This window comes from Croceicoccus esteveae (assembly GCF_031846435.1).
GTDB lineage: Bacteria > Pseudomonadota > Alphaproteobacteria > Sphingomonadales > Sphingomonadaceae > Croceicoccus > Croceicoccus esteveae.
In genome coordinates this window covers 57,481-100,794 of sequence record NZ_JAVRHS010000009.1, presented here as the reverse complement: position 1 = coordinate 100,794, position 43,314 = coordinate 57,481, and the positions used below count along the sequence as shown (strand labels likewise).

The 43,314-nt window shown below is 59.9% G+C and carries 39 protein-coding genes and 3 tRNA genes; 19 read left to right on the top strand and 23 right to left on the bottom strand.

Annotated features, from left to right (window positions below):
• The first annotated feature begins 390 nt into the window (after positions 1-390).
• The gene (locus RM533_RS10945) at positions 391-1,398 is read left to right on the top strand and encodes a DUF3644 domain-containing protein (protein ID WP_311341270.1); all 1,008 of its coding nucleotides are present in this window, start codon (positions 391-393) and stop codon (positions 1,396-1,398) included.
• 61 nt (positions 1,399-1,459) lie between these two features.
• Here RM533_RS10945 and RM533_RS10940 read toward each other — a convergent pair.
• From RM533_RS10940 to RM533_RS10925, 4 genes are all read right to left on the bottom strand, one after another.
• A tRNA-Asn gene (locus RM533_RS10940) sits at positions 1,460-1,534 on the bottom strand.
• Between the two features lie 82 nt (positions 1,535-1,616).
• Positions 1,617-2,408 (bottom strand): NAD kinase, encoded by a 792-nt coding sequence (locus RM533_RS10935; protein WP_311341269.1) that lies wholly within the window; start codon positions 2,406-2,408, stop codon positions 1,617-1,619.
• 53 nt (positions 2,409-2,461) lie between these two features.
• Positions 2,462-5,983 carry a transcription-repair coupling factor gene (gene mfd / locus RM533_RS10930; RefSeq protein WP_311341268.1) on the bottom strand — a complete coding sequence of 1,174 codons (3,522 nt, stop codon included), beginning with the start codon at positions 5,981-5,983 and terminating at the stop codon, positions 2,462-2,464.
• A gap of 81 nt (positions 5,984-6,064) precedes the next feature.
• On the bottom strand, positions 6,065-6,367 hold the full coding sequence (locus RM533_RS10925; RefSeq protein WP_311341267.1) for an FAD assembly factor SdhE: 303 nt from the start codon (positions 6,365-6,367) through the stop codon (positions 6,065-6,067).
• Positions 6,368-6,438: 71 nt separating this feature from the next.
• On the opposite strand from RM533_RS10925, the gene recG reads away from it, so the two are divergent.
• Both recG and RM533_RS10915 read left to right on the top strand, forming a co-directional pair.
• A complete protein-coding gene (gene recG, locus RM533_RS10920; RefSeq protein ID WP_311341266.1) occupies positions 6,439-8,547 on the top strand; it encodes an ATP-dependent DNA helicase RecG in 2,109 nt (702 codons plus the stop codon).
• Positions 8,548-8,673: 126 nt separating this feature from the next.
• Positions 8,674-9,189 (top strand): hypothetical protein, encoded by a 516-nt coding sequence (locus RM533_RS10915; RefSeq protein WP_311341265.1) that lies wholly within the window; start codon positions 8,674-8,676, stop codon positions 9,187-9,189.
• A gap of 101 nt (positions 9,190-9,290) precedes the next feature.
• On the opposite strand, the gene RM533_RS10910 is transcribed toward RM533_RS10915, so the two are convergent.
• The 4 genes from RM533_RS10910 to RM533_RS10895 form a co-directional block, all read right to left on the bottom strand.
• The gene (locus tag RM533_RS10910) at positions 9,291-10,670 is read right to left on the bottom strand and encodes an alpha,alpha-trehalose-phosphate synthase (UDP-forming) (RefSeq protein WP_311341264.1); all 1,380 of its coding nucleotides are present in this window, start codon (positions 10,668-10,670) and stop codon (positions 9,291-9,293) included.
• 26 nt (positions 10,671-10,696) lie between these two features.
• Positions 10,697-11,431, bottom strand: a complete 735-nt coding sequence (gene otsB / locus RM533_RS10905; protein WP_311341263.1) for a trehalose-phosphatase — start codon at positions 11,429-11,431, stop codon at positions 10,697-10,699.
• An 85-nt stretch (positions 11,432-11,516) separates the two neighbouring features.
• Positions 11,517-12,518: an SDR family oxidoreductase gene (locus tag RM533_RS10900; RefSeq protein WP_311341262.1), complete on the bottom strand. Its 1,002-nt coding sequence runs from the start codon at positions 12,516-12,518 to the stop codon at positions 11,517-11,519.
• Between the two features lie 55 nt (positions 12,519-12,573).
• Positions 12,574-14,406, bottom strand: a complete 1,833-nt coding sequence (locus tag RM533_RS10895) for a glycoside hydrolase family 15 protein (RefSeq protein ID WP_311341261.1) — start codon at positions 14,404-14,406, stop codon at positions 12,574-12,576.
• Between the two features lie 1,255 nt (positions 14,407-15,661).
• On the opposite strand from RM533_RS10895, the gene RM533_RS10890 reads away from it, so the two are divergent.
• Complete coding sequence (locus RM533_RS10890) at positions 15,662-15,838, top strand: hypothetical protein (protein WP_311341260.1); 177 nt, start codon at positions 15,662-15,664, stop codon at positions 15,836-15,838.
• 49 nt (positions 15,839-15,887) lie between these two features.
• Here RM533_RS10890 and RM533_RS10885 read toward each other — a convergent pair whose 3' ends face one another.
• Both RM533_RS10885 and RM533_RS10880 read right to left on the bottom strand, forming a co-directional pair.
• Positions 15,888-16,235 carry a hypothetical protein gene (locus RM533_RS10885; protein WP_311341259.1) on the bottom strand — a complete coding sequence of 116 codons (348 nt, stop codon included), beginning with the start codon at positions 16,233-16,235 and terminating at the stop codon, positions 15,888-15,890.
• 54 nt (positions 16,236-16,289) lie between these two features.
• Positions 16,290-16,365 (bottom strand) — tRNA-Val (locus tag RM533_RS10880).
• A 194-nt stretch (positions 16,366-16,559) separates the two neighbouring features.
• Between RM533_RS10880 and efp the strand changes: the two genes are divergently transcribed.
• From efp to RM533_RS10860, 4 genes are all read left to right on the top strand, one after another.
• Positions 16,560-17,123, top strand: coding sequence for an elongation factor P (gene efp, locus RM533_RS10875; protein ID WP_311341258.1), 564 nt, complete (start codon positions 16,560-16,562; stop codon positions 17,121-17,123).
• Positions 17,124-17,182: 59 nt separating this feature from the next.
• Positions 17,183-18,004, top strand: coding sequence for an inositol monophosphatase family protein (locus RM533_RS10870; RefSeq protein WP_311341257.1), 822 nt, complete (start codon positions 17,183-17,185; stop codon positions 18,002-18,004).
• Positions 18,005-18,063: 59 nt separating this feature from the next.
• Positions 18,064-18,147 (top strand) — tRNA-Leu (locus tag RM533_RS10865).
• A gap of 104 nt (positions 18,148-18,251) precedes the next feature.
• Positions 18,252-20,045: an SLC13 family permease gene (locus RM533_RS10860; RefSeq protein ID WP_311341256.1), complete on the top strand. Its 1,794-nt coding sequence runs from the start codon at positions 18,252-18,254 to the stop codon at positions 20,043-20,045.
• Here the strand turns inward: RM533_RS10860 and RM533_RS10855 are convergent.
• From RM533_RS10855 to panB, 3 genes are all read right to left on the bottom strand, one after another.
• Complete coding sequence (locus tag RM533_RS10855; RefSeq protein ID WP_311341255.1) at positions 20,033-20,653, bottom strand: winged helix-turn-helix domain-containing protein; 621 nt, start codon at positions 20,651-20,653, stop codon at positions 20,033-20,035. The two genes, RM533_RS10860 and RM533_RS10855, sit on opposite strands and share 13 nt — an antisense overlap.
• A gap of 67 nt (positions 20,654-20,720) precedes the next feature.
• Entirely contained in the window at positions 20,721-21,794 is a 1,074-nt protein-coding gene (locus tag RM533_RS10850) for a DUF475 domain-containing protein (RefSeq protein WP_311341254.1), read from the bottom strand.
• A gap of 61 nt (positions 21,795-21,855) precedes the next feature.
• Positions 21,856-22,731, bottom strand: a complete 876-nt coding sequence (gene panB, locus RM533_RS10845; RefSeq protein WP_311341253.1) for a 3-methyl-2-oxobutanoate hydroxymethyltransferase — start codon at positions 22,729-22,731, stop codon at positions 21,856-21,858.
• A gap of 126 nt (positions 22,732-22,857) precedes the next feature.
• Between panB and RM533_RS10840 the strand changes: the two genes are divergently transcribed.
• On the top strand, positions 22,858-24,315 hold the full coding sequence (locus RM533_RS10840; protein ID WP_311341252.1) for a sodium-dependent transporter: 1,458 nt from the start codon (positions 22,858-22,860) through the stop codon (positions 24,313-24,315).
• Positions 24,316-24,374: 59 nt separating this feature from the next.
• Here RM533_RS10840 and RM533_RS10835 read toward each other — a convergent pair whose 3' ends face one another.
• The gene (locus RM533_RS10835; RefSeq protein ID WP_311341251.1) at positions 24,375-24,854 is read right to left on the bottom strand and encodes a pyridoxamine 5'-phosphate oxidase family protein; all 480 of its coding nucleotides are present in this window, start codon (positions 24,852-24,854) and stop codon (positions 24,375-24,377) included.
• A gap of 145 nt (positions 24,855-24,999) precedes the next feature.
• Between RM533_RS10835 and RM533_RS10830 the strand changes: the two genes are divergently transcribed.
• Together RM533_RS10830 and RM533_RS10825 are read left to right on the top strand one after the other, a co-directional pair.
• Positions 25,000-26,247, top strand: coding sequence for a putative DNA modification/repair radical SAM protein (locus tag RM533_RS10830; RefSeq protein ID WP_311341250.1), 1,248 nt, complete (start codon positions 25,000-25,002; stop codon positions 26,245-26,247).
• A complete protein-coding gene (locus tag RM533_RS10825; protein ID WP_311341249.1) occupies positions 26,244-27,695 on the top strand; it encodes a UdgX family uracil-DNA binding protein in 1,452 nt (483 codons plus the stop codon). The genes RM533_RS10830 and RM533_RS10825 overlap by 4 nt, the downstream gene beginning before the upstream one ends.
• Positions 27,696-27,720: 25 nt before the next feature.
• Here RM533_RS10825 and RM533_RS10820 read toward each other — a convergent pair whose 3' ends face one another.
• From RM533_RS10820 to purB, 9 genes are all read right to left on the bottom strand, one after another.
• Positions 27,721-29,049, bottom strand: a complete 1,329-nt coding sequence (locus RM533_RS10820) for a bifunctional folylpolyglutamate synthase/dihydrofolate synthase (protein WP_311341248.1) — start codon at positions 29,047-29,049, stop codon at positions 27,721-27,723.
• A gap of 11 nt (positions 29,050-29,060) precedes the next feature.
• Positions 29,061-29,909, bottom strand: coding sequence for an acetyl-CoA carboxylase, carboxyltransferase subunit beta (gene accD / locus RM533_RS10815; protein WP_311341247.1), 849 nt, complete (start codon positions 29,907-29,909; stop codon positions 29,061-29,063).
• Positions 29,906-30,697 (bottom strand): tryptophan synthase subunit alpha, encoded by a 792-nt coding sequence (trpA, locus tag RM533_RS10810; protein ID WP_311341246.1) that lies wholly within the window; start codon positions 30,695-30,697, stop codon positions 29,906-29,908. The genes accD and trpA overlap by 4 nt, the downstream gene beginning before the upstream one ends.
• Positions 30,694-31,929 carry a tryptophan synthase subunit beta gene (gene trpB / locus RM533_RS10805; RefSeq protein ID WP_311341245.1) on the bottom strand — a complete coding sequence of 412 codons (1,236 nt, stop codon included), beginning with the start codon at positions 31,927-31,929 and terminating at the stop codon, positions 30,694-30,696. Before trpB ends, trpA begins: the two co-directional genes overlap by 4 nt.
• Before the next feature lie 72 nt (positions 31,930-32,001).
• Positions 32,002-32,643, bottom strand: coding sequence for a phosphoribosylanthranilate isomerase (locus RM533_RS10800; protein WP_311341244.1), 642 nt, complete (start codon positions 32,641-32,643; stop codon positions 32,002-32,004).
• Between the two features lie 42 nt (positions 32,644-32,685).
• Positions 32,686-33,183: a GNAT family N-acetyltransferase gene (locus RM533_RS10795; protein ID WP_311341243.1), complete on the bottom strand. Its 498-nt coding sequence runs from the start codon at positions 33,181-33,183 to the stop codon at positions 32,686-32,688.
• A 57-nt stretch (positions 33,184-33,240) separates the two neighbouring features.
• The gene (gene pyrF, locus RM533_RS10790) at positions 33,241-33,915 is read right to left on the bottom strand and encodes an orotidine-5'-phosphate decarboxylase (RefSeq protein WP_311341242.1); all 675 of its coding nucleotides are present in this window, start codon (positions 33,913-33,915) and stop codon (positions 33,241-33,243) included.
• A complete protein-coding gene (locus tag RM533_RS10785) occupies positions 33,912-34,217 on the bottom strand; it encodes a DUF1049 domain-containing protein (protein WP_311341241.1) in 306 nt (101 codons plus the stop codon). Before RM533_RS10785 ends, pyrF begins: the two co-directional genes overlap by 4 nt.
• Before the next feature lie 84 nt (positions 34,218-34,301).
• Positions 34,302-35,612, bottom strand: coding sequence for an adenylosuccinate lyase (gene purB, locus RM533_RS10780; protein WP_311341240.1), 1,311 nt, complete (start codon positions 35,610-35,612; stop codon positions 34,302-34,304).
• Positions 35,613-35,911: 299 nt separating this feature from the next.
• Here purB and RM533_RS10775 point away from each other — a divergent pair, with 299 nt between their 5' ends.
• The 8 genes from RM533_RS10775 (at position 35,912) to RM533_RS10740 (ending at position 42,813) form a co-directional block, all read left to right on the top strand.
• A complete protein-coding gene (locus tag RM533_RS10775; RefSeq protein WP_311341239.1) occupies positions 35,912-39,274 on the top strand; it encodes an intermembrane phospholipid transport protein YdbH family protein in 3,363 nt (1,120 codons plus the stop codon).
• Positions 39,271-39,576 (top strand): YnbE family lipoprotein, encoded by a 306-nt coding sequence (locus tag RM533_RS10770; RefSeq protein WP_311341238.1) that lies wholly within the window; start codon positions 39,271-39,273, stop codon positions 39,574-39,576. Before RM533_RS10775 ends, RM533_RS10770 begins: the two co-directional genes overlap by 4 nt.
• 2 nt (positions 39,577-39,578) lie before the next feature.
• Positions 39,579-39,974: a YdbL family probable chaperone protein gene (locus RM533_RS10765; protein WP_311341237.1), complete on the top strand. Its 396-nt coding sequence runs from the start codon at positions 39,579-39,581 to the stop codon at positions 39,972-39,974.
• Between the two features lie 194 nt (positions 39,975-40,168).
• On the top strand, positions 40,169-40,486 hold the full coding sequence (locus RM533_RS10760) for an AtpZ/AtpI family protein (protein WP_311341236.1): 318 nt from the start codon (positions 40,169-40,171) through the stop codon (positions 40,484-40,486).
• Between the two features lie 119 nt (positions 40,487-40,605).
• The gene (locus RM533_RS10755; protein WP_311341235.1) at positions 40,606-41,391 is read left to right on the top strand and encodes a F0F1 ATP synthase subunit A; all 786 of its coding nucleotides are present in this window, start codon (positions 40,606-40,608) and stop codon (positions 41,389-41,391) included.
• 37 nt (positions 41,392-41,428) lie between these two features.
• On the top strand, positions 41,429-41,656 hold the full coding sequence (locus RM533_RS10750) for a F0F1 ATP synthase subunit C (protein ID WP_311341234.1): 228 nt from the start codon (positions 41,429-41,431) through the stop codon (positions 41,654-41,656).
• A 64-nt stretch (positions 41,657-41,720) separates the two neighbouring features.
• Entirely contained in the window at positions 41,721-42,218 is a 498-nt protein-coding gene (locus RM533_RS10745) for a F0F1 ATP synthase subunit B family protein (protein WP_311341233.1), read from the top strand.
• Between the two features lie 16 nt (positions 42,219-42,234).
• Positions 42,235-42,813, top strand: a complete 579-nt coding sequence (locus RM533_RS10740; RefSeq protein ID WP_432265063.1) for a F0F1 ATP synthase subunit B family protein — start codon at positions 42,235-42,237, stop codon at positions 42,811-42,813.
• The last annotated feature ends 501 nt before the right edge of the window (positions 42,814-43,314 follow it).

Here is a 43,314-nt window from a genome sequence, read left to right as displayed (position 1 = left end):
TCGATCAGATGCTCAACCCTCATAAGCCGCTCGTCTTTCGCTGCTAGACCCTGCAGCGCCTTGCGGATCTTAGCGATCTCTGCGTCCAGAATGAACTTCTCACCAAGCCAGTTCTTGTATGCTGTCTCGAGCGAGAACCTGAGGTTGAAATGCGACATTGCATCTGATTAAGCTGGACGGTCAGGAAGGATCAATGTTCGGGGAGAAGCGTATCCTGAAAACTTGTGGAAGGCGGAATGTGCAATCCGAAAAAGGCTGATCTATTCCCTTTGGAGTTGCCATGACAGATTTTAATGAGCGAGGTGCTAGGTAAGTGAACACTCGCATCCTTTAAAATTTGTCCTTTTTATCCGAAGCGAGCACCAACTGATAATGCCACTCTCCAAATACATGCAGTTGGTACACAAATCCCGAGCAGCCTGCCTTTCAGCGGTTGAAACCTACAATCGGGCATCGGCGATGTATCGGGAAGAAACCTTCGCAATCCTCATGCTAAACGCATGGGAGCTTCTTCTGAAAGCTCGAGTGATGAAGGAAGCCGGAGGCAAGCCAAGCGCGCTCTACGCGAAGCGCGTCCGCAAAAAGAAAGATGGCACACCAAGCAAGCGTAAGGAGATTATCCGAACCCGTTCTGGTTCACCCATGACGATTGGGATCGACAAATGCTGGAAGCTTGTGGCCGGCTACCCCAATGACAGCATAGATACGCTAGGCATCGCTAACATCGAAGCTCTGATGGAAATCCGTGATAATGCGACCCACTTTGTTGTAACGGACGCATTGTTGCGAAAGAAGTTGTCCGAAATTTCGCTAGCGGCAGTCCGCAACTACGTTATTGCAACACAGCAATGGTTTGGGGTCACGTTCTCGGACCTAAATATCGCCTCGATTCCGTTGTCGTTCGATCTAGATCAGAAGGAAGTCGAGGCTGTCGCGAAAAAATCATCGACGATGGTTTCGAAGTTCCTTTCTCACATGCAGAAGGTCGAAGGTGCTCTTCCGAAGGATGAATCCAATTTCGCTTTCTCAGTCAGGGTTGATTTTGACCTGATCAAGAAGAAAGACGAGAACGCGGTCAAAGCTTCAATGGTTGGAAGCAATGACGCCGATCTGACGGTTGTAGTCGAGCAGGATAACGTGCCGCCAGGCTTCACTTTGAGATACCACCATTTGATCAAGATATTGAAAGAGCGCTACAGCAATTTCAAGCAGAACAAAAAGTTTCATACGATCATGAGTTCCGTCAAGAGTGACCGCAAGCTTTGCTACGAACGATATCTGGACCCGTCAAAAAAGCAAAGTAGCAAAAAGTCCTTTTTCAATCCAAACGCCATAAAGATATTCGATGAGGAATATACGAAGAAGAACGCCACTCTCTTCGAGCCTGAACCATCCTAAGACAGCCCGGCATTAGCGCAACCTAAGGTCTAGGTTCTTTTGCGCCATAATGCCGGAAGCCTGGCTCCCCGAGTAGGATTCGAACCTACGGCCATTCGATTAACAGTCGAATGCTCTACCGCTGAGCTATCGGGGAGCAGCCATTTGCGGGCAGAGGCGCATATAACAGGGCCGCGATATTTGGCAAGCGGGCAAATCGTTCTTTTGAGGCTCCGACGTCAGATCACGAACTGTTCGGTCACGATCCGCTCATCAAGGCTGTGGCCTGGATCGAACAGCAACGTCAGATCCCGCTCGTGGGCAACCTCGATCCTGATGGAGGCGATGTCGCGCACCTCTTTCTGATCGGCCACTGCAGAAACCGGACGCTTCTCCGCCTCCAGAACCGAGAACTCGATAGCCAGTCGATCGGGCAGGATCGCGCCACGCCACCTGCGGGGGCGAAAGGCGCTGATCGGCGTGAGCGCAAGAAGGCCACAGGCAAGTGGCAGGATCGGGCCATTGGCGGAAAGGTTGTAAGCGGTAGATCCGGCGGGAGTCGCCACCAGCACGCCATCACAGGCAAGCTCCGCTATCCTCACCTTGCCGCCCACCGTGACGCGCAGCTTGGCTGTCTGTCGTGTTTCCCTGAGCAGGGACACCTCGTTGATGGCGCAGCTGCTGAACTGCGTGCCATCCTGCCGCACAGCCGTCATCCAGAGCGGCGATACCGTAAGGGAACGGGCGCGGGCAAGCCGCTCTGCAAGCGGTCGGGAATTGCGGTTCCGGTTCATCAGAAATCCGACCGTGCCCAGATTGATCCCGTAAGCCGGAACTATGTGCCCGGAATCCAGCATGCCGTGCAGCGTCTGAAGCATGAACCCGTCGCCTCCCACGACCACGATTGCCTGTGCCTGTGCGCAGGGCACCCAGTCATGCGCGTGCCGCAAGACCGCCGCTGCTTCCTGCGCACGCGGCGTGGGAGAAACGGCGAGCGCAAGGCGGTCGTAGCCTGTGAGTGATCTTTGCATGCAAGCCTCCGTTGCCGCAGCGCTTTATCAGGCCGGATGCTCGTCCGGCGCGCTCAGGCAGGTTCGCTTACCCTTGCAGCACGCCGGACGATCGCCGCAAGACCCTTTGTCAATTGCTGCAGGCCGTTCAGACGCGCCTTGGGGTCATTCCACTGCCGGTTGATCACCAGCTTCATGTCGGGCCGCAGTTTCGCGGTGCCTTTCAGACGATCGACATAGGCAAGGAGGCCAGCAGGATCGGGGAACTGGTCGTTGCGGAAGCTGACAAGTGTGCCGCGAGCACCGACGTCGATCTTGGCGATGTTTGCCTCCAGTGCCTGCGCCTTGATCCCGATCAGGCTGATCAGGTTTTCCGCAGCATCGGGCAGGGCACCGAACCGGTCGATCATTTCGGCCGCCAGCGCCTCCACCGCTTCGGTGTCGGCGGCATCGTTCAGGCGGCGGTAAAGCGCCATCCGCACGGCAAGGTCCGGAACGTAATCCTCGGAAATGAGGATTGGCGCATCGACAGTGATCTGCGGACTGAAGCGTGACCGGTCCTCGTCAATGCCGGCATCCCCCGCCTTGGCCGCAAGGATCGCATCCTCCAGCATGGACTGATAGAGTTCAAAGCCGACTTCACGGATCTGTCCCGATTGTTCGTCGCCCAGCAGATTGCCTGCGCCACGGATATCAAGGTCGTGACTGGCGAGCTGGAAACCCGCGCCCAGCGAATCCAGATCGCCCAGCACCTTCAGGCGTTTTTCAGCAACCGGCGACAGTGTTTCGCCCTTGGCGTGCGTGAGGTAAGCATAGGCGCGCACTTTCGATCGCCCGACCCGCCCGCGCAGCTGGTAAAGCTGGGCAAGACCGAAGCGATCCGCGCGGTGAATGATGATGGTGTTGGCCGACGGGATGTCGAGCCCGCTTTCCACAATCGTGGTGGACAGCAATACATCATACTTGCGTTCGTAAAAGGCGCTCATCCGTTCTTCGACCGCACCTGCGCCCATCTGGCCATGCGCGAACACCGCCTTTACCTCGGGCACGTAACGCGCCAGCCAGGCTTCCATATCCGGCATGTCGGCAATGCGAGGCACCACAATGAAGCTTTGCCCGCCGCGATGATGCTCGCGCAGCAACGCTTCGCGCATGACGACATCGTCCCACTCCATGACATACGTGCGCACAGCGAGGCGATCCACCGGCGGTGTCTGGATGACGGACAGCTCGCGCAGGCCGCTCATCGCCATCTGCAAGGTGCGCGGGATCGGCGTTGCGGTCAAGGTGAGGACATGCACGTTATTGCGCAGCGCCTTCAGCTTCTCCTTGTGGGTAACGCCGAAGCGCTGCTCCTCGTCGACAATCACCAGGCCAAGCCGCTTGAACTCGACCGACTTCGCCAGAATTGCATGGGTGCCGATCACAATGTCCATGGTGCCGTCGGCAAGGTCCGCGCGTGTCGCTGTCGCCTCGCTTGCCGGAACAAGCCTGGAAAGACGGCCAATGTTGAGCGGGAAGCCTTTGAAACGTTCCGAGAAATTCGTATAATGCTGCCGCGCAAGCAGGGTGGTGGGCGCGATCATCACCACTTGCCGGCCACTCATCGCGGCTACGAACGCCGCCCGCAGAGCAACTTCTGTTTTGCCAAAGCCGACGTCGCCGCACACCAGGCGGTCCATGGCACGACCGGCGCCAAGGTCAGCCAGCACATCGTCGATTGCGCGCTCCTGATCCTCTGTCTCAGACCAGGGAAAACGGTCGACGAAACTGCCATAGCTGTCTGCATCGGCTTCGATTTCGGGCGCGCTGCGCAAAGCGCGCAAGGCTGCTGTGCGCAGCAGCTCGTGCGCAATTTCGCGGATGCGTTCCTTGAGACGGCTCTTGCGCTTCTGCCATGCCTCTCCGCCCAGGCGGTCAAGCGTGACAGAGCCGTTTTCGCCAGCGGTGTCGCTGCCATAGCGAGACAGGACGTCGAGGTTCTCTACCGGGATGTAAAGCTTGTCCCCGCCGTGGTATTCCAGAGTGACACAATCATGCGGGCTTTTGCCGACCTTGATCGATTCAAGCCCCAGATAACGTCCGATGCCATGGTCAAGGTGAACCACCAGATCGCCCGGCGTCAACGCGGCGAGCTCGGCAAGGAATGCGTCGGCATCCTTCTTGCGCTTCTTGCGCCGGACCAACCGGTCGCCAAGCAGGTCTCGTTCGGTAATGACTTCAAGGTTGCTCGCGGCAAACCCGCTTTCCAGCGGCAGGACAACGGCAACCGGAATACCCTTGGCGGCAAGGCCGAGTGCCTCTTGCCAGCTTTCTGCGACAGCCGGGGCAACCAGTCCCGCTTCGGCCAGTTGCGAGACGATGCGCGCGCGCGATCCTTGCGTGAACGCAGCAACGATGGGCTTTATGCCGGCGCGGGCCTTGTCTGCAAGATGGGCTGCGGCAACCGCGTAGGCGTTTTCGCCCTGCAGCCGCTCCGGTGCAAAATCGCGCGACGAGGAGAAGCCAAGATCGATGCTGCCTTCATTGTCGGGCTCGGCAAAGATCGATGTGCGGTGGACCGGCCACTCACCAAGCTGCTGCCTGAACTCCGCTTCGTTCAGGTAAAGCGCATCGGGCGCAAGCGGACGGTAGCTGCCCGGCGACTGTCCGGCGGCCTCCCGCCGTGCACGCTGGTAGTCGGCGATTTCCTCCAGCCGCTGCTCTCCTGCACGCAGCGCGCTGCCGTCGATGATGGCGACATCGTCACTTGCTTGCAGATGATCGAACAGGGTGACGAGGCGTTCCTCGAACAAGGGCAGCCAATGCTCCATGCCGGCCTGGCGCCGCCCTTGCGAGACAGCTTCGTACAGCGGATCGGAAACGGCACCGGCGCCGAACATTTCCCGATAGCGCGTGCGGAACCGCTTGATGGTCGCATCGTCAAGCAGCGCCTCGCTGGCGGGGAGCAGCAGATGGCTGTCCACCGACCCGGTGCTGCGCTGGTCGCCCGGATCGAACAGGCGCAGTGTTTCTAGCTCGTCTCCGAAGAAATCGAGCCGCAGCCCCATACGCCTGTCCACCGGGCCAAGACCTGAAGGCACAATGTCGAAGATCGACCCGCGCACCGCGAACTCACCGGCATCAATTGCAGTATCGCTGCGCATGTAGCCCTGCCGCTGCAGCAGCGAGATCAGGCTTTCATGCGGGAGCATCATCCCCGGGGTGAGCAGGCGCGTCGCCTCGCGAATGCGGAACGGGGTGAGCACGCGCTGCAACAGCGCATTTACGGTCGTGACGACAAGCTGCGCGCCTGTTCGCGGTGTTTGCAGGGCCTGCAATGCGGCCAGCCGCCGGGCACTTGTCGACAGGGCAGGGCTGGCCCTGTCGTAGGGGAGGCAATCCCAGGCGGGAAACTCGATTACCTGAAGCTCCGGCGCAAAGAACGGCGCGGCATCGGCAATGGCGGTCATTGCCTGTTCGTCGGGAGCAATGAACAATGTCCGGCCCTTGGTCGCGCGGGCGATATCGGCAAGGACCAGCGGCAACGCGCCGCGTGCCAACGAGGACAGTGTCAGCGGCCGTTTGGAATTGATGATGCGGGAAATTTCAGTCATGTCTCTCTTGCGCAATGATAATCCCGCCGGTTTCGCTCCATGGGCAAACAACCGGCGGCGACCGCGGCGTATCCCAAACGCCTATCTGTGGATGTGCACGTAATCGAGACGACGCATCGCTTCCATCTGGGCGCCCTCAAGACGATCGGGCGGCGTCTGGACGTTGAGTGCCCATGCCATCACATCGACGTCATCTTCGTCCAGCAAGGCTTCGAACCAGGCAAGATCGGCTTCGTTCCAGCCGTCATGATGTCGGTCGAAGAAGCCGCCGATCATGAAATCGGCCTCGCGGGTGCCGCGGTGCCATGCCCGAAAGCGCGCCCGGTTGATCCGTGCCGGCCGGTCTGGCGAAGCGTCGGTAGTAACGTCTGTTTCTGCTGCCATTGTGGAAAAAGGAGTTAGCGGGCGCAAAGGCTCGGTGCAAGCGGCGATGGAACCGGCTATAGCCGCCGTTCATGCGTCCCGAACGGCTCAACCCACTGTTTGCAATGGCCGACACGCTCCGGGGCGTGGGACCGCGGCTGGAAAAGCCGCTGGCCCGGCTTGGCCTGAAGCGCGTGAAGGACGTCGCCTATCATCTGCCTGACCGCTTTGTCGAACGGCGGCGGGTAAAGGTGCTGCGCGATGCAAAAGCAGGCGATCACATCATTGTGCAGCTTACCGTGGTCGAGCATCGCGCCAGTGCCGGACGCGCGCCATTCCGGGTGGTTGCGCGTGATGAAGCAGGAGATATGGTGAGCCTCACCTACTTCGGGCGCGCATCCCATGGCGCGAGAAAGGCATTGCCGGTAGGGGAAAGGCGCGAAGTTGCAGGCAGGCTGGAGGAATATGGCCAGTCGCTGCAGATCGTGCATCCCGATCATGTCTCGCCCATCGCACCTGTGCCTGTTGCCGCGTGTGCGACCGACGGTTCCGAAGCTGCAAACGTGCTGCAGGGTGCGGATTTGCTGTGCGAGCCAGTCTATCCGCTGACAGACGGGTTGACGAACCATCGCATGCAGTCCCTTGTTGCTCAAGCCATGCAACCTGCGCCGCCATTGCCCGAGTGGATCGAGCCCGGTTTGATGCAGAAACAGGGCTGGTCCAGCTGGCGCGATGCGCTGGAAGAAGCGCATCGCAGCGGCCGGAAAGAGGCGCGGAACAGGCTCGCCTATGACGAGTTGCTTGCTTCTGCGCTCGCGCTGATGCTGGTAAGAGCAGACAATCGCCGCCGGCGCGGACCGGCGTTGATCGGCACAGGCACATTGCGAGGCCGGCTGCAGTTGCCCTTTTCACTGACTGGCGCACAGCAGCGGTCCATCCGCGAAATAGAAGGCGATCTTGCGCAGCAGCACCCGATGCTGCGGTTGCTGCAAGGCGATGTCGGATCGGGCAAGACGGTGGTGGCGCTCAACGCCATGCTGATCGCGGTGGAAGCAGGCGGGCAGGCCGCTCTTCTGGCTCCGACCGAGATCCTGGCAAGACAGCATCATCAAACCCTTTGCGAACTGGCGCAGGGTACCGGAGTGGAAATTGCCATCCTGACCGGACGGGACAAGGGACGGGCGCGCGAAGCCATATTGATGGGCCTGCTCGATGGCAGCATCGACATCATCGTGGGCACCCATGCCATTTTCCAGGACACGGTGAATTACCGCAATCTCGTGCTGGTGGTGGTTGATGAACAGCACCGCTTCGGCGTGGGTCAACGGCTGTCGCTCACGCGAAAGGCGCGGCAGACAGCACATTGTCTGGCAATGACGGCAACGCCCATTCCGCGCACGTTGACGCTGGCGCAATACGGCGAAATGGAGGTGAGCCGGCTGGACGAACTGCCACCGGGTCGCAAGGCAATCGATACGCGTGTCGTGGCGCTCGACCGGCTCGACGATGTGGCCGCAGGACTGGTCCGTCATGTCGAAGCGGGCGGGCAGGCTTATTGGGTCTGCCCGATGGTGCATGAAAACGAAAGCGCCGATCTTGCAGCGGCCGAAGCAAGGTTTGCAACACTGCGCGAGATGCTGGGCGATGCCGTAGCGCTGGTTCATGGGCAGCTGCGACCCGAAGCAAAGGACGCGGCAATGGCGCGCTTTGTCGCAGGCCAAGCAAAGGTGCTGGTGGCAACCACCGTAATAGAAGTCGGCGTCAACGTGCCCAACGCATCCTTGATGATCATCGAACAGGCGGAACGGTTCGGGCTTGCCCAATTGCACCAGCTGCGTGGGCGGGTCGGACGCGGCGCGGAGCAATCGGTGTGCCTGCTGCTGCGCGGTGACACCCTGTCCGCGACGGCGCGGGACCGGCTCGCGCTGATGCGGGAGACACAGGATGGCTTCCGCCTGGCCGAGGAGGATCTGCGCCTGCGCGGCGCAGGTGAATTGCTGGGCACGCGCCAATCGGGCGATACGCCGTTCCGGGTTGCGACGCCGGAACAGATCAGTGCGATGATCGCCATAGCGCACGATGATGCCCGCTTGCTGATCGACCGTGATGGCGGGCTTCAGGGGCCGCGCGGGGAGGCGGCCCGCACGTTGCTTTACCTGTTTGAACGCGATTATGGCGTGCAATTGCTGCGCGGCGGGTGACGCAAGAAGCTCAAGGCCGCTTTGCCTTTCTGAGTGGAATCGCGATTGACTTGGCAGCACCTTTGGTGATCACTGACGCAATGGGAGCCAAACGGTTCGTTTGGCACAGGGCATGAGGGTGATGGTATGAGTGAACAGGTTGAGCAGCCGGCGCCAAGCCCGGTCGTGGCGTTGATCGTACTTGTGGCAGTGGTGATCGCAGTTGCAGGCTTCCTTGCCCTGGCACATCTGCTGGCGATCGAGGCGGTTTACGCAGGGTTCCTGTTCATTCTTTACTGGACCGGAATTCGTCATTCTGCGTGGGAAGAGTTCATTCCCAGCCTGCTGGGTGCTTTTGGCGGACTGGCACTTGCCGCTGCCTTGCATCTGATGCCGATACATTACGGCACCGCCGGTCTGGTGGTTTCGCTGGCGCTGGTGCTCCTGGCGATTTACCTGCTTATCCGGCAGCAGCTCCCACGCTTTGTCAACATGAGCTTCATGCTGCTGCTGACAGTGACGACGGTGCCGGTAATCACCGCCGATGCACCTTACGTCGACATGGCGCTGGCAATCGCGGTGGGAGCGGCATATGTCGCCGGCCTGATGTGGCTGCTCGGGGTGGTTCAAAAGCGCAGGCTGGAAAAAAGTCCTGCTGCCTGATTAGGCCCGTCAACCCCGTGTTCGGATGTGTTTGGGTCCAGACCCGAGGCTCAGGGCCGTCCGAGGCTCAGGGTCGCCCGAGGCTCAGGGTCGCCCGAGGCTTACGGCCGAACGACTTCGCTGTTCTGGATCAGGTCGACGAATTTGGCGCGCCACCAGTGCACGTCTTGCTTCTTGATCCCCTGAAGCAAGGCGTTGAAGCGGCGCTTGCGTTCGCCCAGCGGCATCTTCAGCCCCATGTGAAGGGCATCGGCCACTTCTTCGGGTGAATATGGGTTCACGAGCAACGCTTCTGACATCTGTGCCGCAGCGCCGGCAAAACGCGACAGGACCAGAACACCGGGATCTTCGGGGTCTTGCGCCGCGATGTATTCCTTTGCAACAAGGTTCATGCCGTCCCGCAAAGGGGTAACCAGTCCTACCCGGGCGGCGCGGTAAAGTGCGGTGAGCTCCGCCCGCGCATAGCCGCGATTGACATAGCGGATCGGCGTCCAGTCCACCTCGGCAAATTCGCCATTGATGCGCCCGGCAAGCTCGTTAAGCTTCTCGCGCACCTTCTGATATTGTTCGACCTCGCCGCGCGACGGCGGAGCAACCTGGATCAGCACGACGGCACGGTGCAGATCATCATGCTGGTGCAGCAGATGTTCAAAGCTTTTCAGCCGTTCCTCCAGCCCCTTGGAATAATCCAGCCGATCGACACCGATAATCATTGTCAGCTGCCGTAGCGACCTGCGCACCCGGTCAGCGATGGACTGGGCTTCGGGTGAGCCGATGCCGTCGACAAAATCACGGTAATCGATGCCGATCGGGCAGATTACCGCACGCACCATCATGCCGTCGAGATGGATGTAATCACCCTTGATGGACGCGCCCAGCTCATGTTCGCAATAATGATGGAAGCTTTCCAGCCATTCTGCCGTCTGGAAGCCGATCACGTCATAATGGAACATCGAGCGGATAAGCTGTTCGTGATGCGGAAGTGAGACCAGCAGCCGGGTTGGCGGCCAGGGCGTATGCAGAAAAAAACCGATACGGTTCTTCACTGCCCGTTCCCGCAGCAACATGCCCATGGGGATCAGATGATAATCGTTGATCCAGATGATGTCATCGGGTTCTATCATCACGTGCAGCGGTTCGACGAAGCGGCGATTTACCCGCTGATAACCGGCATTGAACGTGCGATCGTATTTGGCGATATCGACCCGGTAATGGAACAGGGGCCACAAGGTGCGATTGGCAAACCCGTTATAATACTCTTCCACATCCTGCGGTTCGAGATCCACGACGGCGGAACGCACGCCGTCGACCTCATCGAAGCTGACGCTGCCGTTAAACTTTTCCACTTCGCGTCCGGACCAGCCGAACCAGAGCCCGCCACTTTCGCGCAGGGCGGCCTGCAATGCGACAGCCAGTCCGCCTTGCGCACTGTCGGGGGTCGGCATCGACACCCGGTTTGAAACTACAATCAGTCGGCTCATGGTTTGGTCCCTGCTAGTGGCGCCGTTCACCGGTTCAACGTGGCAGACAGCCATTCGTTCACCTGATGAACACTAGGCAGCCGGTAGCGTGCTGCGCTGGGGCGGCTGGCTCCGACCAGAACACCGTGACCGCCTGCCCACTCGACCGCGTCAAATCCGGCTTCATCGGTAACGTCATCGCCGGCGAAGATCGGCCGACTGCCGGCAAATGGCGACTTTTCAAGCAATTGGCGAATGGCTGTGCCCTTGTCGATGCCGCCCTGACGCAGTTCCACCATGGCGTGACCATGCTGGATGTGAAATCCCCATTGATGCGACAGGCAAGCGGCCAACGACTGACAAGCGTCCTGTTGCTCTGGTGCCAGGCGATAATGAAGGGCTGTGCCAAGTGGCTTGTCTTCGAAGATGACGCCTTCATGGCTTGCGGCAAACTGGCGGAATTGTGCTCGTGCGTCGTCCAGCCCTGCAGGTGCGGTTGTGGTGCCTTGGCTCCCGTCGGCAAGTCGCCATTGCGCGCCGTGGCTGCCCGCCAGCGCCAGCTTTCCCACGCCAAAGCTGTCAAGGGTGGCTATGTCGCGTCCGCTCACGATCGCCAGCCGGTTGTCCAGCCGCTCGGCAAGCCGGTGCAGGCGATCGATGAGGAGATCAGGCACATCGATGGCGTCGGGACGAGCGGCCAGTTCGACCAGCGTGCCGTCAAAATCAAGAAACAGCGCGTCGCGCGCAGGATCGATCAGCGGTGGCGGTCCAGCATCGCCCATCAGACAGGACATGCCGCAGATGAGACGGTGACGTGTTGCTCGGGCGTGGCACGGTCGCAGCAATGGAGAAACATCGTCCGAATTATCATCCGCGTTGCTGCGCACGCCAGATGAGCCCGGCAGCTCCAGCGACGGCTGCACCTGCGAGCATGGCCATCTTCCGGTGCAGCGTCAGCGACAAGGCCGGACTTGCGGTGCGGGCCGACGCATCGAACCTGCCATGGGCCCCATGATCACCAGCCACCGGTTCATAGAGATTATCCTTACGGTCGGGCGCCGCCGTTTCGTTGTCCTGCTGACCTGAAATTCCGGTCATGGCGAGGTAATGGTCCAGCAATGAGGATGCTACCTTGTCGCCGATGATGGATGTAATCGCAGGTAAGCCGACAACGACCTCCTTGCGGCGGTGATGGGCTGCCCAATGCACTGCCTTTGCTGCCAGCTCCGGCTGATAAGGGGGACTTGCCGGCTTTGGCTTGCGAGGCAGGTTAGTGCGTACCCAGTCGAACTGTGGCGTGTTGACAGCGGGCAACTGCACCATGGAAACATGCACGCGGCTTTGCTGCGACAGCAATTCGCAACGAATGGAATCATGAAAACCCTGAATGGCATGCTTGGCTCCGCAGTAGGCCGATTGCAGCGGAACGCCGCGGTAGGCCAGCGCCGACCCGACCAGCACCACACTGCCACTGTTGCGTGGAACCATGCGCTTCAATGCAGCCATCGTGCCATGCACCTGGCCATGATAGGTAACGTTCGTGACGCGGCGATAATCTTCCAGATCCATATCCAGAAAGCGCGACAGCACCCCTGCAAAAGCGGCATTGACCCAGATGTCGATGGGGCCGAACTCACGCTCCACCTGCGCGGCTGCATCGTCGACCGCAGCGGCATCTGCAACATCGAGCGGCAGGATCAACGGCGTGCCGCCTGCAGCAGTCACATCGTCAGCAGCGCCTTGCAGCCCGTCGTGCCCGCGGGCGATAAGACCAATTGCAGCGCCATCTTGTGCAAAGCGGCGCACGACCGCCCGACCAACGCCGGCCGACGCACCGGTAACCACAATCACTGGACGGCGTTCTTTCATGGCATCAATCCCCTCGCTTGCATTTTTTCGTTCACAGCCGCTCTTTCCAGATCCGTCAGGAAATCTCGAGACCTGCTTCGCTCCTGTCCCGCTGCGAAGTCGCTGCACGTCGGTCACACGGTGCATTGTCACGGCCAAGATTGATCGCGGTCACCACAAGCGCAAGGTGAGTCAAGGCTTGTGGAAAATTACCCAGCAGATCGTGTTCGTTCGCTTCTTCGGAAAGCAGGCCAACGTCGTTGGCGCGTTCGCAAAGCTGTGCAAACAGCGCGACTGCCTCGTCTCGGCGGCCCTGCATGCGCCACACGTCCGCCATCCAGAACGAGCATGGCAGGAAAGCATTGTCCAGCCCGCCAACCCCGTCGTCTATCTTTTCTGTGTCGTTGCGCCACACGAGATGCCCGCGCATCAGCCGGTCCTCGATTGCGCGGGTGGTTGCCTGCATGATGGGGTCGTTGGCGTCTATGAAACCGACCATGGGCAGGCGCAGCAGGGATGCATCCAGAGCTCCGTTATCATAGGCGACCCCAAAACGGGTCTGATCGTCGGCAAGTCCGTGCGCCATGACATCGTCGCGCACCAAAGCTGCCAAGGAGGCATAGCGGTGTGAACGTTCAGCGTCGCTGTGACGGAACCAGTCTGCTGCTCTGTCGAAACCGACCCAGCACATGACCTTGGAATAGACATAATGTGTGGGAGCCCCGCGGGCCTCCCAGATACCCGCGTCAGGTTGCTGCCAGGTGCAGGCAAGCTGATCGGCGACAAGCTTCATCAGCATGTCCGTATCTGCATCAGGCTCGATGCCATGCTGCGCCGCTGTATGCAGTGTGTCGATGACCTCGCCATAGATATCGAGCTGCAATTGATCGACTGCGGCATTGCCGAACCGCACGGGTTTCGTGCCATTGAACCCGGCCAGCCAGTCTGCTTCCCACTCCAAAATCCTTTGTCCACCGTCAACCTGGTAAAAAGGTCGCAGGTCGATCGGCTCACCGGCAACAGCGCGACGCAGCCAGGCCAGCCATTCTCGCGCTTCTGCGTCAAAACCCGCCTGGAGCAAGGCAAGCAGTGAAAAGGTCGCATCGCGCAGCCAGCAATAGCGATAGTCCCAATTGCGCGTTCCACCCGGTGTTTCCGGCAGGCTGGACGTAGGGGCCGCGACAATGCCGCCGGTAGGCCGGTGGATCAGCGCCTTCATCGTCAGCAGAGATCGACGCACCTGCGCAGGGTGGTGTTCGCCAGCGCGCGCCTTCTTGATCCAGCTTTCCCAATAGCTACAGGTTTCCTGCAACGCGAGTTCAGGATCAACAGGATCAGGCACGGCATCATGCGAGGCAAACCAGGTCAGCACGAAGGATCGGCGCTCTCCGGCCCTGACCATGAATTGGCTGGTGAACCAGCGTTTTTCAAAAGCTATATCGGCATCGAAATCGAGGCGGACCCCATCGGGACCGCATATGGCAAGCGTGGTGCCATTGCTCTGGCCTGTGCGCACCAGAGGGTGGATGCGCCCGTAATCGAACCGCAGCGCCAGACGGCTTGTCATGGCAACTTCGCCAGACCGACCTTCCACGATTCGGACCACATCGGGCGCTTCGCCGCGCATCGGCATGAAGTCGATGATGGCGACCTGCCCAAGAGCAGTCGTGAACTCTGTCTCCAGGATCAGCGTGTCGTCACGATATCGGCGGCTTTGCAAAACGATCGCATCATCGGGCTGCATCTGCCAGCAACCATTGCCCGCATCACCCAGAATTGCAGCAAAGCAGGCTTCGGAATCGAAGCGCGGAAGACACAGCCATTCCATCGCGCCGTCGCGATGCACGAGCGCTGCTGTTTCTCCGTCACCGATAATGGCGTAATCCTGAACTTTTCGTGGAGGACTCATCGCTTGGCAAAAACCTCGGGCAGGGAACGGTTCGGAAGATTAGCACTGATCTGAAGAGCGGGAGTTACGCGGCTGATATCAGTGGCAGCTGACACCCTTGCCCTCTCCGGCATGTCTCGCAGCGCCTTGGAAGCGCAGGTGGCAAGCCGATCTGCAACAACAGCAATGCCGACTCGGCGGGCGCTAACGGCGGCGGCGCCTGGCACAATGGCCTTTCTGCCCCTAGTCTGCGTCCGTGGCGCGCGCGAGGTCTGCGTCCGTGGCGCGCGCGAGGTGGTATTATGCGCACGAACGCCCAGAAGAGCGGTGAATGGGTCCGCGACATTACCAAAAAGCTTGCCCACTTTCATCTCCGGTAGAAGACGCGTTCCGGCGATGTGTGCGCCTGCTGCCCAGCCTTGGCCTGCATCGGATTTCTTCTCCACGCACAATGCGAGACAAAACGGCGGTGGCCGCTTCTGCAGAGTTTGTCATGCACACAACCGCGCTGCTCGCGTGACGTTCCCATTCCGCTCTTCTGAGATCCTGCCAGGTTTTTGTCTGTTGCTTCAACGCCACCTGATGGCGAGGTCAGCCCGCAGGTCGGCAAAGCCAAAACAGAGGAACAAGCATTATAAGATAGCAGACACTGTTTCTGGGCTCGATAGAGCACCATGGCCCGGCGACAGTCACGTTCCTCGCGCAGCGCATCGTCTGGCGCGCGAGCAGCTGGCCGCCTCACGCACGAGCAAGTCGCGCAGCTTGATCGGTTTGGCGGCCGGAGTGCGCCGTGCTCTTGCGCCTTGAAACGGCACGAGTTCACTTGCGAAGATGCGATGGGCCCGATCTGGGAAAATCTTGGACAGGCCCTGCCGGGTCCAGTGCCAGCCTTGTCCCCGCTCAGGTGTTCGCGCACGGACCAAATATGGTGATGAGAACAGCGATGGGGAAGCAATTGCTGGATTTGACGCGTCGCAAATTGAAGATCTGCAGCATAGACGGCAAGGCAGGCCCGGCCGGACCAGACCCGATGAGGCTCTGTGCCCAGCTATTCTGCTGTGTGTGGCCACGATGCGCCGGTGGACCCTGCCTGTTCCAAGGTGAGGGCAAATGCAGGAGCTATCCCGGACGACCTGAAGTCTGATCAGGATAGTTGCATGGTTTTGGCCGTGCGCGCGGGCTTACCATGCCGCCAAGTTCGATCAAAGGACGATGGGATTAAAGGGTGATGGATAGAAACGCGTTCGCATGCGTTGTACAGCCGAAAGGAACACTTATGGACAACCCCAAAAACCCGGCCGATCGGCAACAGGATCACGATCCGGCTCATCAGACCGATGAGAGCAAAGGCTCTGTCACCAAGAAGCAGGTGACTGATGACAATGTTCAGAACAAGGATCTGGCTCGCGGTAGTGAGCCGCAGGCGCGATCAGCAAGCAGCCACCGCACCTGACGCACTCTGACTGCTGCCGCCGTAGCAAATTGAACAACAGCGGCGGCGGTCAGCCTTTTCTGCTGCGCATGAGCAGAAATAGGGCGGCGGGCCAGAAAGCTGCGGTGGCAATGTCGGACAAGGCTTCTGGATTGCTTTGCCCGCGGCCTGCAAGATGGTTGGCAATTTCGTTCTGGAACGCCAGCGCGATCACGACAATCAGGGGCAGGGAAGATCGAAGCCGTCTTCGAAGAAGAATGTAGGCGCCTGTAAATATCAGTAGGCCGGCATGTATGTAGAATACGGTCTGCGACATGCCGGACGCTTCAAGCAACATTGTCCTGCCGCTTACAAAAGCGGACGCAGCGTCATACACGATACCCGCCATCGCCATTCCGTTCAGATATTTGAAAGCCACAGGATCAGGAGCCAGGCTTCCTCGGCTCGCCGACGCACTGTGTGTACCGGCTGCTGGTGGGCGGTAACGGGTTCGAACCGCTGACCCTCTCGGTGTAAACGAGATGCTCTACCAGCTGAGCTAACCGCCCCTGCAGCGCTGCGGCCGATAAGGTGCTTTTCAAGATGCGTCAACCGCGCGCGTTCGCCTGATGTCAGAACCGCGCCGGGCGGGCCGGACGGGAGGGCCGGCTTGTATCCAGGAGGGTGAGCCGCTAAGGGACCCGCCATACCTTTGTCGCCTGACATCTGGCCATCATTTTTCATCACACGCAAGGTTCATCGCATGAAGATCAGCGGCGTCGATATTCGTCCCGGCAACATCCTGGAATATGAAACGGGTATCTGGAAGGTTGCCAAGATCCAGCATACGCAACCTGGCAAGGGCGGCGCTTACATGCAGGTCGAAATGAAGAACCTGATCGACGGGCGCAAAACCAACGTGCGTTTCCGCAGCGCAGATACCGTCGAAAAGGTGCGGCTCGACACCAAGGACTTCCAGTACCTTTATGCCGAGGATGACATGCTGGTATTCATGGACACCGACAGTTTCGAGCAGATCCAGCTGCCTGCCGACCTGCTTGGTGATGCGGCGGCTTTTTTGCAGGACGGCATGCAGGTGACGCTCGAACTTTATGACGAACGGCCGATCAGCGTCGCGCTCCCTGAACAGGTCGAGGCACAGGTCGTCGAGGCGGACGCCGTGGTGAAGGGGCAGACCGCCTCATCCAGCTACAAACCGGCGGTGCTTGACAATGGCGTGCGCGTGCTGGTGCCGCCGCATATCGAAAGCGGAACGCGCATCATTGTTGATGTTTACGACCGCAGCTACGTCGGCAAGGCTGGCTGAACCTTACTGGCCGGGCGGTGTTCGCGCGTCTGGCAAGTCAAGCACTGGAACGAGATGAAATGGCCCTTTCCGGATTGATCCGCATCATGGAACGCGCCGCGCGCAAGGCCGGATCGCGCCTGCGCCGCGACTTCGGCGAGGTTGAACACCTTCAGGTCAGCCGCAAGGGGCCTGCCGATTTTGTCAGCAAGGCCGATCAGACGGCAGAACGCACCTTGTGGGACGAATTGCGGTCAGCGCGACCCGACTGGGGATTCCTGATGGAGGAGGGCGGCTCCATTGCCGGTGATCCCGGCAAGCCGCGCTTCATCATCGACCCGCTCGATGGCACCACCAATTTCCTGCACGGAATGCCGCACTTTGCCATCTCGATCGCAGTGCAGGAGCCGACGCTTGATGGCAGTGGCTGGGGTGAGGTTACATCCGGTCTGGTCTATCAGCCCATCACCGACGAAACCTTCTGGGCCGAGAAAACCCGTGGCGCCTGGTTGCAGGATGCACGCCTGCGGGTTTCGAGCCGCCGCGATCTTGCCGATTCGCTCATTGCAACGGGTATTCCTTACGGCGGCCATGGCGATTTTGCGCAATGGTCCCGGATTGCCAACGCGATCGGCCCCCGGGTTGCCGGTCTGCGCCGGTTCGGTGCCGCATCGCTGGACCTCGCCTGGGTCGCAGCGGGCCGATATGAAGGGTTCTGGGAGAGCGGTCTCAGCCCGTGGGACACTGCGGCAGGTTGCCTGCTGGTCCGCGAGGCAGGCGGCTTCGTGTCCGACTGGCGGGGGCGCTCCCCGCCGATCTGCGATGCAACGGTGCTTGCGGGGAACGATGCAATCCACTCGCGTTTGCACAAGCTTCTGGCGGGCGCGACAAAGGCCGCTTGATGCGCGGCGCGGCCGTGGCTAAGGCAGTGCCTCACCCGGTCGGCGTCCTGTCCGACTTAGCCCCTGTGGCGGAATGGTAGACGCGAACGACTCAAAATCGTTTGTCGCAAGACGTGCCCGTTCGAGTCGGGCCAGGGGCACCATCCGTAATTGACAAGCACTGAAGTGGGCGCTGGCACTCCGCTGGTGTCAGTCCCTCATTTGGCGTGTGGCGCTGCGTTGCGCCTGCTGTTAAGGCGATAGGCTTATGCCGGGGCCTCCATCTTTGCATGCTGCTGCTGCCATGGCATTGACCGTGGCAATGTTCATCGCGTTCGCGCGCGGAACGATCAAGCCCGAGATCATCAGCCTTGTCACCATCGCGATCATTGCGCTTGGCCTCTACTTCTACCCGCTTGCCGGTACTGCACCGACGAGCGGACTGGAGCTGGCATTTGCCGGCTTCGGGCACCCGGCACTGATTACCATTTGCGCATTGATGATCATGGGCCGTGGGCTGGTTGTGACCGGAGCGCTCGAACCTGCAACGCTGTTTCTCAGCCGGATCTGGAAGATCAACGCCAAGTTCGGCATGCTGGTATCGCTCATGCTGGCAATGGGCATGTCGATGATGATCAACGACACGCCCGTGCTGGTCCTGCTGCTACCGGTGTTTGTACAACTGGCCGAACGTGGAGCGATGCCGGCTTCGCAGACTCTCATCCCGCTCAATGCTGCGGTGCTGATCGGCGGGATGGCGACGACCATCGGCACCTCCACCAATCTTCTTGTGGTCTCCATTGCAGAAGATCTGGGCATGGAGCCGATGCGGGTTTTCGACTTCACCCACATCGTCGCGCTGGCTGCACTGGTGGCAATTCCCTACCTCTGGCTGGTGATGCCGCGCCTGCTGCCGGATAATGGCGTCGCGGCCATGCGCACGCATCGCCGGTTTGCTGCGACATTGCGGATCGACAATGACAACGAACTCATCGGGCTCTCTCCTCGTGATCTGGCTGATCGCCTGCCGGAAGGGTTTGCGTTCGAAGGATCGCAGGACAGGCCGATCAGCGCCAATGCGCGATTGCCGGTAAGCGGAACGCATCGCGCGCTCGACGAGGTCATGCGCATGTTCAAGGCACGGGTTGCGCCGGCCTGGGTGGTGGAGCGGATCCGCACCGCCGCCAGCCGGCAAGGCGCTGATGTCGTCGTCGTCGAGATGGCAGTGACTGCCGATTCGCGGCTCGTCGGACTGACGATCCCCACCTCCGGTGTAGCTGGGCAGTATGGCGTTGCCGTGCTCGGCGTGCACCAGTTGCAGAAGGGCGAGAATACAGGCCGGCATGAATATTCCGAATTGACGCTGCGCGTTGGCGACGTCTTGCTGGTCATGGGCTCGCTTGTGGAAATCGAGGAATTTGCCAACACCGAACGGCTGCTGCTGCTTAAAGGAGCCCAAGAAGTGCCCCGCCGCTCCAAAGCAGTGCTGGCAGCAGCGATCATGCTTGGCGCAGTCCTGTCCGCCAGCATCGGGCTGTGGCCTATTGCCGTCTCGGCGCTTGGTGGCGCCATCGCCATGTTTGTGACAGGCTGTGTGAAGTTCGACCGAGTCGGTCGCGCGCTCTCGGCAAAGGTGATCGTGCTGGTCGCCGCCAGCATCGCCATTGGCCGGATAATTCTGGAAAGTGGCGCTGCGGAGTGGCTCGGCCTGTTGCTGTCAGCAGGGCTTCAGCATTTACCGGCTGCTGCGGTGCTGGCGTGCGTGATGCTGTTTGTCACGCTTCTGACAAACTTTGCCTCCAATGCGGCGGCAGCGACCGTCGGCACGCCTATTGCGATGAATATCGCTGTCACACTTGGTTTGCCGCTTGAACCGCTGGTGCTGGCTGTGCTGTTCGGCTGCAATCTGTGTTACGCGACGCCGATCGCTTATCAGACGAACATGCTCATCATGGAAGAGGGTCAGTACACTTTTGCCGATTATCTGCGAACGGGTGTGCCGCTCGTACTGTTGATGGCGACCACGCTCTCCATTCTGCTCGTGTTCTTCTATGGCATGTGAAGCCGGGCAGTGCCGTCGCCCAGCCTGTAACCGATCGCCGGCTCGGTCAGGATGTAGCGCGGCAGTTCCGGCTCAGGTTCGATGCGGCCACGCAGCTTGCTGACAACGACACGCAGATAGTGCCGTCTGTTGCGTGCCTGTTCACCCCACAACTTCGTCAACAGGCTGGTGTGGGTGACAAATCCGCCTTGTGCATCGAGCAGCATCTGCATCAGCTTTATTTCACGGCCCTGTAACGCAAATGTCCTGCTGTCGAGGACAAGCGTCGCATTGTCCTGGGGCACTCCTGTGTGGATGAGGCGAACTTCCGCCGGAACTGCAGCGCCTGTTGCCAGCAGCTTTATGCGGGCAGCAAGTTCAGCCGGGTCGATCGGCCCGATCGTCAGAAACTCGTCTGTTTTTGCATTGAAGGCCTGCACGCGGGCCGTAACCTGCGCTGTGGTCGCCAGCGCCAACGCGGTGCGTCCCTGTTCCTTGCAAGCGGAAATATGGTCCATGGCATTGCCGCCGCTCAGGAAAATGCAGGCAAGATCAGGCGGCCAGCGATCTATTCCTGCCGCCTTGACGCTGCGCAGCCATTCGGCACGCTGGTTCGCATTCCCCCCCAACAGGAGGGGTGGCACTGACGTCAGGCTGCGTAGGACGGGCGCCACCCCTGCCGGCGTGCTGACCTGGTCAGTGCGGAGAGGCGGTGTGGGCATGGTCCTGTGCCGGATCATCCGGATAACGGCGCTTGTGTCGGATAGACCACCACAAGGACAAGCCAATCAATGTTGCCCCGATCAACCCGGTAATCGTTTCCGGTATATGGAATATTGCCGAAAGCAGCATGATTGCGCCCAGGACGATGATTGCCCAGAACGCTCCATTTTCAAGATAGCGATATTGCGACAATGTACCGGCACGCACCAGATGAATGGTCATTGATCGCACGAACATCGCGCCGATGGACAGACCAAGCGCAATGATCAGCATGTTGTTGGTAAGGGCAAAGGCGCCGATGACGCCATCAAAGCTGAAGCTGGCGTCCAGCACTTCGAGGTAGAGAAACCCGCCAAGCCCCGAACGCGCCGCGCCTGCGGCACTGTTGGACATGTCAAGCAGGGTGCCGATGGCCTGAACGACGATGTAGGTGACCAAACCCAGCAGGCCGGATACCAGAAATGTCAGCGCCTCTGCTTCCGGCAGCGCACGCGAGATGAAATAAAGTGCCAGTACCAGAATGGCAATTTCGGCAGCCTGTATGTTGGAAATTCGGCTCAGGAAACGCTCCACCTTCCCGATCCAGTGCACGTCCTTTTCGGCATCGAAGAAAAAGCGCAACCCGACCATGGTGAGAAACGCGCCGCCAAAACCGGCGATCCCGATGTGCGCGCCCGACACGATCGCTTCGTACCGCTCCGGTTCGTTCAGCGACAGGTGCAAGGCATCGAGCGGGCCGATGCCTGCTGCCACAGCGACGATCGCCAGCGGAAAGACGATCCGCATGCCGAATACCGCGATCAAGATGCCCCAGGTCAGGAACCGGCGCTGCCATTTCTCACTCATCTCGCGCAGCACGGTGGCATTCACCACCGCATTGTCGAAAGAAAGCGAAATTTCCAGGATCGACAGAACAACGACAATCCACAGGATCTCCAGCATGCCGCCCCAGCCTGATCCTTGCTCAAAACCAAGCCACACGCCCAGCGCTAGACAGATGAGGGTGAAGACGAGAGAGCCGCGATAGTGGGTAAGAAGAAGTTTCAAGAACGATCAGCCTATGGATTGCGAGTTGCTGGAACAGGAGATGCGCAGCCTGTGCGCTGCGTCAGTCCGACTTTGCGCGATAGACTTGCTCCGGGCCGGGAAAAGTGCGGGCCCTGACTTCGCTGGCATAGCGAGCTGCTGTGTCGTCGATCATCCCGGCGATATCGCTGTATTTTTTTACAAAGCGTGGCACCCGCTCGAACATGCCAAGCATGTCTTCTGTAACAAGGACCTGACCATCGCAATGCGCCGAAGCGCCAATGCCGATGACCGGCACGCTCAAGCTTCGGGTTAGAGTGATCGCAATATCCTCCACCACGCCTTCTGCGACGACAGCAAAAGCGCCTGCGTCCGCAATCGCGTTGCCGTCGGCAATGATGCGGGCATGCTCTGCTTCGTTGCGGCCGCGCGCCATGTAGCCGCCAAGTGCATTGACGGCCTGCGGCGTCAGTCCGACATGGCCCATGACAGGTATACCGCGTTGCGACAGGAAGCGAACCGTTTCGGCCATGGCATGGCCGCCCTCGATCTTTATCGCCGCAGCGCCGGTCTGTGCCAGGACACGGCTTGCGCTGGTAAAAGCCTGTTGCGGTGATGCTTCATAACTGCCGAACGGCATGTCGACGACGACCAGCGCGTGGTAAGATCCGCGCACGACCGCGGCACCATGCGCGCACATCATGTCGAGCGTGACGGGAAGCGTGGAAGGCAGCCCGTAAATCACCTGTCCCAGCGAATCGCCAACCAGCAGCATGTCGCAATGCGGATCGAGTAATTGCGCCTGCCGAGCGGTGTAAGCGGTCAGCATGACCAGCGGCTCCTGCGTGGTGCCGTCCTCCTTGCGCTGCATGACCTTGGGCACGGTCAGCCGCTTCATCGGGGCAGGGGTAGGCGTGGCCCGGCTGGTCGCCGTATCGATCTGGAAAGTAGTGGACATGCAAATGCTTTTGCACATGCCGGCGATTATGGCAAAGCGCCCGTTGGAACAGCCGCAGCATGAGGCCAGTGCACTGCGGCAGTGGTTCTTGATATAAACACGACGAATGGGAGCAGGATCAGGCGCATGGCAACAGCCACAGATGCAAAGCCGCACGAGAGGTCGCATGAAGGGCCCGAGGAGGGATCTCACGAGGGATGGTCATCCCGCAGCGCGTTCATACTTGCTGCGATCGGATCGGCCGTTGGTCTGGGCAACATGTGGCGTTTTCCGGCAGAGGCAGGTGCCAATGGCGGGGGCGCTTTCGTCCTGTTCTATATTGTATGCGTCATATTGATCGGGCTTCCTGTCCTTCTTTCCGAAACGCTGATCGGCCGGCATGGGCAGGCATCGGGACCATACAGCGTGTTGCGCATGGCGCGTGATTCCAGTGCATCCGGCAATTGGCAGATCGTCGGTCTTATTGGCGTGGTCAGCTCCTTTCTGGTCCTGTCCTTTTACTGCGTCGTCGGCGGTTGGGTGCTGTATTACATCGGCATCTTTGCGGCCGATCTTGTCCATACCGGCGTTGCAGGTGGTGCATTCCAAGGGCGCGGCCCCGCCACGATTGAAACGCTGCTGCCGGAACTGTTCGGCAATGGTCTCCTGATGGTCGCGCTCGATGCCCTGTTCCTTGGTGCAACGCTGTTCTTTGTGGCGCGCGGAGTTTCCAAGGGTATCGAGTTTGTCGCCACGTGGATCATGCCTGCCTTTTTCGTGCTGATCGTCGCGATCACGATTTATGGCGCCGTCACGGGCGCGTTCATCGAAGCGCTGGCTTATCTGTTTACCTTTGAACCGTCGAAACTGACGGGACCGGTCATGCTCGCGGCGCTCGGTCAGGCATTTTTCTCGCTGTCTCTGGGCATGGCAGGGATGATCACCTATGGCTCCTATGTGAGCAAGGACGTAAACCTTGCCGGCACATCGACGATCATTGCCAGCGCCGACACCGGGGTAGCGCTGCTTGCTGGCCTCTGCATTTTTCCGATTGTATTCACTGCCGGGTTGGCACCAGAGGCCGGTCCGACCTTGATGTTCCAATCTCTGCCGCTGGCATTTCAAACCATGCCAGCCGGCTCGCTGGTGGGGTTCTTGTTCTTCATCATGGTCGGGTTTGCCGCACTCACAAGCTCGGTCGCGCTGCTGGAAGTGCCCACGGCGTGGCTCATGGAGCGGTTTGGCCTGCGACGCACAATCGCTTCTGTCATGCTCGCGGCAGGGGCACTGTTGCTTGGCGTTCTGTCAGCGCTGTCGTTCAACACGTTGGCGGGATCTTATCCGCTGACGTTCTTGCCGTTGTTCTCTGAGCAGGGCTGGTTCGATCTTCTCGACACCTTGACCAGCAAGCTACTGATGCCGATTGCGGCTATTCTGACAGCTGTGTTCGTCGGCTGGATCGCGGCACCGCGGATTGTGGATGCCGAAGCGGGTCTGACAGGCGGGCTGTACCGTTTTTATCGGGTGCTGGTCCGCTGGGTCTGTCCGCTTGCGCTTACCGCGATCCTGCTGGTCGGAATATTCCCTTCGCTCATCGGGGGTTAGGCTGAAGCAAGACGGGGCTGCCATTCCAGGCAGCCCCGTCCCAGGCTTTGCTTGACGGTTTACAGGCTGGTGTCAGCCTTGCCGCCCTTTACATCATCGGTAATGTCCATCCCAAGCAGCATCTTGGCCGTCGTGAACGGGCCAAGCTTGCCGGACCAGATCGAAGCCTCGCCAAGATCCATGCGCAGCATCAGCAGCTTGGGATCATTCCTGCCATTGGGAAACCAGGCCTCGACCGTATTGCTCCACTCTTTTTCCAGACGTTCACGGCTGGTCTCCTCGACCAGCCGACCGTGGAAGCGGGCGAAAAGATCATGTCCCTTGGATGCAAAAGTGGCCGTCGCAGCGCCCTTTTCCGCAAACCGATTGTCCTTGTACGTAAAGAACCAGATCGCGCTGTTCGCGTCCTTGTCGAGCTGCGCTGTCATGGGTGCGGCCGTATCGGGATCATCATCGAGCTGGAGCATTACAAAAGGAGAATCGGCAAGATCTTTCCAAAATGCGTGGCGGAGTTCTTCGGCATTACCTTGATCGTACATAAACGTGGTCCTTTCGCTGTTTTACATGGAACGGACCAGTCCTGCCCAAGGTTCCGGTAGGACCATTACAATTGGATAAACCCGCTCCATATTGACAGCCTTAGCGAAAGCTGCGCAGAACAAGCAGGGAACATCTGGAGACTCCATGACCCGGAAGTCAATTCTCGACCGCCTGAAGATCCTTGCGGATGCGGCAAAATACGACGCGTCCTGCGCTTCCTCCGGCACGTCGAAACGCAGCAGCAAAAATGGCAAAGGGGTCGGATCGACAGAGGGCATGGGCATTTGCCACGCCTATGCGCCTGATGGCCGGTGCATATCTCTGCTCAAGGTCCTAATGACCAATCACTGCATTTTCGATTGTCATTATTGCATCAACCGCAAGAGTTCGAATGTTGAACGGGCGCGGTTTACGCCGCAGGAAGTAGCCGATCTTACGATCAGCTTCTACAAGCGCAATTACATCGAAGGTCTGTTCCTTTCCTCCGGCATCGTCAAATCGTCCGACCATACAATGGAGCAGTTGGTCGAATGTGCGCGTATCCTGCGTGAGGAGCATGATTTCAGGGGATATATTCACCTCAAAACCATTCCTGAAGCCGATCCGGAGATCACACATCGCGCAGGGCTGTATGCGGATCGGGTGTCGATAAACGTGGAACTGCCGACCGTAGCGGGGCTGAACAGACTTGCGCCCGACAAGGACGCGGGGCAGATCGACGGCGCGATGGGCCGCATGGGCGGCGATATTGTGGAGGCAAAAGACGCGCGTAAACGGTTCCGTCACGCGCCGAGGTTTGCGCCGGCCGGCCAATCGACACAGATGATTGTGGGAGCGGATGCCGCCAGTGATGCCGACATCGTGAGCCGGGCAAGTTCGCTTTACGAGCGCCATGCTTTGCGGCGGGTTTATTATTCTGCGTTCAGCCCTATTCCCGATGCCAGCGCCGTGCTGCCGCTCAAGCGACCGCCGCTCATCCGTGAGCATCGCCTGTATCAATCTGACTGGCTGATGCGTTTTTACGGGTTTTCTTCCCATGAGGTGGGCGCAGCGGCGGGAGCAGACGGCATGCTGCCGCTTGACATCGATCCGAAACTTGCCTGGGCTTTAAAATTTCGTGAATATTTCCCAGTGGATGTAAACCGTGCCTCACGTGAATTCTTGCTGCGCGTACCGGGTCTCGGGACGCGGGCGGTGGCGCAAATCCTGTCAATTCGTCGTTATCGCCTGCTGCGCCTCGAGGACATTGCCCGCCTGACAGTGTCGGCGGTCAAGGTGCGGCCGTTCATCGTTACGGCTGACTGGCGTCCGGTGCTGCTCACCGATCGTGCTGATCTCAAGGCGCTGGTGGCCCCGCCGGTCCACAATCAGCTCGAGCTTTTTGCGTCATGACGAAAACGGGTGCTGTCGATCTGGAGCGCACCCATCTGGTCACGATGCCGGCGCCGGATGACTTTGATGCCTGGCGCGACCAAGCTCGCAATCTGCTGCTCCAGAACATTCCTCCTGACCGGATTATCTGGACAGAAGCAGGAACAGGGTCAGGCGATCTGTTTGCATCTGCCGAGCCGGTAACGCCTGTCACCGTACCTGCCGCAACAAGTGAGTCGCCACCACCGCGCGTGCCAAGACAGTTCATCGTCTTTGCAAAGATTGCGATTTTGCACTCTGACCCGGAACGGTTTTCTCTTCTGTATCGGCTACTCTGGAGACTGCAGTCACAGCCGCATCTGCTTGACGACGCAGCGGACGCCGATGTCCGCCTCTTTGCCAGTCACCTGCGTGCCGTGCGTCGTGACGTGCACAAGATGCGCGCCTTTCTGCGCTTTCGCATGACCGAGACTGAGGATGGCGCAGAACATTACATTGCCTGGTTCGAACCCTTTCATCACATCCTGCGGCACAACGCCGGCTTCTTTGTTGATCGGTTTGCCAATATGCAATGGTCGATCCTGACTCCAGGCGGATCTCTGCATTGGGATGGCGAAATCCTTCGCGAAGGGCCTGCGGCAGATCGTACGGACGCGCCCGCTGACGATCCTGCGGAAGCTTTGTGGCGTGGCTATTACGCTTCCATTTTCAATCCGGCACGGTTGAAAGTGGGCGCCATGTTGAAGGAAATGCCCAAAAAGTACTGGAAGAACATGCCCGAGGCCCAACTTATCCCAGCGCTGGTCGCAGGGGCTCAGGCAAGGGAGGCAGCAATGGTGAAGGCAGGAACTCTGGAAATGGGTGAGCGGCCAGACACGCTCGCTGCTATTGAAAAAGCTCTTAACGCCTGCACCCGTTGTCCGATCGGCGAGTTGGACAATACTGCTGTGATGGGTGAGGGCCCGCGCAATGCGGCCCTCATGATTATCGGTGAACAGCCCGGCGACAACGAGGATTTGCAGGGGCGACCATTTGTCGGGCCAGCCGGTCAGCTACTCGATCTGCATCTTCGGGACGCGGGCATAGACCGCAAGGCTGCTTATCTCACCAACACTGTAAAGCATTTCAAGTTTGTGCATCGGGGCAAGCGCAGGCTGCATCAGTCACCCACTGCAAAGGAGATTGATATCTGTCGCTGGTGGGTGGAGAGCGAACGCGCCATTGTGCAGCCCAAGTTGGTGCTTGCGCTGGGCGCCAGCGCGGCGCGTGGGATGTTGGGCAAGACAATCAGCATATCGAAGGCGCGTGGCACTCCGCTTCGTTTGGAAGATAACAGCGAGCTGTGGATTACCGCGCATCCATCCTATCTGTTGCGCCTTGACGGAGAGGCAAAGGAAAAGCAGACGCATCTGTTCGCAGCGGATCTTGCAAATGTTGCCAGAAGGTTAAAGGAGTTAACGCAGGCCTAGCAAGTATTCTGCCAGCGACGCGCGATCAGCTCGGCAACTGGCGATTGGCATGCAGAACTTCTCCTGCCAGGTAAAGCGAACCGCAGACAAGGATCACATCGTTCGCAGCGGCACGTGCGGCAATGCTGTCGATTGCGCTGTGGATATCATCCTGCACTTCGCAGGCAAGCTCCGCTGCAATGGTGCACAAATCTTGTGGCACATGATGATCATGACCTGATATCGGCACTGCGGTCAGGCTGGACAGATGCGATGCGATGGTCGTGATGAACCCGACAGCGTCCTTGCTCGACAACATGCCGATGATTGCATGGACAGGAACTTTGATGGTTGCGAGGTAATTTGCCAAGGCTGCCGCCGCAGCGGGATTATGTCCGCCATCCAGCAGGATCTGCAATGGCCCGGCGCGCTGCGTCAATGGACCCTGGGCCAGCCATTGCAGCCGCGCCGGCCAAGAAACATTGCGCAATCCTTGGGCAAAGGCGGACGGCGAGACGGTGAGAAAATCCTGGTGTCGCAGCATGGCAATGGCCAGACCGGCGTTCGCAAGCTGGTGCGATCCCGGCAGGGCAGGCGGAGGCAGGGTCAGTTGCCCATGCCGATCAGCGTATTCAACCGGAGTGGCGCCCGCTATCGTCCAGTCTGCTCCCTGCACGTGCAGCGGCGCACCCGCCAACGCAGAGGCGTGCTCGATCTGCCGAACTGCCTCGGCGCGATCGTGTGCGACGGTGACGATCGGCACGCCCGGCTTGATGATTCCGGCTTTTTCAAAGGCGATGCGGGCGATCGGCAGTTGCGGGGTACCGGGTTCCGGCACAAGCAGAAACGCTTCATGATCGAGCCCCAGCGCCGCGATGCCGCAGCAGGCGGGATGTTCCAGCACGTTGGTTGCATCGAACCGTCCGCCAAGCCCTACCTCTACAATGGTGGCATCAGCGGGGCTGCGGGCAAAGGCGAGAAAAGCAGTCGCAGTGGTGACCTCGAAAAAGCTGGCAGGAATGTCGCCGCACCGGTCGAGCACTTCTTCAAGCAGGGCGGCAAGCAGATCATCTTCAATGAGGCACCCGGCAAGGCGGATACGCTCATTGTAGCGGACAAGATGAGGGCTGGTAAACTGATGGACCGTCTTGTCATCGGCTTCGATGATGGCCCGCAGAAATGCGCAGGTCGAACCCTTGCCGTTGGTACCGGCAACGTGAAACACCGGCGGCAGGTCACGCTGCGGATTGCCGAGCCGGTCAAGCAATGCACGGATTGGCGCCAGGCTCAAGCGGCCTTGTGGCACGCTCAGCCCTGCCAATCTGTCCAGTTGTGCCTGAACACGCGCATCGTCGGATCGGGCAAGGTCGCGCATCGGGCGCAGATCTATGCCCGTGTTGCCGGCAACAGATAGCCAATGATAGTAGCCAAGCGTTCCTTCAACTGATCGCGCGGAACAACCATATCAATCATGCCGTGTTCGAGCAGATATTCAGCGCGCTGGAAGCCTTCGGGCAGCTTTTCCCGGATGGTGTCCTGTATCACGCGTTGCCCGGCAAAACCGATCAGCGCGCCTGGTTCGGCGATCTGCACGTCACCCAGCATGGCATAGCTTGCCGTCACGCCGCCGGTTGTCGGGTCGGTGAGCACAACCAGGTAGGGCAATCCGGCAGCTTTCAACCGCTGAATTGCGCCCGTAGTGCGGGGCATCTGCATGAGCGACAGAATGCCTTCCTGCATACGCGCGCCCCCTGCTGCGGTAAAGATGACGTAAGGGCAATGGTCTGCGATCGCCTGATCGACCCCGGCGAGGAAAGCGGCGCCAACCGCCATGCCCATCGACCCACCCATGAAGCCGAAATCCTGCACTCCCAGCACCACGCGGTGACCATCAATGGCCCCGCTGGCATTAGTCAGCGCGTCGGGATGTGCATTGGCGCTCCGGGCGGCCTTGAGGCGGTCGGAATAACGCTTGCTGTCTCGAAATCGCAGCGGGTCTTCCTTGACCGCAGGCGAGGGCAGCACCCTGAACCCCTCATCGAGAATTTGCGAGAACCTTATGTCCGATCCGATCCGGCCGTGGTGATCGCACCTTGGGCAGACGAACAGATTGTCCTCATATTCTTTTACAAACAGCATTTCGTGGCATTCGGGACATTTGCGCCACAGATTATCAGGCGAATCGCGCCGGGCGGCAAAGGGCAGGCGATTGCGAACTTCGGTAAGCCAGCTCATGCAAGATCCTCTCGTGCCGAATGCACGGCATCTGCCAAGGCACCTGCCAAACGGCGGATTTCCGCAGGTGCACCCGCTTCATCGCGTGCAATAAGCTCCACAAGTGCCGATCCCACGATGACCCCGTCGGCAATCCGGGCGATCATGGCCGCCTGTTCCGGTGTGCGCACGCCGAAGCCGACCGCGACGGGCAGGTCAGTTGATTTCTTGAGGCGCTCCACCGCTTCGTCTATCGCGGTGGCTTGTGCCTGCTCCCTGCCTGTCACGCCAGCGACAGAAACGTAGTACAAGAACCCTTCTGCACCGCACAGGACGACTGACAGGCGCTTGTCGTCGGTGGTCGGCGTTGCCAGCCGGATGGGAGCCACACCGGCCTCGCGCAGCGCCGGACCGAGCGCTTCATCCTCTTCAGGGGGAACATCCACACAGATGACACCATCGACACCAGCCTGCGCGGCCTGGCTGGCAAACCACTCCGCCCCTCGGCGCAACATGGGGTTTGCATAACCCATAAGTACCAGGGGAACGCCCGGATGCCGCTTGCGAAAGGAGGCTGCCATGGCAAAGATGCCGGCTGTGGTAATCCCGTTAGCCAGCGCATGCCGATTGGCAGTTTCGATCACCGGTCCGTCCGCCATGGGGTCGGTGAACGGCATGCCCAACTCGACGATGTCCGCGCCACCGGCGACCACCGCATCGAGATTGGCCGCAGTGTCGCCATAGCCTGCGGTCAGAAAACAGATGAGTACCGGCCGCCCCTTGCCGAACGCCTCGGCCAGACGTGTCAAAGCTCAACCCCAAGCGCTTGCGCGACGGTGAAGATATCCTTGTCGCCGCGACCGCACAGATTGGCAAGCACGATACCGTCTGCGGGCATTTCGCGGGCGCGGTTCACCACCGCGGCAATGGCATGGCTGGGTTCGAGCGCGGGAATGATGCCTTCGGTACGGCACAGCAATTGGAACGCATCAAGCGCGTCCTGATCCGTTGCGTGGCTGTATTCGACCCGGCCGCTTTCCTTCAGCCAGCTATGTTCGGGGCCTATGCCGGGATAATCGAGCCCGGCGCTGATCGAATGGCCTTCAAGGATCTGCCCGTCATCATCCTGCAGCAGGTACGTCCTGTTACCGTGCAATACGCCCGGTGATCCGCCGGCCAGCGAAGCTGCATGCAGCTTGTCCAGCCCGTATCCTGCCGCTTCGACGCCAAGCATCTTCACGTCCTTGTCGTCAAGGAACGGGTGAAACAGACCAATGGCATTTGATCCGCCACCGATGGCAGCGACCAGCAGGTCGGGCAACCGGCCAGTGCGATCCAGCATCTGCGCGCGTGCTTCTGTTCCAATCACGCTTTGAAAATCGCGCACCATTTCGGGGTAGGGATGCGGACCCGCCGCCGTTCCGATGATGTAGAACGTGTCATGCACATTGGCGACCCAGTCGCGCAAGGCATCGTTCATCGCATCCTTCAAGGTTCCCGCGCCCGATCTCACCGGCACCACCTGCGCACCGAGCAGCCGCATCCTGAACACGTTGGGCTGCTGACGCTCCACGTCCTTTTCGCCCATGTAGATCACGCAAGGCAGACCAAAGCGCGCGGCGACAGTTGCGGTGGCGACCCCGTGCTGCCCGGCGCCAGTTTCGGCAATGATGCGCGTCTTCCCCATTCGCAAAGCCAGCAGGATCTGGCCCACGCAATTGTTGATCTTGTGTGCGCCGGTGTGGTTCAGTTCGTCGCGCTTGAACCAGACCTGCGCCCCGTTCCCGGACGGGGCATCCTTGCGCAGCTCTTCGGTGAGCCGTTCTGCGAAATAGAGCGGGCTGGGGCGGCCTACGTAATGGGCGAGCAGATCCTGGAACTGGGCGTCGAACGCCGGGTCGATCTTCGCTGCCCGGTATTCGCGATCAAGCTCAAGGATCAACGGCATCAATGTCTCGGCGACATAACGGCCGCCAAATTGCCCGAAATGGCCGCTCTCGTCAGGCTGATTGCGAAAGCTGTTCGTTATGGTGTTGTCCATGGTCTGCGATTGGCAGAGCCACGCTCCTAAGTCCAGATGGCGATGCTGTCGTGCGGCAAATCTGCCGGCGCATCACGCGGCGCGCACTGCCTTTGCAAAGGCTGCAATACCAGCAAGATCTTTGATACCCGGCGCGCTTTCCACTCCCGAAGACACATCCACCAGCGGTGCATCGGTAATCTTGAGGGCCTCCTGCACATTGCCGGGCCGCAGACCGCCTGCCAGCCCCCAGGGCATTGCCCCGCGATAGGAACGCAGCAGCGACCAGTCAAAGGCAAGTCCCATACCGCCCGGCAGCGATCCGGCCGGGGTTTTTGCATCGAACAGCACAAGATCCGCCGCACCGGCGTATTTGCGCGAGGCGGCGATATCATCGGCAGTTCGCACTGCTATGGCTTTCCAGACCGGCAGGCCCAGCCTCGCGCGCAATTGCCCGATCCGCTCGGGCGTCTCGCTCCCGTGGAACTGGACAGCATCCAGCCTTGCCGCGTCCACTGCTGCAATGATCGTGCTATCATCGGCATCGACAAACAGGCCAACCCGGCCGATCGATGCGCCGGACAGCTCTGCAAGCGCCGCAGCCTGCGCCAGGGTCACATTGCGCGGCGACGGGCCGAAGAACACCAGCCCTGCAAAATCGGCACGCGCCGCAATCGCGCACTGCATCGCGTCATGCGCATTGATGCCGCAAATCTTGATTCGCACGTCAGCCATCTGCGCGCGATATGCGTCCCGCCTGGTTTGGTAAAGTGCAGCTCAGCGGTCAAGAATTCTGGCGAGCACGGCAAATTGCAGGGGCGGAGTTTGCATCTGGGGAAAGGGGATACGCCTGCCTGTGTCGGCATAGCCCTTGCGCAGGTACCATGCGATAAGGCTTTCTCGAACGTCGATGACGCACATGCGGGCAATCCGTGCCCCCTGTCGGACCGCGCATTCCTCTGCCGCCGCAAGCAGGGCCGAACCAATGCCGCTGGCCTGAAGCTGCGGGTCGGTGCACAGCATCCCGATGCTCACAGCGCCGGCTTCCCCCTGCGTGACGGCCACACACCCGCAAATAACGCCGCCGCGCCATGCGATCAGCACATGTGCCGCCGGACTGTGCAGCAGTTCGGCAAGTTCGGCATGCGTTATCCGCTCCTGTTGCACAAGATCCGCCTCATGGGTCCAGCCAGCCCGCGCCAGATCGCCACGATATGCGCTCTCGACAAGCTTCTTGAGCGGTGCTGCATCCTGTGGCCCGGCCTGAATGATCACCAGTTTTGCGGAGGCAGATTGGCCATTCATACCGGTATGGTGCGGGACATGAGCGAATTACAGCGTCGCTTCGATGGCCCGCGCAGCGGCAAGCGGGTCCGCCGCGCGGGAAATAGGCCGCCCTATCACCAGAACGCTGGCGCCAGCATCACGCGCCTGGCGAGGCGTCACGGTCCGCTTTTGATCACCCTGAGCGCCTGACGGCAGCCTTAGCCCGGGCACGACCAGCAGACCGGTCTTCCATTGCCGATGGATGTGGCCAACTTCCTGTCCGGAGCATACGATGCCGTCTATTCCGGCTGTCTGAGCCAGTTCAGCAAGCCGCATGACCTGATCATGCGCGCTGCCCGCTACTCCGGTGCGGGCAAGATCTGTGTCATCGAGGCTGGTGAGCATGGTGACGGCGATGATCTTTGTCTTGCCCGTCGCTGCTGCCTTGGCATCTTCCATCATCGCACGGCCGCCGCTGGCGTGCACGGTGACGATCGCTGGCTGCAGGACATTGATCGCCTGAATGGCTCCCGCAACTGTATTGGGGATGTCGTGCAGTTTCAGGTCGAGAAAGATGGGCAAGCCAAGCTGCGCGAGTTCGTGGACGCCATGGTGTCCATGCGCGCAGAAAAACTCCAGCCCCAGTTTCAGCCCGCCCACATGCCCCTTGACGAGAGTGGCCAGGTCCTTGGCCGCATCGAGCCGCGGCAGGTCGAGTGCAAGAAAGACAGGACTGCTCATGCCAGATTATCCGGGCCGGCAGTCATCGGCGGCTGATCGGTCAGGCTGTTTGTCAACAGCGACTGGTTGGATGCCTCAAGCGCACCGATCCGCCTGTGCAAGCGCCATCTGGCAGTGCGGTGATACATCCACATCGGCGCAAGCCCGATCAGAAATGCCACCAGCATGACGACCGGAAGCTTGGTTTCCAGAACCAGGTTATCCCAAATCGCCACATCGACCGGAACCCAGTTGAATGCCGCGAAAAACGCCAGTGCAGCCACCAGCAGCACCCAGATGATCGTGCGCAGGACCTGCATCATTTCCCCTCGTCAAAAACTGCCGGTTGGCAGCAGCCTAGACCGGAACCAGCCGCTTCGCCAGCAGTGCCGGCAACAAAGCATGGTTCAGCGAAATACCCGCTCGAAGATCCCTTCGATCTGGGCAAAGTGGTAATCAAGGTCGAACTTTTCCTCGATCTGTTCTGACGAGAGGGCGGCACGAACATCTTCATCGGCCAGCAGCAGGTCGCGCAGGGAAAGCGAGCCGTCCGAATCCCACACCTTCATGGCATTGCGCTGCACCAGCCGGTAGGCATTCTCGCGGCTGACACCCGCCTGGGTAAGCGCAAGCAGAACCCGTTGCGAATGGACCAGCCCACCCATGCGATCGAGATTTTTCTGCATGCGGTCGGGATAGACAAGCAGCTTGTCGATCACCCCTGTCAGCCGGGCAAGTGCGAAATCGAGCGTGATCGTCGCATCCGGTCCGATGAACCGCTCAACCGAACTGTGCGAAATGTCGCGTTCGTGCCACAAGGCGACGTTTTCCATCGCCGGCATCACAGCCGAACGGACCATGCGCGCCAGCCCGGTGAGGTTTTCGGTCAGGACCGGGTTGCGCTTGTGCGGCATTGCAGACGAGCCTTTCTGGCCGGGAGAGAAATATTCCTCCGCCTCCAGCACCTCGGTGCGTTGGAGATGGCGCACCTCGATGGCAAGCCGTTCCACGCAGCTGGCGATCACGCCAAGAACGGAAAAGAACATGGCGTGCCGGTCCCGCGGAATGACCTGCGTCGAGACAGGTTCGACACGCAGGCCGAGCTTGGCTGCGACATAGGCTTCGACTTGCGGATCGATATTGGCAAAAGTGCCGACTGCTCCTGAAACAGCGCAAGTAGCAATTTCCTCGTGGGCAAGCTCCAACCGCTTGCGGCACCGGTCAAACTCCGCATAGGCAGATGCAAGCTTCAGTCCGAAAGTCACAGGCTCGGCGTGAATACCGTGACTGCGCCCGATCGTGGGCGTATATTTGTGCTCCTCTGCCCGGCGACGGATAACGGCGAGCAGTGCGTCGAGATCCTCCAGCAGCAGGTCGGCCGCGCGGGCAAGCTGCACGCTCAAGGTGGTATCCAGAACGTCGGAACTGGTCATGCCTTGGTGCATGAAGCGCGCCTCGTCGCCCACCTGTTCTGCCACCCATGTCAGAAAGGCGATCACGTCGTGCCTGGTGACCGCCTCGATTGCGTCAATCGCCTCTACGTCGATGACAGGTTCGGTCGCCCACCAGTCCCAAAGGGCTTTGGCCGCGCTTTGCGGCACCACGCCCAGCTCGCCCAGTTTCTGCGTGGCATGCGCCTCGATTTCAAACCAGATGCGGTAGCGCGCCTCTGGCTCCCAGATGCTGGTCATGGCAGGGCGGGCGTAACGAGGAACCATGCGCAAACTCCGAATGGGGTTGGAAAGCTGCCAGCGCGGCTAGGGCGGAGGCGCGGGTTTGGCAAGAGCAGGAGGCAGCAGCCTTTGCTGATGCAAACCTGCGCCAGCACCCCTGGTGTATCGCTGGCCTGTCTGACGCACGCCTGTTGCCGGTGAAAAATGCAAGCAGGTGCGAACTCGTCGATTGCCTTTGCCTGTTGCCGGGCGCAGGCTTCATCGGCATGGAGCGGCCTTCACCGCGGTAGGGCGGGGACAAGGATGCCAATGGACCAGTTCGGCAACACGAGCAGACCTGCAAGGTGAGCCGCACGGGCGACAGGGACCTGACGGCTGACCGGGAGCAGACAGGCAAGGTGAACCGGACGGACGACGTGAACCAGGCAGGCGACGTGAACCAGGCAGGCGACGTGAACCAGGCAGGCGGCGGGGACCAGTTTGGCGAACGGGCCAGCATGACTGCGTCACCACCTTCCGGACGCCTCTCACGAAAGACCTTGTTCAGCCGCATGCTGGGCGTCGTGCTGATCCTGTGCGTTGCCGGGCTTGCGACCGTATGGCTGGCGCGCGAACGTCTAGCACGAGATCTTATCGACGATGCATTGACGGATCTTGAACTGCCCGCGCAATACGAGATCGAAAGCTTTGCAGCCGACCGGCAGGTCATTCGCGACATCGTCATTGGCGATCCCGCCCGCCCGGATCTTACCGTAAGCCGCGCTATCCTTACTGTGCGTTACACTTTCGGCGCCCCGCAAATTGCCGAACTGCGTCTGATACGGCCGCGCCTTTACGGCAAGCTTGCCGGCGACAGGATCAGCTTTGGCACATTGGACCGCATCATCTACGATAAGACCAGCGACGCACCTTCTCGCCTGCCCGATCTTGATCTCGTCATCGAGGATGGCCGAGCGTTGGTGCGCTCCCGCTATGGAGCCGTGGCAGCAAAACTGGTGGGAAGTGGAAATCTGCGCGACGGATTTGCAGGGCGGGTGGGTGTCACCGCTCCTGACCTTGCAATTGCGCCATGTACCGCTGCCGGTGTCAGCATGTACGGTGAACTATCCATACATGATGAACGACCCCGCTTTGCCGGACCAATCCGGCTTGGCTCGCTTGCTTGTGAAAACGGGATCAGTGCGCGCAACATCAATTTTGCGGCTGACGCAACAGGTGAGCAGGGCCTTGACGTCATCCGGGTTGCGGGCGGTGTCGATACCGGCCGCATCCGGATAGCTGGCAACAGCGCTGCGGCCATCGAAGGCGACCTGGCATTCAGCATTCGCGACAATGTCGTGGCTCTCGAGCTGGATCTGAGTTCCAGCAGGACGCAGATTGCCGGAATGTCTTTCAAGGCAATTACCCTGGAAGGCGCTGCACGGGCAGGCACAGGTTTTCAGAACGTCCAGTTCGACGGCAGTTTTCTTGCCAGTGAGCCGCAATTTGCAACAGGGGCAGCGGGCGCTGTGGCGAAGCTGCGTCGTCAGGTCGAAGGAACGCTCGCGGCGCCATTGCTGGACCAGATGAGCCGCGCGCTTGCCGTTCAAACGCGCAACAGCACCCTCTTCGGCAATATTCTCGTGCGACGGGATGGGTCCCGCTTTTCCATGGTCCTGCCCCGCGCCGGCTGGAGAGGCAACAGCGGTGATGAACTGCTCACGGTTTCACGTACGCAGATTGCGCTCGGCGGGGCTGAACCATCCCGGTTTGCGGCGAACTTCACCACTGGCGGTCCCGGTCTGCCAAGGATCGTTGGCCGCATGGAAAATGGTGGACAGCAGGCTTCGCTGATGACTTTGAAAATGGCGGAATATGCAGCTGGGAGCGCGAAATTGGCGGTTCCGATGCTGTCGCTGCGGCAGGGCACCAATGGTGGGATCAGCCTCAATGGGAGTGTCCTGGCCAGCGGGCGCGTGCCAGGTGGCGTGGTGGAGGGGCTGCGCCTGCCGCTTGCGGGCAGTTACGATGACAGGCGCGGCGCGTTGGCGAGGCTGCGGCTCTGGTCCGATTGTATCACGCCATCATTTCAGCGCCTTCGGATCGGCACTTTGTCTCTGGAGCGTGAGCAGATCAGGATCTGCCCGGATGACGGCCGCCCTATTCTGCTGGCAGGGGCAGGGGGGCTCTCTTTTGCCGCCGTGACACCGTCGCTGGATCTGACCGGCACGTTGGGCGGTACCCCGCTGAAACTGGTAACAGGCCCGGTGCGCTTCGACAGTTCAGGTGAGGCAAGCGCGCAGGACATTCAGTTTGCCATCGGCGCTGGAACTTCTGTCACAAGGCTTGCCATCGGCAATCTGGACGCGCGCATCGCAGGACAAGTTGAAGGGCAATTCGCCGATGCCAGCCTCTTCCTGCCGGCAGTTCCGCTGAATATCGGCCAAGGCGGTGGACGCTGGTCATGGCAGGATAACGCGCTGATCGTCGACGATGCGCAGGTCCGCATTACCGATCGGCAGCTGTCAGCGCGCTTCAATCCGGTGCTGGCCGACGCGGCAAGGCTCGCCCTGCGCGATGGGCGGATCAGTGCAATCGTGCCGCTCAAGGAGCCCGCTACGGGACGGGAGATCATGCAGGCGAACATCGTGCATGACCTCGCGACAGGTGCAGGTCGTGCCGATCTGCTGGCCGAGGCGATCCGGTTCGACAATGCTCTGCAGCCGGTTACGCTGACGCCGCTTGCCCTGGGCGTAGTGGCCAATGCCCGCGGCGTTGTTGGCGGGCAAGGGCGGATTGACTGGAACGAAAGTGGCGTATCATCGCGTGGGCAGATATCGACAGCAGGGCTGGACTTTGCTGCTGCATTTGGGCCGGTCAGGGGATTGTCAGGAACGCTGGTGTTCTCCGACCTTCTTGGCCTTGTGACGCTACCCGATCAGCGGCTGGCGGTAGCCGAGATCAATCCGGGTATCGCGGTGGAAAATGGCCGGTTGAGCCTTGCCGTGTTGCCTGGCCCGGTGCTGGCGATTGCCGGTGGCACCTGGCCGTTTCTGGGCGGCACGCTGGAAATGCGTCCCACCAGCATCGGTTTTGCCGAAGATGCACAGCGCAGCTTCGTGCTTGTGATCACAGGGATTGATGCGGCGCGTTTTCTCGAGCGGATGGAGCTTGGCAACATCACTGCGACGGGCACTTTCGATGGCGTCATTCCATTGCGCTTCGACAAGAGCGGCGGATGGGTCGAAGAAGGACTTCTCCAGGCACGCCCGCCTGGCGGAACAGTCGCCTACGTGGGCGAACTTACCTATCGCGATCTCAGCCCTATCGCCAATTTCGCCTTCGGTGCACTGAAATCGCTGGCGTACAAGGACATGCGCGTGGTGATGAACGGGGCCTTGGCCGGCGATGTGGTGACGCAGGTTCGCTTTGATGGTGTGTCCCAGGGCGAAGGCGCGCGCACAAACTTCCTGACCCGAAAGATCGCCCGCTTGCCTTTGCGCTTCGTGGTCAATGTCCGGGCGCCGTTTTACCGATTGATCGGCAGCCTGAAATCGCTCTACGATCCGTCGGCAATCCGTGATCCGCGTGAACTGGGGCTGTTGGATGCAAACACAGGCGGCGCTGATCAGGATCTTCCGTCGCTGCCCGGGCAATTCGATCCGGCGTCGGCAGTCCAGCAGTCGCCGACGTCCATTCAGCCTTTGGAAAGTGATATTAAGCTATGAGCCTAGACAGGCTGATGATCCACGACCGGCAGACAGATCGAAGGAGCGGCTGGCAAAGCGCGCGCGAAGATCGGCTTGATCCAGCTGGGTCGCGGCCAGATCCTTGGATTGTTTATGCAAGACGCGCAGCGCTGGCGCTCTCCTGCGCGACAGCAGCAATGGCGCAGGCGGGTTGCGTGACAGTCAACGCACCATCCGAGCCCATCGTTATCGAGCTCAACGTCAACATCAAGCAGGAAGTACTCTACAGACTTGTTGCAGCGGCTGAGGAAAACATTGAGGCCAATCCGGAGATTTTCTGATCATGACTTTAGCGATTCGTTCCGTGCTGATTTGCAGCCTGGCAGGGCTGATGATCGCGTCTGCACCTGCATCCGCAATGCAGCGTGAGCCAGCCTATGCTTCGGCACGCGCCACTGGCGCTGTTGGCGAGAAAATCGACGGTTATCTTGGCTTTACCGGCGCACCTGCGGCAGCCTTGCGTGCCGTCGTCGATGATATCAACATCCGGCGCAAGGCAAGCTACGCCGACAGGGCGCGGGCAGCGGGGGTCACGATTGAGGAATTTGGCTTTACGCAAGGATGTCTGCTGATTGCGCGGACAGCGCCGGGCGAAAAGTATCAATCTCCGGACGGCAGTTGGCAAACCCGCGGCTCGGGACCTGCAGTGCTCGATCCGCGCTGCCCGACCGCGCGTTAAGCAGGTCGGGCAAGTGGCTGCGGGTCCTGTGTCGCCAGGGCTCCTGCTGTCAATCTGTTGCTGCAGACGCGAAAGGCATGGTGATCCAGACGCAGGTGTGTTGACTTGACCGTACCTGTTTCCTAAAGGAGCGGCGCCCTCGACGGGCTGCCCTTCGTGCTTGCCGTGCGGCCCTTCGACAAGGAGTTTTCGGCATGAGCGAAGAGCCGTCCAGGCACGACCCTGTTGAAGAGGATGCGCGCATCGATGCGCTCGACACGCGGCTCAAGGCTGCGAAAGAGCGTGAAGAAGCACGTAACCGGACGCAGGCGCACGGGGCCGATGCGAATTACCGCATGGGCAACCGGGTGCTGGCGGAACTGCTAGGGGGACTTGTCGGTGGCGCGCTGATCGGTTGGGTAATCGACTGGTTTGCGGGCACGTCGCCTTGGGGTCTGCTGGTGATGCTGTTCATGGGAACAGTTGTGGCCTTCAGGAACATTATTCGCATGTCGAACAGGCCGCCTGACTGACCGCAGGTTTTGCGGCGGGATCGGCATGTTTGGTAAAGCCGGCCTTGCGGATGCAGGGTCATGAACAGGTTTGATCGCGGTCTTTGCAGACGGCGGTTGCAAATGACGGGAACAATCGCGTGGCAGCCGAAGCCAAGGTCGATCCGATGCATCAGTTCACGATCGAGCCGCTGTTCGGCTCGGACGCGTGGCAGGTTGCCGGGTATAATATTGCCTTTACCAACTCCGCTTTGTGGATGTTGATTTCGGCAGTGGTGCTTGGCCTGTTCGTGGCAGCGGGCATGCGTGGACAGCTGGTGCCGGGACGCTGGCAGATGGCGGTGGAAAGCTTCACCGGCTTTGTCGACGATCTGCTGGAGGCCAATATTGGTCGGGCAGGGCGTAAATACGTGCCTTACGTCTTCTCCTTGTTCATGTTCATCCTGTTTGCCAACGTTCTTGGCCTGCTTCCGCTGGGCGTGGTCGGCCTGCATGCGTTTACTTTCACCAGCCATTTTACCGTGACCGGCATTCTTGCCATCCTGTCTTTCTCGATCGTCCTGATCGTCGGCTTTGCAAAGCACGGTTTTCATTTCTTCTCGCTGTTCATTCCGCACGGCACTCCTGTGTTGATGGCGCCGTTTATTTTCGTGGTGGAACTGGTCAGCTTCATGGTGCGCCCGTTCAGCCTCGCCTTGCGGTTGTTCGTTGCAATGATGGCAGGGCATCTTCTGCTCGAGGTGTTGTCCGGCTTTGTGATCAGCAGCTCTAAAGCAGGCATCGGCACTGGCCTCCTGGTCGGCATACCCACCTTCCTGCTGATGATCGGCATTTGCGCGCTCGAACTGCTTGTTGCTGCCGTGCAGGCCTATGTTTTCGCCCTGTTGACCGCACTTTACATCAATGACGCGGAAAACCTCCACTAAGCCTGATTAACTGGTTTTTACGAAAGGAAGTATTATCATGGACGCAGAAAGCGCACGCATGATCGGAGCCGGCCTTGCCGCTATCGGAGCCGGTTTGGCATCCCTTGGCGTTGGCAATGTGTTTGCCAAGTTTCTTGAAGGTGCTTTGCGCAATCCAGGCGCGGCCGATGGTCAGCAAGGCCGTTTGTTCATCGGCTTTGCCGCTGCCGAGCTTCTCGGCCTGCTGGCGTTCGTCGTTGCGATGATCCTGGTTTTCGTTGCCTGATCCTGCTGCCCGGCTGGCCGATCTGGCGCGGCCGGGCTGCATGCCATAATGCGGACGCTGACCCATGCCTCAGATTGAACAGATTGCGTCGACTTATGCGAGCCAGATTTTCTGGCTGTTGGTGATCTTCGGACTGGTTTTCTTTGTCATTGGCAAGGGAATGATTCCCAAGGTCATGAGCACGGTGGATATGCGGGATCGGCAGATTTCGCAGGATCTCACCGCTGCCCAAGCTGCAAGAACGAAAGCCGATGAAGAAGAGGAAGTCTGGCGCAAGCGCGAGAATGACAATCGGGCGCAGGCGCAGGCCCTGATTGCAGAGGCAAAAGCAGAAGCGGCTTTGCAGGCACAAGGAGAATTGCAATCCGCGCAAGCAGGCATCGATGCCAAACTCGATCAAGCGGAAGCGCGGATCATGGCATCGCGCCAGGCTGCCGCTGCTGAAATTGACATGGTTGCTGCAGAAGCGACACAACAGATCGTAGCGCGGATAGCAGCCATTGCGGTCACTCCGCAAGATGCTCGGCAGGCAGTGAAGGAGGCGATGGTTCATGTCGGTTGAAAATATAGGCATGACGTTGTCCAACCCTGCTTCTGAAGCGGTGGACACGCGATTGGACAACGCGGCTGAACTGCAAGGCATGACTGAGCATCCGGTCGATACGCATGTAGCACCCGTTGCCTTTGGTTTTATCGGCCCGGGCGCATGGGTTTCGCTCGCCATGCTGGCGTTCATCGCGATCCTGATCTGGAAGGGCGTGCCCAAACTTGTTGCTGGCAGCCTCGACAGCCGGATAAATGCAATTCGTGAACAACTTGATGATGCACGCACCCTGCGGGCTGAGGCGGAAGCTTTGCGCGGTGAGTACGCTGCCAAGATCGCCAACGCTGAACGCGATGCAGCGGCAATGCTGGACCACGCCCGGCGCGAAGCGGGTGAAATCATGGAACGGGCGCAGGCCGACACCGCAGCGATGATCGTGCGCAGGGAGCGGATGGCGCATGAAAAAATTGCTTCAGCAGAACGCAATGCGGTTGACGCCTTGCGAGCACAAGCAGCAAAAGCTTCTGCAGCGGCCGCGGGCAACCTCATCGCCGAACGCTATGATGCCCGTGCTGATCGGGCCGGGGTTGATCATGCAATTGCAGCCATTTAGGCATCGGCTTATGCTGAATCATGAGTCCGGCGGCGGTAATCGATTAGCAGTCGGAATGGGCAGGGCCTGACCTCGGCTCGGCCCGGATCGGGACCCGCCTGATCTGCCGGGAACTAGAGCCTCTGAGTCGAACGGTTAGCGGCTCGCCTGAATACGACATTGTAAGTGGGTCTGAGTTCTTGCCCAAGAAGCACCCACACGCACTTTGCTATGAATCTTTTTTACAAGATACTTGTTTGGTTCGGTGTGCATCGGGCTATCCGGTGGATAGCGGACCAAGCTGATCCGAACTGTGGCGACAATGTCGGGTGTATGGCAGTTTGATGTTCTTTGCGCGCGTCAGCGTGGCGTTTGAAAAAAGCGGCGCGTCATTCCCAGCCATAGAACGTTGCTATTTTTTTCGCTGTTCATCGGCTTGGTCCCTGCGGGGCATTTCATCTGCCAGTTTGCGAATGGTTGAACGAAGCGGACATGTGCCTCGACCGGACCTGAAAGCTTGTC

What these genes read in the sequence shown, in the direction of transcription:
- RM533_RS10945 (WP_311341270.1), top strand. Translation starts at nt 391, where the DNA reads ATGCAGTTGGTACACAAATCCCGAGCAGCCTGCCTTTCAGCGGTTGAA.
- RM533_RS10935 (WP_311341269.1), bottom strand. Translation starts at nt 2,408, where the DNA reads ATGCAAAGATCACTCACAGGCTACGACCGCCTTGCGCTCGCCGTTTCT.
- mfd (WP_311341268.1), bottom strand. Translation starts at nt 5,983, where the DNA reads ATGACTGAAATTTCCCGCATCATCAATTCCAAACGGCCGCTGACACTG.
- RM533_RS10925 (WP_311341267.1), bottom strand. Translation starts at nt 6,367, where the DNA reads ATGGCAGCAGAAACAGACGTTACTACCGACGCTTCGCCAGACCGGCCG.
- recG (WP_311341266.1), top strand. Translation starts at nt 6,439, where the DNA reads ATGCGTCCCGAACGGCTCAACCCACTGTTTGCAATGGCCGACACGCTC.
- RM533_RS10915 (WP_311341265.1), top strand. Translation starts at nt 8,674, where the DNA reads ATGAGTGAACAGGTTGAGCAGCCGGCGCCAAGCCCGGTCGTGGCGTTG.
- RM533_RS10910 (WP_311341264.1), bottom strand. Translation starts at nt 10,670, where the DNA reads ATGAGCCGACTGATTGTAGTTTCAAACCGGGTGTCGATGCCGACCCCC.
- otsB (WP_311341263.1), bottom strand. Translation starts at nt 11,431, where the DNA reads ATGGGCGATGCTGGACCGCCACCGCTGATCGATCCTGCGCGCGACGCG.
- RM533_RS10900 (WP_311341262.1), bottom strand. Translation starts at nt 12,518, where the DNA reads ATGAAAGAACGCCGTCCAGTGATTGTGGTTACCGGTGCGTCGGCCGGC.
- RM533_RS10895 (WP_311341261.1), bottom strand. Translation starts at nt 14,406, where the DNA reads ATGAGTCCTCCACGAAAAGTTCAGGATTACGCCATTATCGGTGACGGA.
- RM533_RS10890 (WP_311341260.1), top strand. Translation starts at nt 15,662, where the DNA reads ATGGACAACCCCAAAAACCCGGCCGATCGGCAACAGGATCACGATCCG.
- efp (WP_311341258.1), top strand. Translation starts at nt 16,560, where the DNA reads ATGAAGATCAGCGGCGTCGATATTCGTCCCGGCAACATCCTGGAATAT.
- RM533_RS10870 (WP_311341257.1), top strand. Translation starts at nt 17,183, where the DNA reads ATGGCCCTTTCCGGATTGATCCGCATCATGGAACGCGCCGCGCGCAAG.
- RM533_RS10860 (WP_311341256.1), top strand. Translation starts at nt 18,252, where the DNA reads ATGCCGGGGCCTCCATCTTTGCATGCTGCTGCTGCCATGGCATTGACC.
- panB (WP_311341253.1), bottom strand. Translation starts at nt 22,731, where the DNA reads ATGTCCACTACTTTCCAGATCGATACGGCGACCAGCCGGGCCACGCCT.
- RM533_RS10840 (WP_311341252.1), top strand. Translation starts at nt 22,858, where the DNA reads ATGGCAACAGCCACAGATGCAAAGCCGCACGAGAGGTCGCATGAAGGG.
- RM533_RS10835 (WP_311341251.1), bottom strand. Translation starts at nt 24,854, where the DNA reads ATGTACGATCAAGGTAATGCCGAAGAACTCCGCCACGCATTTTGGAAA.
- RM533_RS10830 (WP_311341250.1), top strand. Translation starts at nt 25,000, where the DNA reads ATGACCCGGAAGTCAATTCTCGACCGCCTGAAGATCCTTGCGGATGCG.
- RM533_RS10825 (WP_311341249.1), top strand. Translation starts at nt 26,244, where the DNA reads ATGACGAAAACGGGTGCTGTCGATCTGGAGCGCACCCATCTGGTCACG.
- RM533_RS10820 (WP_311341248.1), bottom strand. Translation starts at nt 29,049, where the DNA reads ATGCGCGACCTTGCCCGATCCGACGATGCGCGTGTTCAGGCACAACTG.
- accD (WP_311341247.1), bottom strand. Translation starts at nt 29,909, where the DNA reads ATGAGCTGGCTTACCGAAGTTCGCAATCGCCTGCCCTTTGCCGCCCGG.
- trpB (WP_311341245.1), bottom strand. Translation starts at nt 31,929, where the DNA reads ATGGACAACACCATAACGAACAGCTTTCGCAATCAGCCTGACGAGAGC.
- RM533_RS10800 (WP_311341244.1), bottom strand. Translation starts at nt 32,643, where the DNA reads ATGGCTGACGTGCGAATCAAGATTTGCGGCATCAATGCGCATGACGCG.
- pyrF (WP_311341242.1), bottom strand. Translation starts at nt 33,915, where the DNA reads ATGAGCAGTCCTGTCTTTCTTGCACTCGACCTGCCGCGGCTCGATGCG.
- RM533_RS10785 (WP_311341241.1), bottom strand. Translation starts at nt 34,217, where the DNA reads ATGATGCAGGTCCTGCGCACGATCATCTGGGTGCTGCTGGTGGCTGCA.
- purB (WP_311341240.1), bottom strand. Translation starts at nt 35,612, where the DNA reads ATGGTTCCTCGTTACGCCCGCCCTGCCATGACCAGCATCTGGGAGCCA.
- RM533_RS10770 (WP_311341238.1), top strand. Translation starts at nt 39,271, where the DNA reads ATGAGCCTAGACAGGCTGATGATCCACGACCGGCAGACAGATCGAAGG.
- RM533_RS10765 (WP_311341237.1), top strand. Translation starts at nt 39,579, where the DNA reads ATGACTTTAGCGATTCGTTCCGTGCTGATTTGCAGCCTGGCAGGGCTG.
- RM533_RS10760 (WP_311341236.1), top strand. Translation starts at nt 40,169, where the DNA reads ATGAGCGAAGAGCCGTCCAGGCACGACCCTGTTGAAGAGGATGCGCGC.
- RM533_RS10750 (WP_311341234.1), top strand. Translation starts at nt 41,429, where the DNA reads ATGGACGCAGAAAGCGCACGCATGATCGGAGCCGGCCTTGCCGCTATC.
- RM533_RS10745 (WP_311341233.1), top strand. Translation starts at nt 41,721, where the DNA reads ATGCCTCAGATTGAACAGATTGCGTCGACTTATGCGAGCCAGATTTTC.